At 48.5% G+C, this 57,671-nt stretch carries 48 protein-coding genes, 1 other RNA gene and 1 pseudogene (1 of these 50 running past the window's edge); 22 read left to right on the top strand and 28 right to left on the bottom strand.

The window, feature by feature from the left end; genetic code table 11:
- From AB1757_27220 to AB1757_27195, 6 genes are all read right to left on the bottom strand, one after another.
- Positions 1-627: the 5' portion of a hypothetical protein gene (locus AB1757_27220; protein ID MEW6130750.1), read on the bottom strand. The gene continues 3 nt to the left of window position 1, outside the view; the window shows 627 of its 630 coding nt (coding positions 1-627); it begins with the start codon at positions 625-627; its stop codon lies off the left edge, out of view.
- Positions 628-661: 34 nt separating this feature from the next.
- On the bottom strand, positions 662-904 hold the full coding sequence (locus AB1757_27215) for a hypothetical protein (protein MEW6130749.1): 243 nt from the start codon (positions 902-904) through the stop codon (positions 662-664).
- Between the two features lie 113 nt (positions 905-1,017).
- Positions 1,018-3,678 carry a LuxR C-terminal-related transcriptional regulator gene (locus AB1757_27210; GenBank protein ID MEW6130748.1) on the bottom strand — a complete coding sequence of 887 codons (2,661 nt, stop codon included), beginning with the start codon at positions 3,676-3,678 and terminating at the stop codon, positions 1,018-1,020.
- A gap of 202 nt (positions 3,679-3,880) precedes the next feature.
- On the bottom strand, positions 3,881-4,867 hold the full coding sequence (gene nadA, locus AB1757_27205) for a quinolinate synthase NadA (GenBank protein MEW6130747.1): 987 nt from the start codon (positions 4,865-4,867) through the stop codon (positions 3,881-3,883).
- Positions 4,864-5,058, bottom strand: coding sequence for a hypothetical protein (locus AB1757_27200; GenBank protein MEW6130746.1), 195 nt, complete (start codon positions 5,056-5,058; stop codon positions 4,864-4,866). Before AB1757_27200 ends, nadA begins: the two co-directional genes overlap by 4 nt.
- Positions 5,059-5,207: 149 nt before the next feature.
- On the bottom strand, positions 5,208-5,333 hold the full coding sequence (locus tag AB1757_27195) for a hypothetical protein (GenBank protein ID MEW6130745.1): 126 nt from the start codon (positions 5,331-5,333) through the stop codon (positions 5,208-5,210).
- 401 nt (positions 5,334-5,734) lie between these two features.
- On the opposite strand from AB1757_27195, the gene AB1757_27190 reads away from it, so the two are divergent.
- A complete protein-coding gene (locus AB1757_27190) occupies positions 5,735-6,556 on the top strand; it encodes a Hachiman antiphage defense system protein HamA (protein ID MEW6130744.1) in 822 nt (273 codons plus the stop codon).
- Positions 6,547-9,546, top strand: coding sequence for a DEAD/DEAH box helicase (locus tag AB1757_27185; GenBank protein MEW6130743.1), 3,000 nt, complete (start codon positions 6,547-6,549; stop codon positions 9,544-9,546). The genes AB1757_27190 and AB1757_27185 overlap by 10 nt, the downstream gene beginning before the upstream one ends.
- Before the next feature lie 266 nt (positions 9,547-9,812).
- On the opposite strand, the pseudogene cas1 reads toward AB1757_27185, so the two are convergent.
- A pseudogene (gene cas1 / locus AB1757_27180) lies at positions 9,813-10,088 on the bottom strand (CRISPR-associated endonuclease Cas1).
- Positions 10,089-10,357: 269 nt separating this feature from the next.
- Between cas1 and AB1757_27175 the strand changes: the two are divergent.
- From AB1757_27175 to AB1757_27140, 8 genes are all read left to right on the top strand, one after another.
- On the top strand, positions 10,358-13,039 hold the full coding sequence (locus AB1757_27175) for an IPT/TIG domain-containing protein (GenBank protein ID MEW6130742.1): 2,682 nt from the start codon (positions 10,358-10,360) through the stop codon (positions 13,037-13,039).
- A 113-nt stretch (positions 13,040-13,152) separates the two neighbouring features.
- Positions 13,153-13,589: RNase P RNA component class A (gene rnpB / locus AB1757_27170), an RNA gene on the top strand.
- A 31-nt stretch (positions 13,590-13,620) separates the two neighbouring features.
- A complete protein-coding gene (locus tag AB1757_27165; protein ID MEW6130741.1) occupies positions 13,621-14,334 on the top strand; it encodes a tetratricopeptide repeat protein in 714 nt (237 codons plus the stop codon).
- A gap of 10 nt (positions 14,335-14,344) precedes the next feature.
- Positions 14,345-14,617 carry a PP0621 family protein gene (locus AB1757_27160; protein ID MEW6130740.1) on the top strand — a complete coding sequence of 91 codons (273 nt, stop codon included), beginning with the start codon at positions 14,345-14,347 and terminating at the stop codon, positions 14,615-14,617.
- A gap of 307 nt (positions 14,618-14,924) precedes the next feature.
- Positions 14,925-15,725, top strand: a complete 801-nt coding sequence (locus AB1757_27155; GenBank protein MEW6130739.1) for a peptidoglycan-binding protein — start codon at positions 14,925-14,927, stop codon at positions 15,723-15,725.
- Between the two features lie 87 nt (positions 15,726-15,812).
- On the top strand, positions 15,813-16,889 hold the full coding sequence (locus AB1757_27150; protein MEW6130738.1) for an abhydrolase domain-containing 18: 1,077 nt from the start codon (positions 15,813-15,815) through the stop codon (positions 16,887-16,889).
- Between the two features lie 152 nt (positions 16,890-17,041).
- Complete coding sequence (locus tag AB1757_27145; protein ID MEW6130737.1) at positions 17,042-17,347, top strand: zinc ribbon domain-containing protein; 306 nt, start codon at positions 17,042-17,044, stop codon at positions 17,345-17,347.
- 312 nt (positions 17,348-17,659) lie between these two features.
- Positions 17,660-17,920, top strand: coding sequence for a hypothetical protein (locus AB1757_27140; GenBank protein ID MEW6130736.1), 261 nt, complete (start codon positions 17,660-17,662; stop codon positions 17,918-17,920).
- Positions 17,921-18,023: 103 nt separating this feature from the next.
- Here the strand turns inward: AB1757_27140 and AB1757_27135 are convergent, their stop codons facing one another.
- The 3 genes from AB1757_27135 to AB1757_27125 all read right to left on the bottom strand — a co-directional run bounded on the left by AB1757_27135 (position 18,024) and on the right by AB1757_27125 (position 22,213).
- A complete protein-coding gene (locus AB1757_27135) occupies positions 18,024-19,262 on the bottom strand; it encodes a tetratricopeptide repeat protein (protein MEW6130735.1) in 1,239 nt (412 codons plus the stop codon).
- An 85-nt stretch (positions 19,263-19,347) separates the two neighbouring features.
- Positions 19,348-20,196 carry a 3-hydroxybutyryl-CoA dehydrogenase gene (locus AB1757_27130; protein MEW6130734.1) on the bottom strand — a complete coding sequence of 283 codons (849 nt, stop codon included), beginning with the start codon at positions 20,194-20,196 and terminating at the stop codon, positions 19,348-19,350.
- A 61-nt stretch (positions 20,197-20,257) separates the two neighbouring features.
- Entirely contained in the window at positions 20,258-22,213 is a 1,956-nt protein-coding gene (locus tag AB1757_27125; protein ID MEW6130733.1) for a tetratricopeptide repeat protein, read from the bottom strand.
- A gap of 324 nt (positions 22,214-22,537) precedes the next feature.
- Here AB1757_27125 and AB1757_27120 point away from each other — a divergent pair, with 324 nt between their 5' ends.
- The 7 genes from AB1757_27120 (at position 22,538) to AB1757_27090 (ending at position 32,315) form a co-directional block, all read left to right on the top strand.
- Complete coding sequence (locus AB1757_27120) at positions 22,538-23,506, top strand: hypothetical protein (protein MEW6130732.1); 969 nt, start codon at positions 22,538-22,540, stop codon at positions 23,504-23,506.
- A gap of 438 nt (positions 23,507-23,944) precedes the next feature.
- Complete coding sequence (locus AB1757_27115; protein MEW6130731.1) at positions 23,945-26,548, top strand: hypothetical protein; 2,604 nt, start codon at positions 23,945-23,947, stop codon at positions 26,546-26,548.
- Between the two features lie 19 nt (positions 26,549-26,567).
- A complete protein-coding gene (locus tag AB1757_27110) occupies positions 26,568-27,248 on the top strand; it encodes a hypothetical protein (GenBank protein MEW6130730.1) in 681 nt (226 codons plus the stop codon).
- A gap of 414 nt (positions 27,249-27,662) precedes the next feature.
- Entirely contained in the window at positions 27,663-28,613 is a 951-nt protein-coding gene (locus AB1757_27105; GenBank protein MEW6130729.1) for an Ig-like domain-containing protein, read from the top strand.
- Positions 28,614-28,635: 22 nt separating this feature from the next.
- Positions 28,636-29,307, top strand: coding sequence for a hypothetical protein (locus AB1757_27100; GenBank protein MEW6130728.1), 672 nt, complete (start codon positions 28,636-28,638; stop codon positions 29,305-29,307).
- A gap of 627 nt (positions 29,308-29,934) precedes the next feature.
- Entirely contained in the window at positions 29,935-31,989 is a 2,055-nt protein-coding gene (locus AB1757_27095; protein MEW6130727.1) for an ATP-dependent helicase, read from the top strand.
- Positions 31,990-32,144: 155 nt separating this feature from the next.
- Positions 32,145-32,315 (top strand): hypothetical protein, encoded by a 171-nt coding sequence (locus AB1757_27090; protein MEW6130726.1) that lies wholly within the window; start codon positions 32,145-32,147, stop codon positions 32,313-32,315.
- A gap of 129 nt (positions 32,316-32,444) precedes the next feature.
- On the opposite strand, the gene AB1757_27085 is transcribed toward AB1757_27090, so the two are convergent.
- From AB1757_27085 to AB1757_27035, 11 genes are all read right to left on the bottom strand, one after another.
- Positions 32,445-35,627, bottom strand: coding sequence for a PAS domain S-box protein (locus AB1757_27085; GenBank protein MEW6130725.1), 3,183 nt, complete (start codon positions 35,625-35,627; stop codon positions 32,445-32,447).
- A 45-nt stretch (positions 35,628-35,672) separates the two neighbouring features.
- The gene (locus AB1757_27080; GenBank protein ID MEW6130724.1) at positions 35,673-36,170 is read right to left on the bottom strand and encodes a Rab family GTPase; all 498 of its coding nucleotides are present in this window, start codon (positions 36,168-36,170) and stop codon (positions 35,673-35,675) included.
- A gap of 33 nt (positions 36,171-36,203) precedes the next feature.
- Positions 36,204-37,931, bottom strand: a complete 1,728-nt coding sequence (locus tag AB1757_27075) for an OmpA family protein (protein ID MEW6130723.1) — start codon at positions 37,929-37,931, stop codon at positions 36,204-36,206.
- Positions 37,924-38,511, bottom strand: coding sequence for a hypothetical protein (locus tag AB1757_27070; GenBank protein MEW6130722.1), 588 nt, complete (start codon positions 38,509-38,511; stop codon positions 37,924-37,926). Before AB1757_27070 ends, AB1757_27075 begins: the two co-directional genes overlap by 8 nt.
- A gap of 354 nt (positions 38,512-38,865) precedes the next feature.
- A complete protein-coding gene (locus tag AB1757_27065; protein ID MEW6130721.1) occupies positions 38,866-39,300 on the bottom strand; it encodes a response regulator in 435 nt (144 codons plus the stop codon).
- Between the two features lie 77 nt (positions 39,301-39,377).
- Positions 39,378-39,797 (bottom strand): hypothetical protein, encoded by a 420-nt coding sequence (locus tag AB1757_27060; protein ID MEW6130720.1) that lies wholly within the window; start codon positions 39,795-39,797, stop codon positions 39,378-39,380.
- A 7-nt stretch (positions 39,798-39,804) separates the two neighbouring features.
- On the bottom strand, positions 39,805-40,152 hold the full coding sequence (locus AB1757_27055) for a hypothetical protein (protein ID MEW6130719.1): 348 nt from the start codon (positions 40,150-40,152) through the stop codon (positions 39,805-39,807).
- A gap of 179 nt (positions 40,153-40,331) precedes the next feature.
- A complete protein-coding gene (locus tag AB1757_27050) occupies positions 40,332-40,511 on the bottom strand; it encodes a hypothetical protein (protein MEW6130718.1) in 180 nt (59 codons plus the stop codon).
- Positions 40,512-41,019: 508 nt separating this feature from the next.
- On the bottom strand, positions 41,020-41,268 hold the full coding sequence (locus AB1757_27045; protein ID MEW6130717.1) for a GlsB/YeaQ/YmgE family stress response membrane protein: 249 nt from the start codon (positions 41,266-41,268) through the stop codon (positions 41,020-41,022).
- A gap of 94 nt (positions 41,269-41,362) precedes the next feature.
- Positions 41,363-41,770 (bottom strand): large conductance mechanosensitive channel protein MscL, encoded by a 408-nt coding sequence (gene mscL / locus AB1757_27040; protein ID MEW6130716.1) that lies wholly within the window; start codon positions 41,768-41,770, stop codon positions 41,363-41,365.
- A 208-nt stretch (positions 41,771-41,978) separates the two neighbouring features.
- Entirely contained in the window at positions 41,979-43,103 is a 1,125-nt protein-coding gene (locus AB1757_27035) for a MaoC family dehydratase (GenBank protein MEW6130715.1), read from the bottom strand.
- Between the two features lie 161 nt (positions 43,104-43,264).
- Here AB1757_27035 and cax point away from each other — a divergent pair, with 161 nt between their 5' ends.
- The gene (gene cax, locus AB1757_27030) at positions 43,265-44,380 is read left to right on the top strand and encodes a calcium/proton exchanger (protein MEW6130714.1); all 1,116 of its coding nucleotides are present in this window, start codon (positions 43,265-43,267) and stop codon (positions 44,378-44,380) included.
- Positions 44,381-44,383: 3 nt separating this feature from the next.
- Here the strand turns inward: cax and AB1757_27025 are convergent, their stop codons facing one another.
- Positions 44,384-45,136: a molybdopterin-binding protein gene (locus AB1757_27025; protein MEW6130713.1), complete on the bottom strand. Its 753-nt coding sequence runs from the start codon at positions 45,134-45,136 to the stop codon at positions 44,384-44,386.
- A gap of 389 nt (positions 45,137-45,525) precedes the next feature.
- Here AB1757_27025 and AB1757_27020 point away from each other — a divergent pair, with 389 nt between their 5' ends.
- The 4 genes from AB1757_27020 to pssA all read left to right on the top strand — a co-directional run bounded on the left by AB1757_27020 (position 45,526) and on the right by pssA (position 49,362).
- Positions 45,526-47,037 carry a PQQ-binding-like beta-propeller repeat protein gene (locus AB1757_27020; GenBank protein MEW6130712.1) on the top strand — a complete coding sequence of 504 codons (1,512 nt, stop codon included), beginning with the start codon at positions 45,526-45,528 and terminating at the stop codon, positions 47,035-47,037.
- Positions 47,038-47,225: 188 nt separating this feature from the next.
- On the top strand, positions 47,226-47,456 hold the full coding sequence (locus tag AB1757_27015) for a DUF465 domain-containing protein (GenBank protein ID MEW6130711.1): 231 nt from the start codon (positions 47,226-47,228) through the stop codon (positions 47,454-47,456).
- Positions 47,457-47,630: 174 nt separating this feature from the next.
- Positions 47,631-48,251 carry a phosphatidylserine decarboxylase gene (locus tag AB1757_27010; GenBank protein MEW6130710.1) on the top strand — a complete coding sequence of 207 codons (621 nt, stop codon included), beginning with the start codon at positions 47,631-47,633 and terminating at the stop codon, positions 48,249-48,251.
- A gap of 178 nt (positions 48,252-48,429) precedes the next feature.
- Positions 48,430-49,362 carry a CDP-diacylglycerol--serine O-phosphatidyltransferase gene (pssA, locus tag AB1757_27005; protein MEW6130709.1) on the top strand — a complete coding sequence of 311 codons (933 nt, stop codon included), beginning with the start codon at positions 48,430-48,432 and terminating at the stop codon, positions 49,360-49,362.
- Between the two features lie 112 nt (positions 49,363-49,474).
- Here the strand turns inward: pssA and AB1757_27000 are convergent, their stop codons facing one another.
- The 6 genes from AB1757_27000 to AB1757_26975 all read right to left on the bottom strand — a co-directional run bounded on the left by AB1757_27000 (position 49,475) and on the right by AB1757_26975 (position 56,799).
- The gene (locus AB1757_27000; GenBank protein MEW6130708.1) at positions 49,475-50,410 is read right to left on the bottom strand and encodes a DUF3592 domain-containing protein; all 936 of its coding nucleotides are present in this window, start codon (positions 50,408-50,410) and stop codon (positions 49,475-49,477) included.
- Between the two features lie 139 nt (positions 50,411-50,549).
- Positions 50,550-52,751 carry an HD domain-containing phosphohydrolase gene (locus AB1757_26995; GenBank protein MEW6130707.1) on the bottom strand — a complete coding sequence of 734 codons (2,202 nt, stop codon included), beginning with the start codon at positions 52,749-52,751 and terminating at the stop codon, positions 50,550-50,552.
- Between the two features lie 131 nt (positions 52,752-52,882).
- The gene (locus AB1757_26990) at positions 52,883-53,626 is read right to left on the bottom strand and encodes a hypothetical protein (protein MEW6130706.1); all 744 of its coding nucleotides are present in this window, start codon (positions 53,624-53,626) and stop codon (positions 52,883-52,885) included.
- 154 nt (positions 53,627-53,780) lie between these two features.
- Positions 53,781-55,166, bottom strand: a complete 1,386-nt coding sequence (gene hydA / locus AB1757_26985) for a dihydropyrimidinase (GenBank protein MEW6130705.1) — start codon at positions 55,164-55,166, stop codon at positions 53,781-53,783.
- A 9-nt stretch (positions 55,167-55,175) separates the two neighbouring features.
- Entirely contained in the window at positions 55,176-55,436 is a 261-nt protein-coding gene (locus AB1757_26980; protein ID MEW6130704.1) for a hypothetical protein, read from the bottom strand.
- A 52-nt stretch (positions 55,437-55,488) separates the two neighbouring features.
- On the bottom strand, positions 55,489-56,799 hold the full coding sequence (locus tag AB1757_26975) for an aspartate aminotransferase family protein (protein MEW6130703.1): 1,311 nt from the start codon (positions 56,797-56,799) through the stop codon (positions 55,489-55,491).
- Positions 56,800-57,671 lie beyond the last annotated feature (872 nt).

Genomic DNA, 57,671 nt, shown 5'->3' with positions numbered 1-57,671 from the left:
TTTGTCCCGTTGAAATTCGCCGCGCAACGGAATCGGCTTACCGTCTGGCATAACGAAAGTCCCCTCTACGGTATGATGGATCGCGTCGATCATTGTGAACACCATACCCTTCAGGTATCCTCCCCGCGTGCTTCCGGTGACATCGAGAAAACTGAACTCGATTGCCTTTCCATCCGGCGACATCTTCCCCTCCAAGCGAGACCGATTTCCGGCGTCACAATAATGGGTCGCGAGCAAACGATCCCCGTCCAGGTAGAACATCGTGATCTCATGGTTTGGGGGACCCCCTCCGTTTGTATTCCCCTCATGTAGAATTGCAGTGCCGCTGGATGCGGCGCGAATTGTGAAGTTGATTGATATGCCCATGATCGTACCTTGCCACGACCCCGTCAGGGTTTTCATTTTCTCGAACGCCTTCTGCGCGTCCGACTGCGCGGCGGCAGTTTTCTGTGACCCTTGAGCCAGAGCGACGGAAGCTAGTGCAAGAAGACAGACCAGAAGTGCCGCCAAGCCTTTCGGTCTTAGTTCTCCGAAACGCTTGACAGGTCGCGCGCCAGGACAGTGGACAGTCCCGTGAGAGATTCTGCCCTCCGAATCTTTGTGAGTAACGTCGACGGTGTATTGCATAATTTTTTCCCTTTTTGAATGATATGAACGGGTATCACTGATCTACACGAGTGACTGAGACCAGTGATATTCCTAAATCACGCACTTTCCTTAGCAACCCATGCAGCGCGGACTGATCGGCCACCGTGCCGGTTAAGAGCGTTTCGCCATTATCCTCCAGCGTGACGGTCAGTCCCCCAAACCAGTCCTCCCATTGAGAGCCCAGATGACCTTTGACCCGGATTTGATAGATTGTCGGCTGATTAGTATCAGCGGTTCGATTAAGTGCTTCTGCCATTGTCTTGCACCTTTTGCGACTGACCGCAAAGGTCTGCGCTACAATATCCTCAATGGGGTAGTGGCGCATAGATACTAAAGTATGGTTTTGGGGTATGGTTTTGGATTGCTTGGCTATAACAGACCCAACTCGCGGGCACGGGCTACGGCTTCGGTGCGATTTTTTACCTGTAACTTGCCGAAGATTCTCTGATTGTGCCCTTTCACGGTTACCAGCGCGAGGAAGAGCTGTTCGCTGATCTCTCGATTGGAGAGTCCCTGGGCGATGAGCCGCAGCACTTCTAACTCGCGCTGACTCAACCCTTCGATCAGGGACGGGACAGGTGTGACCGGAGGCAGAGAAGATGTGTCATTACGCTTCGGCGTCTCTGTTGCAAATGCAGCCAGCAGTTTAGCGACGTAGTCTGGCATCATTCCATGTGCTGCCGCCTCGGACAATAGGTGAGCCATCGGCTTACCTTCATCGACAAAGAGGCGGACGAAGCCGCCCGGCTCTGCCAGCGCCAACGCTTCACTCAGCAGTTGCAACGCTTTGTCCTTTTCGCCATGCGCATGGTGAGCGACAGACTGTAGCACCATTACCTTGAGCCGTTCATCCTGCCAACCTTTTGCCTCCGCCTGTCGGCGCAATGGCTCCAGTACCGCCAATGCTGCCGAAGCGTCTTCCCTGGCAAGGTGTACCCGGGACTGACTGAGAGGGAGTTGGCGCGTTTTGGCCAGCCGCTCGGCTGCCGCCAGATTGCCCTGGTGAAGGAAAGTAACCACTTGTGCGGCAGCGACCTCAGCCGCCCGGTGCGCGAAATGATGCCGGCGCACGGATTGGTCAGCCTTAGCTAGAACAGAAGCCGCGCCGGCTACGTCTCCCCGCGCAAGCTTCAGGCGGGCAAGAAACACCTCACAGATAATAAATCGGTCAATCACCCGATCATACTGCTTCGCCAGGTCGAGACCCTGTCGCGCGTGTTGTTCAGCGGCATCGAGATCGTTCCATTCGTAGAGTACGCGGGCCAAGCCAAGGTGCGCTTCGTGGACAATCTGAAGCGGCTGCTCACTCGCCATTTGCAGCACCCGCCGGTAGGTGGCGGCGGCCTCATCGAGCCGGTTTTCTGCTGCCTCCACATTGCCCAGACCAACTGTCGCCAGGATGGCAGTGAAGATATCTCCAGATTCCTGGCTGAGCGATATCGCTTCGGTAAAGGCTCGGCGGGCCGCCCCCCGATCTTGCGAGAAGAAGTGAGCAGCCCCCATCGTCCAATAGGCGGTAGCGCGGGTAATCATGCTGTCGGGGTGCAGATACTCCAGGGCGCGGCGCGATTGGGCAAGCATGGTTTCTACATCGTACCGGGTGAGCGCCAGCACCGCGCGGGCCGCGGCAATCAGCCCGACAAGGTTTCGGTCATGGTCTTCCGCCCAGCGGCTTTGCAAGGCATCTTCAGCGGACTGGAGTTTCTCTTCCACGCCGGTCGTCTGTCCATGAATCAGCAACAATGAGGCATGCCTCCACCATAACCAGGGTCTGGCGTCCAGGACTTTCCTGGGCAGCGACCCCAGCCAGTCCAAGATAGGGGCTACTGCGCCGCGAAGGTGCTGGGGAATCCGGTCTCCTGCGATGAGTCTCTGAGCGCGCTCGACATCACCTGCGGCGGCAGCATGGCGAAACGCTTCAACCGCCAAGCCATGATCTTCAAACCACTGGCTGGCACGGGTGTGCAACTCGTTCATCCGTGCCCGCGCATCATCTGGTGATAGGGCGATGTTCTGGTGCAGCAGCCTCTGCCGCAGCGAGTCGGCGAAGAGGTGGTGATAGCGATACCAGCGCCGCTCGTTGTCCAGAGGGACGATGAACAGGTTGGAGCGTTCAAGGTATGCCAGGGTTTGCTGCCCGGAACCGGGTCGTTCAAGCAGAATGGCATCACACAAGGTGCCGCACAGACGGTCGAGGATGGAGGTGCGCAACAGGAAGGTCTGGATGCTTTCGGGCTGCCGCTGTAGGACTTCTTCAACCAGATAATCCAGCACGAAATAGTGGCTGCCGGTGAAAGACTTGATGAAGTCGGCGGCGTCTTTACGCCCTTGCAGTGAAACCGCGGCCAGTTGCAGCCCGACGATCCAGCCTTCGGTGCGCGCTTCCAAAGCGGCAACGTCTTCTGCCGAGAGCTTGAGACTCATGGTCTGATTGAGAAACTCAGCCGCTTCGGCAGGGATAAACCGCAAGTCGGAGACGCGCAGTTCGGTCAACTGGCCGCGGGCGCGTAACCGGGCCAGCGGGAGCGGCGGGTCCTCACGGGTGGCAATGACCAGATGCGCCTGCGGTGGCAGGTGCTCCACCAGAAAGGTGAGGATGTGGTCAATCGGTTCGGTATCGATAACGTGGTAGTCGTCAAGGACGAGGATGAAACTTTCGGCGGTGGCGGTGACCTCATTGAGCAAGACCGTCAAAAGCGATTCTGTCGGCGGCAGCTGCGGCAATTGGAGCATTCCCAGGACGCCATTCCCGATACTTGATGCGACGGTCTGCAAGGCGGCGACGAGGTAAGCCAGGAAGCGTCTGCGGTCGTTATCCCCTTCGTCCAGGGAAAGCCAAGCCACCCGCCGTTCACAACCGGCAACCCATTCACTGAGCAGTGTCGTTTTGCCAAAGCCGGCGGGGGCGGAGATGAGGGTCAGCTTATGGTGTAAGCCCTCCTCCAAACGTTCGATCAGGCGCGGGCGTAAGACGACTTTAGGGCGAGGCAACGGGATGTAAAGTTTAGTAGCTAAGATCTGCGCAGACATAAGAGATACCTGTCCCAAGATTCAAAAAGCCGCAAGGTCTGAACGCTCGAAACTTCTAAGCTTGGCGCGGCCGCTTCTCTTTTCTCGCTTCCTTGCTCCCTTCCTTCGTCAATCTCATCTGCCGGAATAATCCATTGTTCAAGGTCAACGACCCTGGTCGGGACTGCTTTCGGCAAACTTTGAATTTCTCCAAAGTCTTGAATTAATTATCTCTGGGCACGGCAAGCATGCGCTCAAGCGCAAGGCGCGCGCCTTCCATAATATCCGCTTCGACTTCAATCTCGAATTTGTCCTCAATGAGCGAACGCTTCACATCTTCGAGGCTAATCATCTTCATATAAGGGCAATGCAGACGACAGCCGATGCAGCCGTCAGCCATCACAAATTCCTTGCCCGGATAGCGTTTTTTCATTTGATGAATGATGCCGTTTTCGGTGGCGACGATGAAGGTTTTCACATCCGGGTATTTGGCAATGCGCCCAAGCATCGCCGTGGTCGAGCAGACTTCATCGGCAATCGCGATGATGTCTTCGCGGCATTCGGGATGCGCAATGACCACGGCATCTGGAAATGCTGATTTGGTCTTTTCGACATTCGCGCCACGCAGCACGTCGTGCGTCGGGCAAGCGCCGTCATAGACGACTACCTCTTTTTCGGGTAATTGCTTTTTGACCCAACTGCCGAGGTTGCGATCTGGAGTGAATAAAATTTTGTCGGTGTTCAAACTGCGGGCGACCGCTACGGCGTTTGCAGAGGTGCAGCAAATATCGCTCATGGCTTTTACGTCCGCGGTTGAATTCACATAGGTGATGACTGTGTAGCCTGGGTAGCGATTCTTCCATTCCTGCAAACTTTCGGGCGTGATGGAATCGGCAAGCGAACAACCAGCCGAGAGATTGGGAAGTAGTACCTTCTTTTGCGGATTCAAAATTTTTGCCGATTCTGCCATGAAATGAACCCCGCAAAAAACAATTAAATCGGCATCGGTCTTTTGCGCTTCGAGGGCAAGTCCGAGACTGTCGCCCACGACATCGGCAATGTCCTGCACTTCGCCGACCTGATAATTGTGCGCCAGTATGATGGCATTACGACGCCTGGCAAGTTCACGAATCTCTTCCATTAAAAGTTGATGAGGGGCGTCGATTACCGGCGACTGCGTTGATTCGAGATTGACAAATTGTGTGCTCATTTTTCCTCCACTTTCGCCCCGCGGTCGGTTTTGATTTTATCCGTGCCGGCGGGAAAGATTCGCCAGAATTCTTTGCGAATCAGACTGACAATCATAACGCTTTTGTTCAACCCGTGATAGCGGGCGACGGCTTCAAGCATTGCTACATCGCGATCTGCCGCCGAATAGGTTCTCACTTTGTTCTTTTGCATAGCAAAAAACTCATTATATAAAATTTATATAAATCTTATACGTTGCGAAACCGCTCACTGTCAATTAAAAGTTTCAAAGGGGATATAGATATACTCGAAAAATGTCTACACTTTCTAAATGGCGTGAATATTCTAGGACTCTAATCCTCTTAAATGGAAACTTGAATTTGAGCCGTTGAGCGAACCGACTGCCCATTGTCAATCATCTTGAGGGACTGGAGTTTGAACTCCTCATCATATTTTCGACGAGCCAGTTTTGCTTTTTGTGTTTTCATAATCTTTCATTGTTTAAGCAATACTGGTGTCCGTCAAATTAGGACCATCTCAAACTCCGTTTTAGTAATTATGGTTCTGCATATTTAATTGTGTTTAAAGTTATTGCAAAATTATGACGGAAAGATACATTGACATCGAACCTAATAAATAGTAAAACCCTACCATCGTAATACCAATGTCTTGGTTTTATAAAATTGGCAGAAAGTTTGATTTAATATTGGCATATTAATTCTGCCTAGTTTTAGATTATTTTGTTAATCACTTTAGGGGTGAGAATAGATTAATCATCTACAAGCTCATAGCCACCTAAAACCCAGTCAGTTCTAAACTAAGTAATGCCTGAATGAAACAAAATTTGAGGGATTTTGATTACTGTTAGCTACGTGGAGTCAGAGCAATAATGTTATCCAATAGCGGATTAGGACAGTTTGTTAGAGTCTGCCGTACATCTTTTACTTGCCCCAAGACTATGGTTCGGGCGGTCTACATTTCAGAATTAATCCGAAATAATAATGGTATTAAATTAGATAAATATCTATTTGAAAAGATCCCTTTTTTCTATCGAGAGCCTTCACAAATTCAGAAAAGCTTTGAAGATGAATTATTCTTTACACCAATTATTGACACTCTTAATCGACTACCCGATGCTCTATCTTTTATAGAATCACATTTCTGCGAAATAACTGCTGGCGTATTTGCTGAAGAAGTAATTGGGTTAAAAAAACTGTATAGCAAATTATCACTTTTAACTACACAAAATGGTAATGCCAACAAGATGGATTTAGTTCTTTATAAACCACTTTCTGATCCAGTAGAGTTCGTATTTGTAGAGGTGAAATCAAGTATGAAGACTTCTGCGGACGGGCTACCTGCTAATCATGATAAATCCTGTTTTGCTGATATATTCAACTCACTCAATGAATACTCTACTGTGGACAGGGATTTTGATCTTGGTGCGGCAAAAGATAGAATCGAAGGTCTTTCAGAACCTGAGCGAACAAGAGTACGTAAAGCATTATTACCGTACTCCAATTCTAAGATTCATTATGTTGGTTTCGCAATTATTGACCTATCAACTAAACTAGATGATGAAATATCTATACTTGCAACTCGAAAAAACAAAAAGAAAATTGAAATTGATGTGCTGTGCATAGAAGAAATTCCTGATCTTGCGAAATCCGTGTATGACAAAATTGATCAAGTGAGGAAATCATGTTTGTAATAGACGAAATCAAGTCTGTTTTAAATAACCATGATTTTATTAGTGATCTGCAATGGGTTCGACAATCACTGGCGATGCATCGCTATGGTCAAAAATTTCCATCTGGTAATGGATCTGTTGCTCGTTTATCTTATTTCGTAGAAAGTGTTCTATCCAGTGCTCCTGGTTGGAAGTCTAACGACGCTCTAAATTTGTGCTCTATTGCGGGTGAAATAGCAGAATTACTTTCAAGTTATAAAGACCTTTCAGAAATAACCCAAAGAAAAATGCGGATAAGGTCTGCTTTACTTTATGAACTTGCTGAATTACCAGCCTTAAGTTCTGCTATCTTGAAAGAACAAGATTTAACCGGATTACTTGGTGATTTATTTTCTAGAAAAGGTTTCTTTTCAAATTTGGGAGTTAATGGGGAAATGAAAAAATATCGCTCTGCCCCTGTTAAAGCGAATGTAACTGAATTAGATCTAGTTCTTTCCTATGATGCTTTACGACTTGCAGAATATGAGCAAGGAGAAGAACAAGCACCAGATAAATTCGCATCCCAAATACTTGCCAATCTAGCTAAAGAACTTTCGATTGGTATGAGCACTACAGAAATTAATGCTTTCGCTGCAATTATTAATAAGCGGCGATCTTATGCAACTCGATCTAATGTTGAACACGATTTATTACCCTATCTTAGGGAAATGAAATTTCCAGCCGAACTTTGGGCTACACAGGTTCAAGCAATTCAAGCAGGACTTGTGAATTATCATTATGATAGTTGGGGATTCGCCGCACCAACAGGAACAGGGAAAACTTTTCTTGCCAGACTATTAATTGCAAAAACACTACTCGATAACCCTGAGACAAAGATTCTTTATATTGTTCCTTCTAAGGCTCTCGTTCAGGAAATCTGCTCAGAGCTAAGCGATGTTTTTGCCCCTCTCAATTTTTCAGTGGTGCAAGTTAGCCCACAAATGATTGAGCTTAATACAACGGAAGAAAAAGAAATAGCAACCTGCTCAGTTGCGGTATTAACTCCAGAGAAAGCAGATTTACTATTACGATTGGGAGTAGATTTCATGGCAAATGCTTCTTTGATCATTGTAGATGAGGCGCATCATATCGAATCTGGAAATCGAGGAGTTTTGCTTGAGTTATATTTATGGAGAATTAGAAATTTATATAAAGTACAAACGAGAATAGTATTTCTTTCCGCAGTTGCACCAAATGTAGATGAGCTTGCTGAATGGCTAGGGGATAATCCAGGCGGTCTTGTTGCTGATAGGCGATCAACACGCATGCGTGCTGGCGTCTATCACGTTAAAAAGCAAAATGCGAAAGGAGGCTGGATCGACTACTCCGATAACACCTCAATTAGGATTGTCGATTCTCTAGAAAAAACACAGGAGAAACAGTTAATCCAATTAGCTGAGAAAGTAAGTCGAGTAGGCCCTGTCTTAATTGTGGCAAAAGGGAAAGGGACTTGTGAAAGTTTGGCTAAGAAAACAGGCATTTGGTTAGAAGAAAATGGGTTTTTGAAGAAATTAACAGAAGACGAAAATAAATCAGATACAATTCAAAGATTAGATTCCAGGCTAGAACGAGAAATGTATGCATCTGTAGAGATGCGTATTCTCCTGAAGAATCGCATAGTTTATCACCATGCTGGTTTACCTCCTCGCGTAAGACAGTCTGTGGAGGAAGCTATTCGTCAGAATTATGTTGACTATGTATATGCGACAACGACATTAGCGGAAGGAGTGAACTTCCCTTTTTCATCAGTTATTGTCCAATCACTGGCTTTACGAGAACCGCCGGAAAAAGGGAAACCTGCAAGGTACAATCCGGTTACACCAAGATCGTTTTGGAACATTGCTGGTCGGGCTGGTCGTCCAGGTTTTGATAGAGAAGGGCAAGCCATACTTTTTGAGCCAAGTCTAGGTGCAGAAAAGGTAAATGCTGTAGTTGAGAATTACCTTGATCCCTCAATGAAAGGAATAGATCCTGTGCATAGTGCGCTGGCTGAAAATATTAAAGAAATATCAAGGAGCATTGATGCTAAGGAATTCACGCTAGATACTTTAGAGACTGTTGCACTTCCAGAAAATATAACAAGAAAAGTGCGAGGAACAATAAATCTACTTCGCGTTGGTATAATACATGCAAAAACGTCTAAACAGTTTATGTTCCCAGAACAAATACTAGAAGGCTCATTTGCATTAAGACATTTAGATGACGCTGAGATACAAATTGCAACTCAGCTGATTCAATCCCAAACTGAAGTAGTTGATAAGTTTTTAGCTGAACCTGGCGCACCTTCGGTTGATATGATTGCAGAACTTGGTTTATCTATAGAGACTTTATCTGACTTACGTGATTATGTACTCAACTTATCTAATTGGGAACTTAAACAAATGAGAAAGGTAATGATCGGCGGGAAAATTAACTTTAATCAAGCCAAGTATATTGTTGGCCCAGTAGCCAAAAGAATGGCTGAATTAGAAGGCCCCAAATTAGGAGGACTATATACAGAAGTGATTTTACAGTGGCTTTCGGGAGTTCCTTTGGTAAGTGTGAAATCAAAAGCAGAATATAAAGACTCTCTGGAGGAACTAATAAAAGTAATCTACTCTAGAATACAATATTTATTGCCTTGGGGATTATATGCGTTTCACCGCCTCGTGGAAGAAGAATTGAAGCGAAGGAACATATTTTCTTATAGTGATGAAATTCTTTCCTTAGCCTACTTAGTGGATGCAGGAGTTCCAAATTATGATGCATTACGGCTTGTCAGATTGGATATGGAGCGTGTAGACGCTACTAGACTTGCTAAAGAGTATCACAAGAGAAAACCGTATTTGGATACAGATATTATAGGTTGGCTTCTTAAAGAAGATCTAGACAGTGTATTAGCGTTTGTTAGAGGCAGCGATAACCGCAGAATTGATCCTGATTTAATCAGATTATTAAATGAGTTTAAAGGCAACTCTTCATTAATGCATTAGTTATCTAATAATGAAGCAATTACCATGCTGATGTACTGAGTAGATTTGCAGTCAGATTCTCTATGTCTTCAGCAATTCTCAGTTTGGAAAATGGCGCTGCCGGTCAGCCCATTGATTGGACTGCAATTGTTGAAAATAGGCTCAAGAAGCGAGGGCGCTTGCGCCAAACTCACTCTGATTCTGATGCGATCAGGTCAAACTGAGAATTGCTGCTATGTCTTTGTCCAACTTTATGGAGTGAACCATGTATGCTGCGAGTTGCTGATTTAGGTGACAGATTCCTTTTGCAGAGAGAGAAAATCACTCTGTCTAAAGGTATAAGTTTTAATGACAGATAATATTTGCATCTCCACTTTAGGTCGTAAGGGTTCCATCAAATCATAAATCAATGAATTTCTGTTCGGACGATAGGAATGCAGATAGCCAATTGTCGGATCGAGTCCGGCAGCCAAGGTCGCGATTAATACTTGGCTCTCTAAAGCCGCATAGGCATAGTTCAACATTGCATTCACAGGTTCAGTTGTATTTCGATGAGACATCCCGAAAAACGGAGCCTGTGCATCATGCCATCAAAATTCTGCACAGGCTCTACTCCTTTGATGAGCACGAAATGGTTTATTTAAAATGCTACTCAACAAGACAGAAAATGGTCTCAGGATTGCCCATCTCAGGTCAGGCAAAGGGATTTTTTAGTAAAATTTTTGCACCATATCGGCTTGCGGTGCGTTTGATAAAGTCCTAGTATGTGAGCCTAAGCTTCGTCGCCCCCACCTCACCGGGTGGAGTCAATCTTTCTGGGAGTTTTAGATCGGTGAAATTTAAGAAAACCTTCGCACAGGCGCTGCTCTATTGTTTAATCATCAGTCTGATTGCCGTTCAAGCCGGAACCGATAAAGTCAAACTCGGACAATCGCGCAAAATCGTTTTGCCATCATACTCGATTCTCGATGAAAACGCGCAACCGGTTATCTCTGCGAACGGTAAAATCGGCTTTGTCTCTTCGATCACCGATGGCTCGCTGCTTTCGTTTAATACCTCAACCGGAAAGATTTTATCTTCCATCGTGGTGGGCGAATCGGTTGGCCCAATCACCTTGATTGAAAACAGCGAACGCCGTTTGATTGCCGTGCCGGCGGCGAATTTGCCGACTGCCGGAAATCCCGCGACCGTCAGCATCATTGACGCGACGAAATCCAAACAACTGGAATTGCGCTCGATTTTTATTTTGCCAAACGACGCGCAAATCACCCCAAAAACCCAAGCCTATCTTTCACGCGACGGTAAATTCTGCGTCATCGCTGCGAGTTTCAACGAACCGACGCTCTATGCATTCAGCCTTGAACGCGGGCAACTGGTTTCGCAATTCCCGCTCATCGGGCGACCTTCGGAAATGGCGTTTTTTGATGATGGCGCGCGTCGCCAACTGGCAATTGCGAGCGCCGCTGCCAATACCCTCTCATTGATTAAATTGAATGATGACGGGCAATTGATTTCGAGCGGTCAATTCACGCCTGCGGACGCGCGGTTTGAAGAGACCAACAATCCTGCATTCAGCCTGGATGGCGCAAGCGTTTATATGGCGGCTGGCGATGGCGACAAACTTTATGCCGTCAATGTCGAAGATGGTTCGTTGATTGATACCCTTTCGGTTGACGCGCCGCAAAGAATTTCCGTAGCCAAAGACCTCAACGATCTCGAATGCATTGGCGTTACCCGCATTCGTCGCCCGATTAATGTGAAATCGGGTGGCGCGACCATTATTGCCAAACAGGATAAAAAGCTCGCCATCAAGACCCAGTTTACACCGCCCGAAGGCATTGAATTTTCGACCGCCAATAACCTTGCTTTCAATGAAGCCGGAACCACCGCATTTATCGCTTCAACAACCGGCGTGCTCTTTGCTTTCAGCACGGCAACCGGCGAACTCGAATCCTATCAGGTGGTCGGCAATGAATTGCGCCGGTTGGTCGTAAGCGACGCCGGTAAAAAAGTCGCCGCAGTGCGTTCAAATTCCGGCGGCGACGAAATTGTCATCACCTCGTTTGAAACCGTAGAAGCGGAAACCAACGCGCCGGTGGATTTGCTGCCGACCATCAAGACCATCAAACCCGAAGCCGTCGAGCAAGGTTTGAATAACAACTTGCGCATCGCCGTTGATGGTGAAAATTTTTCGGAAGGGGCGGCGCTTTTAGTGAACGGGGTAGAGGTGGCGACCGATTCGTTCAACGGTGGCAAACAACTCGCCGCCGCATTGCCGAAATCCTTATTCAAAAACTTAGGCGAAATTACTGTGCAGGTGAAACGCGCTGATGAGTCGATTTCGCCGCCCGTAAGTTTGCGGGTGATTAAACCGCAAGCGCCGCTCATTGATTCCATCAGCCCGCAGGAAGTGCCTTCGCCGGCATCGAATTTCACGATTAAAGTGAAAGGCAAAAATTTCCGCCAGAGTTCGGCAATCTTTGTTGAAGGGCAACAATTGGAAACCGCTTTAAAAGCCGATGGCGAATTGCAGGCGCGGGTCACGGCAGAAATGGCGCGTTCCATCAAGCAACTTTCTATAGAGGTCAGAGATGTTGCAACCCCTGAACTCGCATCGAATGCCAAAACTCTGAGCGTTGTCAGTCCAAGCATCAGCGAGGTAAAACCTTACAATGATGTGATTGTCGCGGGCGACAGCAGTTTCAGTTTAAAAATCAGCGGCGAGCATTTCAATGCAACGACGCGCGTGGAAATTAATGGCGAAACCATTCCCGTTTCGCTTACCAAACGCATCAGCGACAAATTAATCGTCGCAACCGTTCCCGGCAGATTCGCGCAGCAGGCGAAAACCCTTGCGGTCACAGTTCGCAATACGGGCGGCGATGTGTCGAATGCCTTGAATCTGGAAGCCCGCGCCCCGGAAATCAAATCCTCGACACCGAACGAAATCGCCGCCGGTATACGCGGTACGAAAGTTACAATCAATGGTGAAAACTTCCGTCGCGGGGCACGAGTGTTTCTGAGTGACGGCAAAGGGCAAACCATTCGCGTTGACCGTGTGCGCGTGAAATTCGTTTCCAAAACGCAAATTATCGTCAATTTCATCGGCAAGTTGAAACGCTTCCTGGCAAAACCCGGTGAAGTGCAGGTTAAGGTCGTCAACCCGAATCGCGCGACCGGCGTGGATTCCGAAATTTACGCGCTCAAGGTTTCCGAGCCGTTAATCAGGAATGTTGTCTTGAATCCGATTACCGGTGATGCAGCCAATAGTCGATTGCTGATTGACGGGTCGAATTTCCGCAGAGGCGCGGTGATTGAATTTATTAAAGCGGGCGAAGTTATCCGACAACAGGCGCCGGTCAATGTGAAAGCGGGTCAAATCTCGCTGGTGATGCCAACTCGCAAAGCTGCTGCGCTCGGCAGTTTTTCAATTCGGGTCATCAATCCCGGCGATATTCGCTCGAAAGTCGCCGACGTACAGCATAGCGAGGTGGCGTCGGGCAAAGATGAATAAGCCATAAAAACTCAAAGAAGTTGTTGGGCATTATCTCTCTTCAATCGAGGCGCGAGTTCAACGCGCCTTTTTATTTTTCTTTTTGAAGCGTGCTATACTGGCAATGGTTATTTGGAGTGGGTCGGACGGTCGCTGGCTTATTGTAAGCGAGAGGAAAGTCCGAACACCACAGGGCAGCAGACCGGCTAACGGCCGGGCGGGGCGACCCGACGACAAGTGCAACAGAGAACAGACCAGCCAGCGGCTTTCTTAGGAAAGTGCGGGTGATGGGTGAAACGGTGAGGTAAGAGCTTACCAGCGCGGGTGGCGACACTTTGCGGCTAGGCAAACTCTCTGCGGTGCAAGACCAAATAGGGAAACGCTAAGAGGGCGGCTCGTCCAATGCGTTTTTGCCCAGGCAAAAGCGCGGCGTTTTCGGGTAGGTCGCTTGAGCGTTGAAGCAATTCAACGCCTAGATGAATGACCGTCGCTCAACTTTGATAAGGCTTGCGCTCAGGCGCAAGTCAGTCAAAAACGAGTACAAAATTCGGCTTACAGACCCGCTCCAGTTACCGCGCAATTAAACATTCGAGAACCTTCATATGCAAAAAAAATATTTATTTGGTTTGATTGGATTGGCAATCGGTATTGCCGTCAGTTTCTGGGGAACGCGCGCTTTTAATAACAACAACCTAACAGCCGGAACCACAGCTCCCGGTGCTGGAACGAATGCGCCGATGAGCAGTTCGGGAGGCCAGCAGGCGATGATGGGCGATGTTTCCAAAACCATTGAAGCCGCCAAGAACAATCCTAAAGATTTCAACGCCCAGGTCGAAGCTGCCAAAGTTCATGCGCAAATCGGTCAGGATGACCAGGCTGTCGGCTACCTGGAAAAAGCTTATGCCGCCGACCCGAAACAGTTTGCCGACATCAATGCTTCGGGTTATGTCGGACAATTCTATTTTGAGCAAAAAAAATATGCCGATGCGGAAATCTGGTTTACGCGGGCGCTGGCGGAAAACCCGAAAGAGCCGGATGTCGAAGTCATGCTTGCCAAAATTTTTATGAATCGCGAACCGGCTGACCCTGACAAGGCGGTTCAACATCTACAGGCAGCCTTAAAACTGGATGCGAAAAATGGGCACGCGCTGGGACATCTGGTTGAAGCGTATGCCTTAAAGAAAGATGCGCGTGGCGCGGAAGAGGCGTTGAAAAAACTGCAGGAAACCGAACCGACCAATAATCGCATCGCATCATTGCAGACGATGGTTGCGGATTTGAAAGCCGGAAAAGCGGTGACTATCCCCAAGGAGTAGCCGAAAAGATTTGCAGGAACGAGGCGAAAAATTGATTCGATTTATCATCTACAGCGTGATTGCCTATTTCGTCATCCGCTTTGTGAAGCGATTGTTCAAAGCTTCAACAGCGAATGTTGGCTCAACGGCAAAACCGAAATCTTCGGCGCAGTCAAAAGATGATTCATTGATGATTCGATGCGCTGCCTGCGGGACTTTTATTACCCAGGGCAGCGCCATCGCCATCGGCAGCGCGCGCTTTTGTTCAAGCGCCTGTGCGCGAATTCAACCGCAAAAGGTTTAAGTTCACCGCCTGATTTTCTCTCGAATCTACAAGCCCACCACAAATAAAGCAGGGTCTTTTTTGCTTTCGGCTAAAAGACCAATGCCCAAAGGCTTCATCCCTGGCGGATTTCAAATACGGGTGACCAGAAACCTTTTGTCACCAAGACGCGAAGGGGATAAAGGTACACAAAGCCTCTAGGTGAATCTTCGTGTCCTTTGAGCCTTGGTGACAGCTCAAGATTTTTGCAGAACTTTGGCGTTGAACATCGTCTTGATAATTGATTGAAATTTTGCCGAAAGAAATTGTCTAAAGGGAGAACCAAAGAATGAAAATATTGCAGGAAGGCGACTCCGGTCCTGATGTCAGACGATTGCAAAAACGCTTGCTCGAATTGGGCTTTAATCCCGGCATTATTGACGGGCAATTCGGCGCAGGGACGGATGCGGCTTTAAAAGCTTTTCAAAAGAGTGAAGGATTGTTGCCCGATGGCATCGCCGGAAAAGCCACGCTTGAAGCGATGAATTTGAAATTTACCGGCGGGGTTTTTGATATTTCCGATGTCACGGTTCAGGTGGTTTCCAAAATGCTGCCGGCTGCGCCCGTCGGTAATATCAAAGCCAATTTAGCCATCGTTTTGAAAGCTCTCGTGGATGCGGGCATTGCCGATAAAAATATCTGTTTGATGGCGATTTCGACGATTCGCGCAGAGACCGCAGGGTTTGCGCCAATCAGCGAATTCATCTCGAAATTCAATACCTCGCCCAACGGTCAGGCGTTTGACCTCTATGACAATCGCAAAGATTTGGGCAATCAGGGAAAACCCGATGGCGAACGCTTCAAAGGACGCGGTTTCGTTCAACTCACGGGGCGCAGCAATTATTTGAAACATGGAAAAGCCATTGGTTTGGGCGACAAGCTGGTGAAAAGCCCGGAACTCGCGAATGACCCGAAAATAGCCGCGAAACTCTTAGCCAGTTTTTTGAAAAACAAACAAACGGCAATCAAAACGGCGCTTTTACATAACGATTTGAATGAAGCGCGGCGTCTGGTCAATGGCGGGGCGCACGGTTTGAGTGAATTTATCGAAGCTTTCAAAACCGGAAAAGCCTTGCTCGCTGATGCCTGAAGAAAATCATCGAACTGCGAACTTGAGTTAGTTGCGCCGGTTTCTTTAGAATAGGCATTTCGATTTTTAAGAATTCAGCCATCATCAATGATTAAAAAATTAATTTACAAGTGGGAACACAAATTAGCCCGCCGAGATAACAACCGCGTCGTGCGCCCTTTTGAATGGGGACTTGAACATCTGCACGACAACGGTTTCGGTTATACAGACCTGCACGTCAACGGCAGAAGCGAGCGCGATATTTTGTTTGAATTCAATGAACGCGCCATTGCCGAAAGCCATAAGTTTTTTTCTGCTCCGAAAACCACCGAATTTGCATTCGATGGGGAATGGCTGACATTTCGCAGCGCCGTCAAAACGCCTTATGCAGAAAACAATCAGGTTCACGCGAGATTTTTTCCTGTGCTGCCGCGTTCTGAACAGGAAAGCGATTCGCCAGCCGAGCAGTTAGCCCGCGCCAAACGCCGCGCCGTACTGGTGCTGCCCCATTGGAATGCCAAGATTGATGAACACGTCGCGCTTTGTCGTTTGCTCAACCGCATCGGCATAGCGGCTTTGCGAATCACCTTGCCGTATCACGATAGGCGTATGCTTCCGGGGTTTGAACGCGCCGATTATATTGTGAGCGCCAATGTCGGGCGCACGCTGCAATCGAATCGCCAGGCGGTTTTGGATTGTCGCGCGGCAATTGACTGGTTGCAATCGCAAGGCTACGAACGCATCGGCATACTGGGAACCAGTCTCGGCTCGTGCATCGCATTTTTGACCTTTATTCATGAAGAGCGTATTCGCGCAGGCGTGTATAACCATGTATCGAGTTTTTTCGGCGATGTGGTTTGGGAAGGGATTACCACAGCGCATGTCAGACGCGGGCTTGAACAGGCGATTAATCGCGAAGAGTTGCGCCGCGCCTGGCTGGCAATCAGTCCCAACGCCTACGTGAAGCGTTTAGCTGAAAACCGGCGGCACGGTTTATTGATTTCGGCGCAATATGATTTATCGTTTACGCCGCAACTCTCGCAATTGCTATTTGAAGAATGCGACCGGCACGGCGCGAATTTAGACCGCGCAATAGTTCCTTGCGGTCACTACACGCTCGGAAAATTGCCCTATAAATATTATGCGGGCTATCTGATTTTGAACTATTTTCGCAAACACCTGTGAAGCGATGGGAAGATGGTTCATTCGCCCTTATGGACATTTCTCTTGATAGATGGGGGAACAATCGCTAATCTGAAAATATATTTTTATGATTGATGATTGAAAAAATATTAGGGTGACAGATTGAAATTGACTATTGGAGGATTTGAAAGTACATGCCGATATATGAATATCAATGTGATAAATGCGGGAATCACATCGAATTGATGCAGAAAGTTGGAGACCCGGCTCCGAAACGTTGTGAAAAATGCCGGAAGGGAAAGATGGAAAAGCTTTTTTCGCGCACCAGCTTTCAGTTGAAAGGTTCAGGTTGGTACGCTAGCGACTACGCGAAAAAGCCTGCTGCATCCGGTAAGTCCGGGAGCAAAACGGAAAAGAAAACCGAAGCCAAAGCTGAAAGCAAAACTGAAAGCAAATCAGAAACCTCATCTTCCGATACGACTCCCGCATCTGCCGCATAAAATTCTTCAGTGAAGAAGTGCCCGGATTTACTGGGTATTTCTTCACTTTTAACACGGTTCACCAAGCCCCTTGGTTCGTTCAAGTTTGATTCATTTCACAAGTCTCCCCCGGATAGTTATTATTTAATTGCAAGTAGTTGAACTTTGTGGCGTTCTGGAAATGAACGAAGCTTGGCAGGAATAAGCCAACCGATATTTGCGATTTAAAATAATGACAACTTGGATGCGCTCGCTGACATCTTAACGTGGCGCATAAAAGAAAACTAATTAAGAAGCAGAAACGTAGAAACACGAAGAAAGGGGGTTAAACACATGGCCAGTTTCAAAGATCCTGCGCTGACATTTGAGCCGATTGAGGTCATCGAACGCTTGTTGGAAATTAAAGACTTTTATGGCTATCGCCCGATTTTGAATATCTCCTCGACTGATGACTTAGCCATGTATCTCGATGCTCTGGGATTTGACATTTATAGTTTGACCGAAAATACCAACACGGCTTTCGATACCACCTCACGTAGCGTTTCGGTGTTACCGAGTGGCAGCCGTTCACACGAAAGCGCAACCACGCATTAAAAGTTTTTCTAAACAGGTCACCCGCAAAATCTGTGACTTGAAACAAGAAGGCAGAAACGAAAGCTGAATTCGTTTCTGCCTTTGATTTTTTATGCGGATAAAATTAACTGCGTTTTTGACCTTTGCTGGCAACTTCGCCCGCATCCAGTAAATCCCGGCGCAACAGTTCCGCCAGTCTGACATCGCCGCTGGTCACCACTTTGCGATTGGCAACTTTAGCGCGTCCAAACGCCGGAAGCGGTGTAAGCCGCGCCGCTTTGCGGGCATTTAAAGCGATGCGATAACGTGGCTCTCGTGGATTGATTTCATAAGCTGCCAGGAAATGCTCCTGCGCCAGGCTCACTTCGTTGCGCTTGAGATAAATCAATCCCAGATGGTAAAGCGCCGCATCAAATTTGGGGTCGAGGTCAACACATCTCTGCAAATGCCGCAAAGCGATTTCCGCGCGCCCGTCATCCAGATAAGCGCGACCGACAAGATAATACATTTCCGGAGTCGGCTTGAGTTTGAGCGCCCGCTTGAGGTGCGAAATGGCTTCGCGCAATTTGCCTTCACAAGCCAGGATGCGCCCCAATCCGTAATGCGCCGTGAACGAATCCTGTTTGAGTTTCAACGCATCATTTAAATAATTTTTAGCCGATTCCAACTCTCCGTTATCGCCGCAAATCACCCCGAGCATGAGCATTGCCAGGTGATTATCCGGCTCTTTGTTGATGGCGCGTTCAAGATAGAGTTGCGAGAGCGCCGGTTTATTGATGCGGAAAAAATATTCGCCGATAAAAAATGATAAAACTGAATTGGTCGGGTCAATCACCAGAGCTTTTTCAAAATAGCGAATGCCGCGCCGGGCATTGCCATCCAGAAACAGGTCGGTGCCGGTATCCAGAAGCCGCGCAAACAGGTCGATGTTATCGCCGTTGAACTCATTAATCATCAACTCAACCAATTGACCATATCGCTGTTTTTCGCTGGCTTCTTCGTAATGTTCGGCGACGCGGTCGCGCCAGAGGGTTTCGAGTTTGCCGCCTTCGACAGCTCCGCGTTCGGAAAGGTGTTCGACCAGCGCATCAATCATCGCGTGATCATAGAGTCCGCTGGTTGCCTGGCGGTGAATGAGTTCCAGCAGAATGTCTACGCGATCCTGCATTTTGAGTAGCGCGGTTTCCAGTCCGCTGATGCGTTCAAGCAAATGCTCTTCAATAGTCGGTCGGATCATCAGGTCTGCGCCACCGAATGCCGCGCTCGAACGCGATTCCGTGATAATCATCAAACGCATACCGCACTTGATGCAGGTTTCACGGTCATAAGGATTATTATGAGTGCAATTTTGACAAAGTATCATGCGTTTCAGTCCATCGTCTCGGATTGGGTTGATGCCTTGAAACCGGCTACCGTAGCCGGTTTCGGGTTCAAGCGATGGTTACCTTTCAATATTCATAAAATCCTTTTCCTGTCTTGCGACCCAACCAGCCCGCATCAACATATTTCTTCAGTAGCGGGCAGGGGCGATATTTTGAGTCGTTGAATCCATCATATAACACATTCAGTATGGCGAGGCAAACATCCAGACCAATAAAGTCCGCAAGCTGTAACGGACCCATCGGATGATTCATTCCCAGTTTCATCACTTCATCAATCGCTTCGACCGAGCCGACGCCTTCATAAAGCGCGAAAACCGCTTCGTTAATCATCGGCAACAATACGCGATTGGAAACAAAACCCGGCGAATCATTGACCTCGACAGGGGCTTTGCCCAGGCGTTCGGCAAGCTCGCGCGTTACGGCAAAAGTTTCATTTGAGGTGGCGATGCCGCGCACGATTTCCACAAGCTTCATCACCGGCACCGGATTGAAGAAATGCATGCCGATGAATTTATCCGGGCGCGAGGTAATGCCTGCGAGTTTGGTAATCGAAATCGAACTGGTGTTGCTTGCCAAGATCACTTCCGGGCGAACCAATTGGTCAAGCTGTTTGAAGATTTCTGATTTGATGGCGAACTCTTCATTAACCGCTTCGATAACCAAATCCACCTCGGCAAGCGCCTCGATTTCAGTTTGCGCGTCGATGCGTGAAATGATGGTTTGCTTTTCGTCTGCGGAAAGTCGCGCCTTATCAACATCGCGTTGCAGGCTTTTATCAATCGTGGCAAGCGCCCGTTGTAAGAATTCAGCTTTCAAATCGCGCATCACAACCTTGAAACCGGCGCGCGCGGCAACTTGCGCAATGCCGTTACCCATAGTTCCCGAACCGATAATGCCAATTTTATTAATCACAATTTCCTCCGAAAAAAATTATCATAATCGCAAATCGAAAATGATAATAGATAATCTTGCTGCTCTACTTTTTAGGTTTTTGTAGATTATTGAGACGTTCTTGAACGAACTGGCGGTCAGAGGCATTCACCGTTGCGGTTTCCATATACTTAATATATTCAGCAATCGCCTGGTCATTCTGTTGCAATTTTTCATACATTGCGCCCATCGTCGCGTGTACGAAGGCATTGTGTGGCGGCACCAGTTCTCGCATTTTTAAATAATAAGACAATGCCGTTTCCAATTTATTTTGCTGGCTGTAAAACAGCCCAACTTGATAAAAACCATTGGCGCGCGTCCACAACGCCAGCGATTGCTCCAGATTTTCTTCGGCTTTTTGAAAATCTTTTTTCTGTCCGTAAAGCAAGCCGAGATTTAAATAGGTCGTGGCAATGCTGCTACGGGTGAGCGGCGTGACCGACACATTGACTTTTGCCTGTTCGAGGTAATCGATTGCCTGATTGAGATTGCCCGATTGTTTGCTGAAATAACTCAACGTCAAATATGCATTATTGCATTGTTGGTCGAGTTCCAGCGCGGTGCGGGCGGCTGCCTCGGCTTCACGCGGTTTGCCGGCTGTGTAATAAACATTGGCGATAGAAGCGTGCGCTTCGGCAGAGGTTGGTGCCACGGCGATACATCGTTGATAGACGGTTACGGTATCTTGCCAGAACAGACTTTGCCTGATTTGCAAAATGCCAAACCCTAAAACTATAACCGAGGTAAGCGCCACTAAAGCATAGCGGCGTCCGGCAAATTGGCGTTCGACAAGCCATTCAATTCCGAGTCCCAGTAAAAGACAAAAACCCATAGAAGGCAGATAAAGATAACGCTCCTGCACCAAATATTCCTGGTCGAAATTTTTGATGGCAGCAAGCGCCGGTAGCAGGAAAATCAGAAACCAGGCTCCCGCGAATTTGACCAGACGGGATTTCGCCAGAATGAAAACGGCGGCGAGCGCCATCACTAAAAGCAACGGCAAAATAAAATTCAGACTGGTCGCGGAGGTTATAAAACCGGTGTAGTGCTGATAACTGTAACCGTAAGGAAGGCTCACCAAAACCAGATATTTCGTTAAGGCAAGCGGGATGGTCAAAAGCGTTGCACTGAGCGGATAGCGCAATTCTTCAAGCGTAGAAAAAGTACCTAAGGCGTAATAGCGAACCAGTAGAAAAATAACGATTGGCAATAAAAACGCCCCAATTAATTTGGCGGCTTTTGCAAGTTTCAGATTGAAAGCTTCCGCTTCGTTGAAATAGAACAACTCACAATAGGCGACGATGACCGGCAACGCCAAAGCGGTCTCTTTATTCAGCAACGCGAGTAAATGAAAGACCAGCATCGCTACCATCCACACAGGTTTTCCGCTCTCTCGCAGTTTTAAATAAAAGTAAAATGCCGGGAGCAGAAATATCGCCATCAACGGGTCAGTAATGCCGGAAATCCAGGCGACAGATTCGGTGTGCACAGGATGAACCGCAAAGAGACTGGCGGCAATCAGCGCCAGCCGTTTGCGTCCGCTCAACTGGTTGAGAACCAGGAAAACCAGCCAGGTTGCCAGAGCATGAATCAATACATTCATCAAATGCCAGCCCCAGGCTTTGGTTCCGAAAATCGCATACACCCCCATAAACCAGACACTGAAAAGCGGTCTGTAATAGGGTTGTGAAACCGGCGCAATATCCAGATTGATAAATCCCCAGACGGTGGTTGAAAGGGCTTTGGGTAAATTGCGGATGTCGCGGATGGCGTTATTGCCAAGCACCTGCTGATAATCATCGCTGACAAATTCCAACCACAAAGTGTTGATTGAAAACACCAGCGCCAGCATCACCGGCAACAGGGCGCTGACCGGTTGCAGTTTTTTAAATAAACGCTGCTTTGCCGCTTCCGGCGTTTCCATCGTTTCGTCCGGTTCAGTGACCGGAAGCGTAGTGGCGTGAGATGCGGATTTGCTACTTGAAACAGATTGTTTTGCCATTCGATTTATTAATGCAGTATGGTGCGATGTTTTTTATCACTACCACAAATGATTCTGATTTCTTGAACAGTCATTCTAAGCAACACGTCGTAGCCCACGCAAGCAAAGTGGCCGCAAAGTAATTGCCGTATTCAAGTGTTTGGGAGTTGGGTTTGCAAGAAACATAAGGTTGCGGAAATAAAAAAATAAATTTCCGGTAAACCAAATACCGATAATCTTCGTTCTAAGATTTGCGCAATAATTGATTTCACCAATGCGCATTGCAAGCTTATAATCAGAAAGTCAGGTGGAGAGGAACTACTAATTAGTTCAGAGGAGTTTCTTATGAAGAAAATTACAATTTGGACGACGGCTTTGATGATTGCCATCAGCGTGGCTGTCGTCAGTCTTGCGGCAAAACCCGCCGCGCAGACCGGAATTGATCTGCTGAATGTCTTGCCCGATGGCAAAGGCGCAGTGGTTATCGATGTTCAAAAAGTGGTAACCAGCAGTCTGTTTACGCAGGAAAAATTGAAAAACCTGCTTGATAAAGCGCAAAACGAAATCGCCCACATTGGTTTAAATATTTCCGATTTCAATGCCGTAGCGATTTCATTTCCCGCCGCCGGTTTAAGTAACCCGACGATTGCCATCAGCGGTACGCTCAATCAAAACACCATCCTTGCGCAACTGCGCGACAAACCCAATGTCAAAGTTGAAAGCGAAAAATACAAAGGCTTCGACATTCAGAAAGTAACCGAAGTCAGCAAGCCCGACGCCAATGGTAAAGCGGCTGTCAACATCAATAATAGTACGGCGTTCGTTTTCTTCGACTCGAACACCACAGTCGTCAGTTCACTGGCAGGCGTGCGCGCAGCGATTGACGCGCGCGGCGGCGAACGACCGAGCCTGGCAAAGAATACTGAAATCACCGGCGCGCTTTCACAAAACCCGACTGCGCCCATCAGTTTCGCTTTGCAGATGGATGCGAATGCTGCCAAAGGACTCGCGAATAACAGCCTGCCGCTTCCGAATTTTGACACTCTGAAATTGGTTTTCGGAGCCGTTGAACTGACGAATGGCGTTGGCATCAATGCAACCTTGCGTAGCGACAATGCCGAACACGCCAAAGCAATGGCAGACCAGTTGACCGGACTCGTTGGCATGGTCAAAGGTTTCCTGAGCGCCTCCAATGACCCGAAACTCGCGCCGCTTGGTGACGCCTTGAAAAACCTGACCGTCACCACCATTGATGCGGATGTGAAAATCAACGGCACTTTCCCGATGGAACTCATCAGCCAGTTTTTGAAATAACTTTTTGCGAAAAACCAGACCTTTGGCGCGAGCGCGAGACCAGTCTCACGCTCGCGCCTTTTTTATTGGACAAAATTTTTGCTTTTCCGCTTGCGAATAAAACCGTACTAAAATTTTCCAGAAAATTTTCTTGCCCATTTTTTTTTTTTTTTGCATATAATTGAACCCGCTTCACCAGAACGAGTACAGGCAATAAAGCGATGTTGAATTCGTTATGATTTGAGTCCCGTGATCTCTAACCAAAATATTGCGAACTATCCTTTTATTTAAAAGGCAACGATAAATTTCCTCGCAAATTTTTCGCAAAGTAATTCGGACAAAGAGGGCTTTTGCGGTATGCGCTCAGCGTCAATCTAAAAAATTACAGGCAAGACAGTCCCAAGCTTGGACGGCGAAGTCTGTCTTGCCCTCAACACAAACCCAAGAAAGGAGTGTGTCATGCACAGATTACAAGTTCACGGGCTTTTCAGGCAATTGAAAAGCGCAAATTTGAAAGTTGGGGCAATGGTTTTGTTGCTCATCTCGTCGGCTCTGTTGTTTGCAGCCCGCCAAAGTTTTCAAACTCAGGCGGCGCAGCCGACTTTACCGGAGCACGTTGCAGCAATCGCTTATTACTCATTGAAGGGTGATTGGGATTCGATGTTGACCTTGAATAACTCAGCCAATGAAACCGTGAGCGCAAGCCCGGTGCTTTACTCGCTTGACGGCAAAGAGCAGAAGTTGCCCGCCGTTTCTATCCCGGCGCACGATAGCGCCACGCTTCGTTTGCGTGAGTTCGTTGACATCTCAAGCGACAAGGAACACTTTCGGGAAGGCAGTCTTGAAGTGCATTTCAACAACTTGGATGGTATGGCAATCGCTCCGCAATTGACGGTTGCGGATGCCAATCGCCGGATGTCTTTCGATATGGAATCGCCTATGCATTTTCAGTCTTCGAGATTGGAAAGCCTGTGGTGGTCGCTTGATGAAAAGACCGAGGGGCAAGTGATGCTTTGCAATACCACGAATCAAAGCCTGGATGCGATGTTGAATGTCGAATGGCAAGGCGCAGTGATTCCCGCAATGGTTGTTTCATTGTCTTCGCGCCAAACGCTGGTGATGGATATTGAGAAACTGTTGAAGGATTTGCGTATTGAAGCAAAAGGCATTGGACGTGGCGGACTGTCAATTTCGCATAACGGAGCGCCGGGGGCGTTAATCGCCGCAGGCGTGGTGACCAACAAAGCCAGACGCTTTGCCTCGAATTTAAATTTCATTGACCCGGCAACCGAAAAAGTTTCTACGCTTGACGCCACAGGCGTTTTCATCGGACGCCCGATTGCTACGTCGCCATTACCGAATAACGCTTTCTTTACTCCGAAACTTACCTTGAAAAACGCTTCGGATGCGGCGCAAACCGCGACCGTGAAAATCAACTATCCGGCAAACGGAAAGTCAGAATCGCGACCGTTGCCGAAGGTTAGACTTGCGCCGCATGAAGTGCGGACGATTGATTTGACGCGCATCGTTTCAGGTTTGCGTGATACGGCGGTCGAAGGCGCGGGCATTGCTATCGAATACACGGGCAATCCAGGTTCGCTCATCGCCTCGCTTTGCAGCATAGATGAAGCGCGCGGTTTGATGGTGGACGCGCCGTTGGTGAATCGCCAGGCGAATTCGGGACTTGGCGGTAATCACCCGTTCCAAATTGATGATGAGTTTCGTTCGGTGGCGTATCTGACCAACATCACCGATAAACCGACGAAAGCCTTGGTGATCATTTTTCACGATGGCGGACTGTTTACGCCGGAGTTAATCCCGGTGGCGGCGGGGCAGACGGTGACGCTTGATTTGCAGGCGTGGCGGGATACGCAAATGAAGGATGTGCAAGGGCGAAGTTTGCCGAAAGATTTGAGCAAAGGACAACTGTTCTGGCATCCGCACGAAGGCGAGGCGTTGATTGGGCGGGTGGCGCGAATTGACCGGGCGACGAACACCGCGAGTAATTTCAGTTGTATCAGTTGTTGCAGTCAAGAACCGCAACGCTTTGAGGTTACCCCCAATCCCTTTGAAGGCGGCGTCGGTGGCTTTCAACAGATGACGGTAATGGAGTGGGATCAATATTGTGGGCTGTATAATTTGGGACCTTACGATGTGACCAACTCCTGTCAGTATGTCTCCAACAACACCGCGATAGCCACGGTCAACGCGACGGGCGGCGTGAGCTTTGTCAGTGTCGGGAGCACGACGATTACCATGTCGATCACCTATTACCATTCGGAGCCGATTAGCGCCGAAGATTGCGGCATGGTCGAAGCCACCGAATCGGAAAATTGCCCGGTAGCAGTTAAACCAACAGTAACCAAAGTTTATATTACGGATAATCCAAACCTTTCTGCAAAACCGAGAGGTGCAGCATATGATGTTACAATTGAGGGTACAGGATTCGCACAAGGCGCTACCGTAGGTTTTGACACAACAGGAATCTCTAGCGGGACGGCATTTGTAGAAAGCGCCAATAAATTAACAGCTACGTTTACTATCGCTGCAAATGCAAGCGGCGGAAATCGGAAAGTCATTGTGACAGTGGGTACTCAATCAAGTACAGAGAATGTTTATTTTTTTGTTCAGATTCCCACCAAAGTGACCGAAGCTTCAATTTCCAGTATAACTACTTGTGACCCCACCCATTGCACAATTAATGGTCAACCTAATAAATGCGGAGCTTACCGCACACTTACATATCAAATCTGGGATCAACGTAATCCAGCTCAGACGGTTGAAGAAGAGGGTACTGTGACAGAGACTGTTACTCAGTGGGCTAATAACTCCCCCTTTGTAACTAAAATGGAGAACATTAATGGAAATGGCATATTTGCTGATTTAGTCGCAATGACGACTGACGATTCTTCTTGTCCGAGTAATGGGGCTACTGCTGATTTACGCCAAATGTTTTCGGTGAATATAAATGGCATTGACTATGCCTTGTCGACGGTTCGTCGGATACAGATGCAAAAATCATCGGGGGTATATACTATTACCCTAACTACTCCAACACCGTAGTTCGACTATGGAGGGTATAATGAAAAAAATAAGCTTATGGAGTTTGTTCATTTTATTGGGCGTACCTGTGTTAATAGGTGCATTCCAAGCCAATCAAGCACAAAATGCTAGTAGTGATGTACTTGAGCGGACAGTAACAGCTAGTCAGAGTGAATACTCAACAACCCTTGCTTCCTTTATGGAGTCACTGCTCAGCGCTCGCGTTCCAGGTGGGATTGTCACAATTCTACATTGTGACAACAATCTCCCAATACGGCACACCTCTCTTTCTTCCGGCACCTTGCGAGAGGCGATGAACACAATTGTGAATGCTAATCCCGAGTACCGCTGGCAGATTAATGATGGGGTCATTAATCTTTTGCCTGTTCAAGATGAGCCTTCCTTGCTGAACGTGCGGATAAGCAAGTTAAAGGTAAAGGATGCCCGATCAATCGAAACAATACGAAGTAATTTATTTGAGTTGCCGGAAGTGAAGGAAGCCATTGCCAAGCTTCAATTGACTCCAGGAGTGAAATTCATTGTAGGACCTATCCCATTGGATCCGGAACGCCGTCCGAAATACTCTCTTGAATGTGAGAACGTGACAGTGCGTGAGGCGTTAAACGCGATTGTGCGCGCTCACGGTCGAGCGGCGTGGGAATATAAGGAGCAACGCTGCGACGACAAAACAATTTACAATGTCAATTTTGTTATTGAATAGTTCGATTCTTTATCAGTAATGTGAATCAAGAGTTGAAAATTTCCATCGTTGAACACAAAGGGCTTGTCAACTCAGCTTTAAGACTTTTGCCCAGTTGTTGTTTGTAATGCACTGATTTTTTATATCTGATTTCAACTCTTGATTCGCATCAGTAGAGTGATTTTAAAATACCTGACTACAAGAGGGTATAAAAATATTGATGGTATGAAGCACAGCCATTTTCGTCCCGAAGTTCGTCAAACTACTGGCGGGCAAAAAGACTGCTGAGGAGATGCTTGTGCTTCATACCATCAAACTCCTGCACACGCCCACACCGCGAGTAATTTCAGTTGTATCAGTTGTTGCAGTCAGGAACCGCAACGCTTTGAGGTTACCCCCAATCCCTTTGAAGGCGGCGTCGGTGGCTTTCAACAGATGACGGTGATGGAATGGGATCAATATTGTGGGCTGTATAATTTGGGACCTTACGATGTGACCAACTCCTGTCAGTATGTCTCCAACAACACCGCGATAGCCACGGTCAACGCGACGGGCGGCGTAACCTTTGTCAGTGTCGGGAGCACGACGATTACCATGTCGATCACCTATTACCATTCGGAGCCGATTAGCGCCGAGGATTGCGGCATGGTCGAAGCCACCGAATCGGAAAATTGCCCGGTAGCAGTTAAACCAACAGTCTCTAGCATTGATGTAACGAAAGGTGTAGTTGGTTCCACTTACAGCTTGGAAATTACAGGGACAGGGTTTGCACAGGGTGCCACAGTAAGTTTGAGTCCAAATACAGGAGTTACAGTTAGTGGTGTGGTGGTTGCTGGCGCTACATCAATTTTTGCTGATTTCGCAATCGCTGATACTGCTTCTGGCGGCAACCGCCGTGTCATTGTAACTGTAATGACACAATCAAGCACGGATAATGTAAATTTCTTCGTTCAAATTCCTTCACGAATTACAATTGAAAGTCAAGGTGAACTTATTACTTGCGATCCAACTCTTTGCACGATTGATAATCAACCAAACAAATGTGGGGCGTATAGAATCGCAACTTACCAACTGGCTGACCAGAACGGGCAGGCGATTTCTACGGAGGGGTCAGTGACAGAATTTATCTCTGAGTGGTCTGATCAAACCGAAACTACGGTTTTTGAAAAATCTGCACAAATAGGAGCAGATGGCAGAATTTCAGATTTAGTGGGATTTGCCGGGACTGGTAGTAGCTGCCCAATTAATGGCGATGGTTTTGATAGGAGGCAAAAATTTAAAGTGACAGTTAACAACAAATCTTTTGATTTAACAACGAAGCAACGACTTCAAGGTCAGAAATCCTTAGGGCAATATTCAATTTCAATAACCACAGCAGTGCAGTAGTCGCGTTGCTTTAGGAGATAAAATGAAAAAATCAATTTTTTTTGCGTTACATATTTTTGTGAGCATATTTATGCTGATGCTCTCAGGACAAAATGGTCAGGCACAAAAAGCAACTTCTGATGTCCTTGATCACCAAGTGGTAATTAATGATGTTGATTATCATACAATTCGCTCGACCTTTTTAACTTCTTTAGCTAGTGCACGCGTTCCTGGAGGTATCATTACAATCCTAGATTGTGCTGATACTCAAAACCCGCAAGTAACTCGGCTGCCACAACCAACATTAAGAGAAACCTTAGACGCAATCGTCTTTGGAAACCCGGAATATCGGTGGCAGATTGATGAAGGAGTGATTAATCTTCTGACTACTAAGGATGAGCCTTCGTTGCTGAAAGTCCAAGTAAACAGACTGAAGGTTGAAAAGGTGAGGTCAATAGGCGCGATTTTAGATGCGCTAATTAACTTGCCGGAAGTGAAAGAGGCAATTGCCAGGCTTAATTTAAAGCCGGGTCTTAAAATTATGATAGGCCCGGTCAATCCAACCCCTCCGCAGTATACTTTGATCTACGAAAACATTTCAGTGCGTGACGCTCTTAATAAGATTGCGGGTCTTCACGGACGAGCAGTATGGGAATATAAAGAACGACGCTGCGATGGGAAGACCGAGTTTTCCATTGATTTTGTCGTTGAATAGAATGCAGGACGTTTTGATAGTTCACTAACCCAAGACACTCACTCAATGCCTCTTGTGTTGGAGCCGTGTAGAAGCAAAAACTTTTTCACGGCTCGCAAAACTCAACACAAAATGAAAGATGAAATCTATGAAATCAACAAGGTATGCAATCGTAGTGATCTTAATTGAAGGGTGCGCGTAATTCCCGCCCTTTATTTATAGGGGTTTTAGCGCCGGATAGCGATTTCGTGACGCTTAAAGTTTTGCGCATCCGCTAAAAATCTCAAAAAGCCCAGTAAATCCTGGCTTTTCGTTTTGCGAATTACGCACACTCTTCACTTAATAGAAAGATATAATACTCTGTCAACCAGGATAAATTTAATCGGGGCAAAAAAGATTAAGATTTTAATAACTCGCGGTAATAAAATGATATGCTCTTAACGACCAAATCCTGGCAAGCGAGTTAACCTGTTAGAAACTCAAAAACAAGGGTGTTGGCTTGGGTTTGTAAATTTCTTTTCAACACGACTGAGATTGAAAAGGTATGCTTGTGGAAATTCGCATAATTCGTGTTTTGATTATTTGCCATAAATCTTGCTGTGCGCGAAGCGACCAAATGCCACCCGGTGATTTATAATCCTTGGCGTTATGGAGCCGACCAAGCGATACGTGATTAAACGCGAGGTGCCGCGCCGCTATCTCGTCAATTACCAAGCTGACCTCAACGAAGAACAATATGCCGTCGTCACGGCGGGCGCGGGACCCTTGCTCGTCATCGCGGGCGCGGGTTCCGGCAAAACCCGCGCCGTCACCTATCGCGTCGCCCGTTTGATCGAATCGGGGATTGCCCCTTCGCGCATTCTGCTGGTCACCTTCACCAACAAAGCGGCGCGCGAAATGCTCCATCGCGTCGAAGGTTTGGTGCAAGCCGATGTAAGAAAAATCTGGGGCGGGACGTTTCATTCCATCGCCAATCGCATCCTGCGCCGCCACGCTGAATCCCTCGACTATCAGGCGAATTTCACCATCCTCGACAGCGAAGACGCCGTAGATATGGTTGACGCGGCGATTCAGGAAGCGGGCATCGACACCAAAGCCCGGCGTTTTCCCAAAGCCGAAGTCGTGCAGGGCATCATCAGTTTTGCCAACAACACGGATACCCCGATTCGCGATTGCATCGTGCGCCTCTATCCGCAATTTGAACCGCTCGCCGCGCAAATCGAACGGGTTGACCGGCTCTATCAGGCGCGCAAACTCGAACGCAACGCGATGGATTACGACGACCTGCTGCTGAATTGGAAAAAATTGTTAATCGAATGCCGGGAAGTAAGCGATTATTGGGCAGAACAATTCGAGTACATACTGGTTGATGAATATCAGGACACCAATAAAATACAGGCGGAAATCGTTGACTTGCTGGCTGTCAAACATCGCAATGTGACGGTGGTCGGAGATGACGCCCAATCAATTTTTGGATGGCGCGGAGCGCACTTTCAAAACATTTATGAATTCAAAGACCGCTATCCCGACGCCCAGGAATTTCATCTCGAAGCCAACTATCGTTCGCGTCCTGAAATCGTCATGCTTGCCAATGCTTCGATAAAGAACAATCGCAAACAATTTCCAAAAAATTTGCGCTCGATTCGTCATTCATCAGGCGTAGCCCCTGCGCTCATTCCAACGCACGACCTCGACCAGCAGGCGGCGTTTGTCGCCAGCCGCATTCTTGAATTGCGCGACGAAGGCGTCGGTCTTGATGAAATCGCCGTGCTTTATCGCAGCCACTACCACGCGCTCGAATTGCAACTGGAACTTACGCGGCGCGGCATTCCTTACGTGGTGCGTTCAGGCGTACGTTTTTTTGAACAGGCGCATATCAAAGATGTGATTTCATATCTCCGGTTGCTGGTCAATCCGCGTGACGAGATTGCCTGGAAACGTGTATTGAAATTGATTCCGCAGGTCGGCAACGCGACCGCCAATCGCATCTGGGAACGACTGGCGAGCGCCGAGGAACCTTTAGCTTTGGTGCGTCGCGCCGATTTCGACGCGCAACCGCGATTTCGTGAAGGCTGGACGGAGTTCGTGAAACTCGTTGAACAACTCCTAAGTCCCGAATTTTTGCATCAACCGGCGCGGCAGATAGCTTTGATTTTGTCATCGGGTTACGAAACCCATCTCGAAAACAGTTATGAAAACGCCGATTTGCGCGCAGAGGATTTGCGACAACTGGCGAACTTTGCAGCGCGCTTTGAAACCACCGAAGAATTTTTATCCGAACTTGCGCTGATTAATACTGAACGGTTTGCCGCGCCGCAAGGCACGATTGCCGAAGATGTCGTAGCGGGTGGCGATGAAGACGAACAACTGGTTCTCAGTTCGATTCATCAGGCGAAGGGGCTGGAATGGCGCGCTGTCTTTTTGATTTGGGCAGCCGATGGCAAATTTCCTTCGGCTAGAAGTTTGCGCGATGGCGAACAGGAAGAGGAAGAACGACGGCTCTTTTATGTGGCGATTACCCGCGCCAAAGATGAACTCTATGTCTGCTATCCGTTGGTGGTGACCGATTATTCGAGACAAACGGTAATTCAAAAACCTTCACGCTTTATTACGGAAGTTTCCCGCGAACTATTTGAAATCTGGTCGCTCGAAGAAGAGACCCGCGAATTCGCGCCCACCGATGAACCGAAATTAATCAATTGAATCATTGAATCGGGAGTCATTTACTCAAGCGAAATTTTCATTGGAACAAATAGTAGTTTATGACGTTTTTAGGGTATCAATCCGCCGGGTTGATGCTCTGTAAGACTAGAAAAGAATAGAAGGAGAAAGCGAGCCTTCGGGCTGGCAACGAAAAAATGGCGACAACCGATCAACCAGTTTACGAAATTCACCAGCGTATGTGGGAATGTAAAGAATGTCATTCAATGATTGATGCAAGCGAAACCATCGCCTATCACCTGATTAATGGTGTGCTGTATGGATGGTGCCCGATTTGTTTTACCACCTCGCTCAAACAAGCTGCCTAAAAATTAAATCCTGATCAAACCACGTTGAATCGTGTTTATGGTTTACACGAACGCGGTCAAAGATTGCTTGCTCAACCTCGATAGATGATTATCTGCGTTGAAGAAGCGGTTTTTGATCGCGTTTCTATTTCAATCATTCGACTTTTCCGCTTCCAACAATTTTTGCACAACGACAAATTCTCCGGCGAGTAAATCCAAAAGCGTATCCGCGCCGGTTAAGTTGCCTTTGCGGCTTTTCGCTTCGAGCATTTCGCAAAGACCTGCCATACGTTTAACGCCGAGATTGGCGCTGCTGCCTTTTAAAGCGTGCGCCACGCGCCTGAGCGATTCGGCATCGTTTTCATCAAGAGCTTTGCGCATCAATTCAAGTCGCGGCGCAGCATCTGAACAGAATAAATCAATTAAATTTGGAATCAGTTCTTTGCGCTTTGCGCCAAGCGCGGCGCGCAATTTCGCGAGCACCCTTTTATCCAGAGATTCGGAAAAATTCTCGACCGGTTTTGGTTCGGCAATTTCTGTAACGATGGCAGAATTGTTCAACCATTTTTTTATCATCGCATCCAGTTTTTCCGGGTCAATCGGTTTACTGAGATAATCGTCCATGCCTGCCGCAAGACACCTTTCGGCGTCGCCTTCCAGAGCATTTGCCGTGAGCGCAATGATGATGGAATGTTTGTCGCCTTGAGTGCGACGAATCGCTGCCGTCGCTTCATAACCGTCCATCACCGGCATCTGACAATCCATCAAAATAATCGCGTAATCATTTTTCGCTAACGCTTCAATCACTTCACGCCCGTTGGTTACGGTATCCGCCTGATAACCGAGACTCTGAAGTTGCAAGACGGCGACCTCGCGATTGACCGGATTATCTTCGGCAAGCAACAGGCGGACTTTGGTATTGAGTGAATGTTCAACCGGCAAATCGGCATTGAGCCTTGCGCGTTCAATCGGTCGATTACCCTTTGTTCCGGCTGTCTTCAGCGTATGCGGCGTTTCGGCAATCAAGGTTGCCAGACAATCGAACAGTTCCGATTGTTTGACGGGTTTGATAATGAACGCTTCAATGCCGGGATTTTTTTGCTGGTCGCCGATATTACCAAGCGAAGACATCATCACCAGGCGGGTTGCGTGAAGGCGTTCATCGCTTTTAATCGCTTCAACCAATTTCAACCCATCCATCTCAGGCATCTGCATATCGAGAATTGCCAGCCCAAACGGGTCGGCATCGGCTGCCTCGCGTAACACCTGCAACGCTTCTCTGGCGCTTCCGGCTGTCGCGTAACGCATCCGCCACGAACTGACATAGTGGCTGAGAATCGTGCGGTTGGTTTCGTTATCATCAACGATTAACAGCCGCAGTTTTTCGATGACCGATTTTTGCGGCAACGGCGCGACCCGTTCATCGGTTTGCACTTCCAGAGGAATGGTGAACCAGAACGTCGAACCTTTACCGGGTTGGCTCACCACGCCGATTTCACCTTGCATGAGGTCAACCAGTTGTTTGGAAATCGCCAGTCCAAGTCCGGTGCCGCCGTATCTGCGCGTCGTCGAAGAGTCGGCTTGCGAAAAGGCTTGAAAGAGATTTGCCTGAATGGCTTTTTCCATGCCGATGCCGGTGTCTGTGACTTCAACCCGTAAACGGATTTGCGATGGGCTGAGAGGTTGTTTGGTGACGCTGACGATGACTTCGCCGGCTTCTGTGAATTTGATGGCGTTGCTCACCAGATTGGTGATGATTTGGCGCAGTCGCAAAGGGTCGCCGCGCAAATTGTCCGGCACATCGTTATACACGAAAGACGCGAGTTCGAGGTGTTTTTTCTGCGCCGGTTCGGCAAGCAGTTCAACGACGCTTTCAACCAGAGTTCGCAATTCAAACTGCACGTTTTCGAGAATCAATTTGCCTGATTCGATTTTTGAAAAATCGAGAATGTCATTGATGATGGCAAGCAAAGCATCGGCGCTCAGTTGTACGGTGTCAGCCATCTTTCGCTGTTCGGGGGTCAAAGCGGTTTTCAATAAAAGTCCGGTCATGCCGATGATGCCATTCATCGGGGTGCGAATTTCGTGGCTCATGTTGGCTAAAAAAGCCGATTTTGCCTGACTGGCTTTCAAAGCCGCTTCGCGGGCTTCAATCAAATCTCTTTCCAGTTGTTTGCGTTCGGTGACATCGCGGAAAATCGAGCGCGTCGCGTAAGGGTTGCCGTTTTTGAAACTACAATTGACATTGCCTTCGACAATGATGACCCGTCCGGTTTTCGTCAGGAATTTGGCTTCAACGAAATTGATATTTTCGCCCTGCATCAACCTTGAAAATAAATCCCGACAATGTTCAAGGCTATCCGGGTGAATGATGTTGAATAAATTGAGGCGTTCGATTTCCGCTTTACTGTAACCGAGGGTTTGTCGCCACGCCGGATTGACATATAAAAATCTGCCATCGGGCGCAACGCTTTGAATGAGGTCACTGGCATTTTCAAACAGTTCGCGGTAACGCTCTTCGCTCTCTTTCAAGGCTTCTTCGGCGCGTTTGCGTTCGGTAATATCCTGCGCGTGACCGAGAATAAACGGGGCATTGATGCCGTTATCCTGTTTGACGTTGTGATATTGCCAGGTGCATTCTTCGCCATTTTTTTTGAGCAAAACGATGTTGCCGGTAACCGTTGGTCTGACGCGAATCAATTCCAGATAGGTTTTGAATGACGATTTGGCGATAGGCGCAAGCAAGTCATATAAATTTTTACCTGTTAAATCCGCCGGTTCATAACCGAGCGAATGAGCCGCCGCCGGATTGACCATCAATAAATTGCCTTCAAGGTCGTGTGTGCAAATCAACCCCAGGCTGTTTTCAACCAGCACCCGGTAACGGGTTTCGCTTTCCCGCAGAGCTTTTTCGGCTTCTTCCAATTTTTCAAAAGCCAGGCTTTTATCGCGGGCTTTTTGCGCCAGGATTTGAATCTCTTCGTAATCAAGGCGCAAGCGTTCGATGGTTAAAACCTGTTTGCCGCTCGCAGAAATGGCAAAGGCTTCCAGTTGAATTAAATTGCCCGCGGTGTCTTCATCCGCCCAGGGACCGGAATTGAGTCGTCCGATTTGATGTTGCTGCCAGAAGGGTTCGGCTTCCTGTAAAAAATATTCAATGAAGGGAAATTTTTCTGTGAGGTTCAACGGCTCGGGTGCATCAAGACATTCGGGGTAAATCGCTAAAAACCAGGCGGGCGGCGCGTTGAGCAATTTGAACGCCCCATTACCAAGGCGCTCAAAAGCCGCCGCATCAAGCGCCGTGAAAATATCTGTGTACAAAACTTGAGTCATCACCGCTGTTCAAAATAAGAGATTATGATTGGTTGCACGCCGGGTTTACAGCTTGAGAATTTTTTTCGTCAAAGACAAAAACGCTTGTTCTACGCCTTGCCCGGTTTTAGCACTGGTTTCCAGCACTTCAAAACCTTGTCCGGCAAGATGCTCTATGGCGCTCCTGGCAATTTTTAACTCATCCAGCAAATCCGATTTGTTGAATACCAGAATAAACGGCAACTCGCCGATTTCTTCCTCAACCCGCTGTTTTAAATCCAATGCCATCTCTAAAGTTTTCGGGCGCGTTCTATCGACTACCAGCAGATAACCCGCCGCGCCGCGCAGATACGAGGTTCTGAGTTGCAGGTATTCGTCTTCGCCTGCCAAATCCCACAACATCAGCATAACCTCCTGTCCGTCTATCTGAACAATTTTTTTATCGACTTTAACGCCGATGGTGGTGAGATATTTTTCCGAAAAAAGGCTTTTGACGAACCGCGCCAGCAGGCTGGTTTTACCGACCGCATAAGCTCCAAGCGTGCAGATTTTTTTCTGTAACATCAAACCCCGACTACTTTCCCTGTATCCGAAAATTTATTCTACGATAACCACTTTAAAGGTGACTTGGCGACCCGAATCCTGCGATTGATTCATCGGCTGATTGCTTACGGCAACCAGATTATTGGCACTCACGCCTTGCGCAATCAATGTGGCAATGACGTTGCGAGCGCGTTCCTGTTGCAGTTCCTGATTGAGCGAATCCGGCCCGGTCGGGTCTGTATGCCCGCTGATTTCGACGCGCCAGGATTTGCCTGCGGCGATGAACTGCTTTTCAAGAGCTTGCAAATCTTCGACCAGCGAAGCCATGATTTCGCGCTCCGTCGGCAAAATTTCGGCGGAACCGGCATTGAAATGGATAAGCGTTTTTTCAACCCGCGCTCTGGTCTGCTCATCGAAAAGCCGGTCAAGTTTGAATTCGTTGACTCCGACAATCAATTTTGCCAACCGCTCCGCTTCACCGACCCAGAGTAATGGCGCGTTGCCGCTCGCATGCAGCACGCCGTTTTCAAGCGTCAGCGCCACACCTTTGGGCGGTTGCAATAAACCCTTGGCGCGTTGCAAAACAAAATCGGGATGCGAAGATTGATAAGTTTCCCAACGACTCACAACCGTTTGCGGATTCACCTCGGTGGTTTGCAAAATCGCTTGCGGGTCTGATGCCAGCGGGTCGCGCAGTCCGGTGATGTGAAATTTGCCGCCGCGCCTTTCTTGAGAAACCACCACGATGCCGGGTTCACTTTGCAATCGATTGACATAGTCATCAAAACGCCACTGGCTTCTCAAGGAGAAAAATAACCAGGTCGCAACGGCGATTAATACCACACCGACTATTGCCCAGAGCAAAACCGGCTGCCGCGTTTTATCGGCTTGTTCCTGAAGTTGCATCTGCAAACAATCTTCAAGCGTCGGGCGGCTGGCTTCAAATGCCGAAGCCTCGCCTTGAAACGCACTAAGCGCATTGGCTTGTTCGAGGTGAATGGTTTCAATCGCGTCCTGCAAAACTCTTCGATATTCCTGCGGCGCATTGCCGCGAATGACCGATGCCAGCAAGGCTTTCGGACCCTGTTCAATCCATACCTGCAAATCGCCGACTTCCAGAGATTCCAGAGCGTCGCCGCTTTTCGTGCCGAATGAATCGTGTACGAAATCCTGAATCGCGGTGAGCATTCCCGAAACCATATCGGCGTCTTGCGTGACGGTGTGGGTTGCCGAAACGTGTTGTAACAACAAGCCGGTTTCAATGTGAATTAAAAAGACCTGTTCAACCCGGTAGCGCAGGGTGTGCGAGAGCACCACTTCGGCAAATGATTTCCCGGTGCGCAAGGCTTCGATGCGCCACTTCACCCCTTTAATGGAGATGCTGTATTCGAGGGCTTGATTGAGCGATTGCACGAGTTCGCGCAAGGCGTTCGAGATGGCTTTGCGGATAGCCGGACCAATAATTGGAAAGATGGCATCGGCAATGGCGCGGGGATTTCGTTTGACGGAAGCGTTGAGGGATTCTTCGACGGTCGGGGTTAAGGCTTTGGTTAAGGCTTTATCTTTTTTCGCCCGGAGCAGGATGCTGTCCGGGAGCACACTGCTTAAATCTTCGGCGCGACGTTGAGGATTTTCGATGCGCGCTTTAAGTTTGGCGAACTGCTCACGGTCTTCCGCAAGCAGCAGTTCGCGCAGTTCGCCAAACTCATCAAGGGCTTGCAAGTCCGGTTTCTGAACTGTCTCATCAGGTTGGTCATTTTCCTGAAGAGAGAGTTCAATCATTGCTTAAATCCTCCGCGCCCGGAATCGCGAATTCATTATTCAACCGCATGGCGAGTTCGGTAAACATTGCCGCAAGCGCCGCGCGGTCAGTTTTTTCGTAACGCAATTCCTGCGATTCTCGCTCCAAGGCGTCCAATGCCTCCTGCTGTTTCTGGCGAATATCACCGGAAAGTCGCTTCGACTGGTCGAGCAGTTGTTCGCGCAAATCGCGCTGATTTTTGGTGATTTGATCGTCGAGTTGGGTGCTCTTTTTCTCAAAGGCTTTAGTTAAATCCTTGAGGTCGCGGGCGAGTTGATTATTGGTCTCTTTGCGTTCGCCCTGTTCGGCTTTCAATTTATCGGAGAGGCTGTCGAGTTCTTTTTTGATATAAATTTCCAGCGCGTCAAAGCGTTTGCGCACTTCGTCCTTCAAATCATGGGATTCTTTAATCAATCGCTCTTCGAGTTTGGCAAAGCGTTTTTCATAATCGCGCGCTTGTGAACCGAAGAGGATTTCCCGGACTTTATCGAGACTGCCCGCGCCTTCTGCGGTTTGTGCAGACGGGGCTTTGCCGTCAATTTGCTTTCTTTCCTCAGCCATAGGTTTCGCTTTACTCCTTAGCGGTAGTTTGTTTTTTGCAGGTTTCACAGAAACCGCTTTCATTACTTTCGATTTCGTACCAGGCCGTTTGCTCTTTGTAGATGACACCTCGTTGCTCCTTGTTTTATAGCAAGCAATTCAGGTTAAACAACCATAGCGTTAATTGGGGATGTTCTGCGAGCAAAAGCATATAACACAGCCCTTGAAAATCAAAGTGCCGGAAATTTGTGCAGGTGATTTGGCGAAAAAGGTTGGCGGAGGAGAGAAGGGGAGTTGATGAAGACGTTTCCTACTAAGCTGACGCTGCAACTACCATCAGGCTGGAAACGCGAACCCGGCTCGTCGCTTGTCAGGTTAGGACTTAATCAGCATTTCTTTGATAGCGTCGAGAACCTGCGCCGAACATGGGCTTTGTTGTTCGAGTTCAAAAAATTTTTCCGCGACCTCCAATTTGGCTCGCAGTTTATGAAGGTCAACCGGTTTTAACAAAATATCGTCAACCCCGGAAGCGAGCGCCTTGAGCAGCGCGCTTTTTTCCGAGCAGGAAGTCTGCAAGATGAAATAAGTATGGTGAGGATTATTTGCGCTGCGAATTTTTTGACATAACTCGACGCCGTTTAAATGGGGCATCGAATAATCGGAAACCACCAAACGATAATCATTGCGTTGAAAGGCTTCCCAGGCGGCTTTGCCATCTTCACAAACCGTGACCTGATGCCCGAGTTCGGCGAGCATTTCATGCAATATCTTGCGCGATGACGAATCATCTTCAGCTAACAGGATGTTCATAAAATTCCCTTCTTTCATAAAGCTTGGTACGAACCACAGACCAATTGAAAGCAGGGAGTGAAAGTGTTGGCGCGAAGTCAAAACAGGTATTTCTGCTCTTCGCCATTTCTTACGTGTGTGAGTCTGGTAATCAGGGACGTCACCAAGTGTTTCATGCCCGATTCCGTCTCCAGGTAAAAAAATGCGCGCGCATCGGTTTTCAATCCCCAAGGGTCTGTAACGTATGCGTCTCCCTTTTTGCATATGGCTCCCATCAAAATCGCTTTGGTCTTTTTGTCGCCAAGCGAACCGCCCGACAAAAAGCCGCGACGTTGATGGACGTCGATGATCGAAAATCGGTAAGAGCTATTCTGGGTTTCAATGATCAGCTCTTCCGAGGTTCGCAAATCTTCAAACTCAATCGCTTGAAGCGGACTAACAGTTGTCATCTCACTAACCATATCCATCATTTTTTCACCTTCAACAACACACTCAATTTCTGTTTTTTTATTAACCATTCGGTTTTCAACCGGTTTTTCTAAGCATCGCTGGGGCGCTGACCACATAGGGAATAAACCCTCGGTCATTGCTCCTGCGCTGCCGCAATTGCCGCGCGCGCGCGGCGCGTTGGGCAAGTTCTGAGGCGAGAACATAACTGTTGCCGTTGCAGTTGGCGCAACGCCCCTCAGCATTTAAACAGGTGCGGCGCGGCGTATCGGCTTCACCGGCGCAATCGCCGCAGATGATTTGCACGGGAACCATCAACGAATAATCGCGAGGCGTCAGGCTTTGCGCGGGGCGTGCCGATTTTATTGCAGAGAAGATTAAAAGCATCAGTGCTAAAGCGGCGGTCAACAACGCTACGGCTAACATAAGTTTTCTCACTTTCAAAAAATCGTTTCGGGGAAAATGATTTAGGCGTGACCGTGAACCAGTCACCGTCACGCCGTGCAACTGCGTACGGTACAGCTATTCGGCTCCCCTCCCGTCTAGCTCAAAGCAGCGCGAGACTGCTTTGCCGACGCAGCGCAACCCACACACCTTACGCAGGTTTAGTTGAAAAAATTACCCGGATACCCCTGTTCGCTCCCTACCCCCGCTCGACTCATATAAGATGAGAGGTGCTGTGGATGTTCCTGAATATAAGTCATAACAATTTCAAATACCTGTTCGGCTTTTTCATAAGTCAAGCCGACCTTGTTCATCAGTAAAGTAACGATATGTTCTTTCATTCCAAGCCTCCTGAATCAAAGACACATCATTAATCATTTGCAGCCTGACCCGATTGATTCCAAGCTTGCGGGTTCAGGGCTACCGTAAAAATTTCGTCGCTCAATGTTTGAATCGAAAATTGCATACTCCGGGTGCTTAAATTTGCCATCTGAATCCTCAATAAATTTTTAAATAACCAACGTAATAATAGTTTTTAAATTATGAGGACACGTTCATCCCCCAGTGATGGGTTAGAGCTTAACCCTGATGCCCTTATGGACGCTTCTAAGACCCCATCACTGCTTACGTGCCCTCATTACATGATGGATTAAACCATAGGCTGAAGCCTTGCACATCGCTCTGCGCTTCCGTTTTCGATAGTCACAAACGCCTATTTTTAATTGATTGGAATTAGCAAATTGGCGTGGTTGATATAGCACCCTGGTGCCAGGCAAAACGAAAAAGAAAGGCGAGCTATTCGGCTCGCCTTTCTTTGAAAAGGGATGACGGTGAGTGGAGTAAAATGCCTCAAGCTTCCCGGCTTTGTACCTTGCGCCAAATCCAGAGCAGCAGAATGGTGCATAAAACCGATGAGATAAACCCGCCTTTACCGAGATGGAAATAGTAGCCGATGAATGTGCCGACCGCTGACCCGGCAATGCCTACCCCGGCAGTCGCCAAACAACCCATCTCATCTTTTCCGGGCAACAGAAATCGCGCAATCGCGCCGATAATAAGTCCCGAAATAAATTGTCCGATTAACCAGCCGATTCCCATAATGAAAGCCTCCTAGTTGAGTTTGTGATGACAAAGAAATTTACGTCTCCAGCAGGTGAGAAGTTGCGACGCCATCGAACCGCTACTTCCGCAATTAATTTTTCGCTTTGAGCAGGTCGCGGATTTCCGCAAGCAAAACCTCCTGGGCAGACGGCGCGGCGGGCGCTTCTTCCTGTTTTCTCTTCATCCGGTTTGCCGCTTTGACGACCAGAAAGATAACAAAAGCGATGATCAGAAATTGAATGATGGTGTTTAAAAATGCGCCGTAAGCAATCACGGCTCCCAATTTTTTCGCCTCTTCAACGGTCTTGGCGGTTTGTCCTGCAAGCGGAATGTAGAGGTTGGCGAAATCAGCGTTGCCGAGCAATTTACCAATCGGCGGCATAATCACATCATCAACTAACGAAGCGACGATTTTGCCGAACGCGCCGCCAATAACCACCGCAACTGCCAAATCCAAAATATTGCCTTTGGCAATAAATTCCTTGAACTCTTTTAACATAGTGTCTTCTCCTTAGCGCGCGGTTTATCGGTTTTTCCGAATGACCGACGATTTGAATTTTGTGAGAGGCGTTAAGCCCAAAGCCTTGATAAGCTGAAACGCAATTGGTTTCGTGGTATCAATTTTTGAATCACTTTGGCTAACTTGGGGATGCGGCATGCCTATACTACAAGGTTGCATTTTTGAGTTCAACAACGGTGCTGATTTTTCAACTTTTCAGATAGCGCTGTTTGGGCAACAACACTTCGCGTTCGATGGCAAAAACTTTTTCGGCAAACGTATCTTTGAACAAATCATAACCGGCGCTGATTAATTCAGCAGGCTTTTTATTTTTCATGCCGACTAAATGAAATTTTACGACGCCGGTTTGCGTGTCAAACTCGCGTTTTTCGATAACTCGTGATGCCGCAAACAAGGTATCGCCGGCAAGCACTGGCGCGGGATGCACGCCTTTATCGTAACCCAAATCCCACAAAGCATTCGCCGTCGTGTCGCGGCTCGCCAGCGAATTAATCCACGCGAAAACCAGCGGGCCGCAAACCACTCGCGTCTTCATAAAACTGTGTTCACGCGAATAGACTTCATCGAAGTGCAAGGGATGCGAATTGCGCGTCAGCATCGTCAATTGCATATGTTCGCTTTCGCCAATCGTGCGCCCGTTGCCATGCAAAATGATGTCGCCTGCCGCGAACGTTTCAAAAAGCCCACGCGGGCGACCAAACCACACAGGCGTTTTAATCTGTTCTTTGATTTCACGCGGCAAAATCAACTCGCTTTCTTCCGGCGGCGTAATAATATTTTCCGCAAACAGGGAATCGGGAAACCCTTGTTCAGCAGGTTCCGCGTGATGTCGATTTTTAAGCTTCCCTGCGGGGATTAAGGCTTTACGCTCGAAAGTCACAACCGGCACGCCGTCCTGATTGAGACAGATGGTGCGCACATGCACGACGCCTCTATCGGGCTTTGAATGCGATGGACGAACCGACAGCACTTTCGATGCGGTTGACAGCGTATCGCCCGCATAAGCCGGATTGGGAAATCGCAGATTGATATAAGCGAGATGGGCGATGGCTTGTTCAGATACATCATGAACCGAAGAACTGAGCGCCAGATTCATCAGTGTCATCGGATGCGCGACGCGGTCACGAAAGCCGAGTTCACGCGCAAAACGTCGACTGGAATAGAGTGGGTTGGGGTCAAGAAACGAAGCCGCGCATAAACTGAGCAGTCCATCATCTAAAGTAACTTCCCACGGGTGATGATAAATTTCGCCGACCGTGAAATCATCAAGCAATCTGCCGTAACCGGGTTGCAACACGCTGCCATCACTCATCGCTTTTTCCTCATTGAAACGAATTTTTAATTTGTTGCTACATTGCCTGACTTCGCCTTGATGCTTCAAGCGCAATTGGTACAATTGGACGGATTTCTTTAATAACGATTCAAGTAGTTGCGCAATTCAAAAGACAATCAGGTGAGGAAAATAAAAGAGAAATGAAAAAGCGTTCGACAACAAACGGACCCGTACAAAAATTTATCACCGAGCATGGGCTTGATGTGCTGCTCATCTTCATCCCGCTCGCAGCCATTTTTCATTACACGCATCGCCCGGCGCTGTGGACCTTCATTGCTTCGGGGTTGGCGATTGTGCCGCTCGCGGGATGGATGGGTAAAGCCACAGAGAGTTTGTCCGAACGCCTTGGCGCAGGCGTCGGCGGCTTGTTGAATGCCACATTTGGCAATGCTGCGGAAATGATTATCGCCTTTCAGGGACTTCGCGCAGGGCTGACGGAAGTCGTCAAAGCGTCGATCACCGGTTCGATACTCGGCAATATTCTGCTGGTTTTGGGACTCAGCATTCTCGCGGGCGGCTTGAAATTCAAAGACCAGAAATTCAATCGCACAGCCGCTTCGATGAGCGGAACGCTGATGACCTTGAGTGCCATCGGTCTGTTGATTCCGGCAGTCTTTCACTGGGTTACACGCGGCACCTCGCCAAGCGAAGATGATCTGAGCGTCGAGATTTGCATTGTGCTGTTTATCACCTACATCCTCAGTCTGGTTTTTGCCTTGAAGACGCATAAAGACCTCTATCTCGGAACCAGCGAATCGCATCGCGAATCGGTTTCGATGAAACTCGCAACCGCCTTGACGGTTTTAGTGGTTGCCACAGGGTTGGTCGCCTGGATGAGCGAACTCCTGGTTCATGCGGTTGAAGAAACCTCGCACGCTCTGGGTATGACGCAGGTATTTATCGGCGTCATCGTGGTCGCGGTTATCGGCAACGCCGCCGAACACAGCACCGCCGTGTTGATGGCGATGAAAAATCAGATGGATTTGGCTTATCACATCGCTGTCGGTTCAAGTATGCAAATCGCATTGTTTGTCGCGCCGGTGTTGGTTTTTCTGAGTTATGCGATAGGCAAACCGATGGATTTATTGTTTACGCCTTTTGAAGTGATAACGGTTGGCTTGGGCGTCGGTATCGTGACCCTGGTTGCTGCGGATGGCGAATCGAACTGGATGGAAGGCGTGTTGTTGCTGGCAGTCTATATTATTTTTGCGATGGCGTTTTTCTTCTTGCCCGAAGTTTTACCGGCAACATTGTAAAAGCTATGCGTAGTTGGCTTCGGTTTTGATAATCTGTTCGGGGTTGAGTTGTTCAAGCAGGGCTTTCTGGGCGCGTTCAACTGCCGATTTTTCTTTGGCTTCAATGGTAATTTTGACGCGATAATCTTCGCCGCCGAAAACCGGATAGGAACCGATTTCGACATCGCTGTGCGCGGCGGCGACTTCATCGAGTCGCGTGGCAATATCCAACTCTTCTTCGCGAGTAAAAACGGTACGCACATAAAACGGCGTGGCTTGAAAACGGTCGCGTATGGCGTCGAATTTTCTGCGGAAAAATTCCGGCACCCCCGGCAGAATGTAAACATTTTCCATCGCCACGACAGGCCAACTCGTCAGCGTCCCGCCCACCAGATTGGAACCCGCCGGAACATCCGCCAGGCGCAATCGCTTTTCATCCGTGTCGTCGCCGAAATAGCCGCGAATCAAGCGTTCAAGTTCGGGATGCCGCACCAGGTCGCAATCAAAGGCGCGGGCGATGCTGGGAATCGTCAAATCGTCATGGGTGGGTCCGATGCCGCCCGAAGTGAACACATGGTCGTAACGCGCCGAGCATTCGCGCACTGCTTTCACAATATCGTCCATGTCATCAGGGATAATGACGATGCGGCGCAGGGCAACGCCGAGTTTGTAAAGCTCTTTAATCAGGTAGGTGGCATTCTGGTCTTCGGATTTGCCGGTGAGGATTTCATTGCCGATGACGATGATTGCCGCAGTCTTTTGTTGCATAGCAAACATATTACTTTTCCGGTGAGTCAACGGCAATGTGAGAATGCGCGCAGCTTCGCTGAAAATAGAAGCGCCTTTTAAAATAGATGAGGCTTTTTTGAAGGGAAAAAGTTTATCTTTCGGATTGAGCAGATTGGGCGGATTTTTCTGAGCAATTTAATCAGTTCAATCCGTTTCATCTGCTCAATCCGAAGATAAACTTTATTCTTTGGCAAATGGGGATGGGCTTTTTGTTGAAAGCTTCGCCGGTAGGTTGCCAAGCGCCTCCTGACTTCACTGCGCGCAAATTCCAATGTTTGTTAATGGTTTGCTGTTGAAAGGTTCGGGTGTATCCAATACAATCCTTGCGCTCTCAATCACAACTGAAATATTCAGTGGACATCGAAAGGAAAAGGTCAATGCGTTGTAAAGCTCTACTTACTATCTGTGTGTTTACGCTGCAAATTTTTGTCGCCTCTGCAATCAACCATTCAGCCAGTACGCTCGCCGCCGATTCGCCGAAAGACCCGGTCGCAAACGGACAGGTTGCCGCATCAGACTGGCCGATGTACGGGCGCGACCTCGAAGGCTCGCACTACAATCCGCACGAAAAGAAGATCACCCCGAAAACCGCCGCGCAACTCAAACTCAAATGGACGTTCGAGGCGGGCGCGGATGTTTCGAGTCAACCGACAGTGGTTGGCGGAGTGATCTATTTCGGCTCGTGGGACGGCAAAGAGTATGCGCTTGATGCCAAGACCGGACAAAAGATTTGGGAATTTGAAGACAAGCCGGCGAGTTCCTCACGAAGCGGCGCGGCTTATGGCGACGGGATGCTATTTTTCGGCGACCTCGCCGGACGGCTTTACGGACTGGATGCCAAAACCGGCAAGATGATTTGGAAAGTGCGCATTGACGACCACAAAGACACGGTGGCGACGAGTTCGCCGATTTACTACAACGGCAAAGTCTACATCGGGGTTGCTTCGCACGAAGAAGGCGGCGTGATGAAATATCCCAAGTATGAATGCTGCACCTTTCGCGGCGGCGTGCTGGCGGTTGATGCCAAAACCGGCAAAACCGTCTGGCGGTATTATGTGATTCCCGAAGAACCGAAGGTTGTCGGCGTAGATAAACGCGGCATCAATATCAAAGGACCTTCGGGCGGCGCGGTCTGGTCAACCATCACTATTCATCCGAAAGATAATCGCCTCTATGTGACCACAGGCAATCAGTACACGGGACCGGCATCGCCCTATCCGAATGCGATTGTTGCGCTCGACCTTGCCACCGGGAAACTCATCTGGGCAAATCAGGCGACCCCCAAAGACATCTGGACATTCAATTGCAAAAATGACCCGGATTGCAGCGACCTCGATGTCGATTTCGGCGCGATGTCGCTGTCGTTTAAAGGCGCAAATGGCAAGATGTTGATTGGCGCAGGGCAAAAGAGCGGCTATTTCTGGGCAGTTGACCCGAAAGACGGCAAGACCGTATGGAGCACGAAAGTCGGCGATGGCGGCAAACTCGGCGGCGTCGAATTCGGCAATGCGACCGATGGTGAAAATGTTTATGTCGCGATTTCCAATGCTGCAAACCGCAACCGTCAAGGAACGGTTTCGGCGCTTGATGGGGCGACCGGAAAAATTTTGTGGCAGGTGCCAAGCCAGGACAAGGGGTCGCATTTCGGACCCCTTACGGTGACCGGAAGCGGCGCGAATAAACTGGTCTACGCCGGTTCATCGCGAGGCAACATTTATATCTATGATGCCAAAGACGGCAAAATTCTCTGGCAATATGATACTGGCGGCGCGGTTGGCGGCGGTCCCACGGTAGTTGACGGAACGTTGTATGTCGGTTCCGGCTACACTTTTTTGGGCGTTGGCAAACCGAATAACAAGTTGTATGCTTTTTCTGTAGATGGCAAATAGTCAGATGTGCAAACCTAAAATCGATTAGCTGAAGGGAGAGTGAAAATCTATTTTTACTCTCCCTTTTGCGTTGCGAAAGCGGTTAAATCAACGTTGCCATCAGAGGTTGTTTGAATTACTATCTTGCCGCTTTAAGAAAGCGGCTTTCTCGAACAGAAAAAATTCTTAACTCTAAGGAGAGAATCCCTATGGACACCGAAGCATTGAAACAATATCTGGTCAATAACGACGAGCAGTTTGCGACCCTTTTACAAGAACATCAATCATATGAAAAACGCTTGAGCGAATTGACCGAATTATCTTATCCGAGTGAAGCAGAACAAATGGAAGAAGCAACCCTGAAGAAAAAGAAACTCCACCTGAAAGACCAAATGGAAGTGATTATGCGCCGCTATAAAGAACAAGCGGCGAGTCACTGAAACAGTCCGGCAACCCATTGTGAATAAAATCTCGGCAAGATAATTTCGGCTACTCGATGTGGCATAGGGTTCAGTGTATTTTGCAAACGAGAATTTATTGAAGCGGAAACCGTCGAAATCTGAAATTCATTTTACGAACAACAATCTGCAAGTCATCTTTCCCGAAAAATCCAAATGGCAAAAGAAGGCATCCCATTCATTCTGATTTTTTTAATTCCTGCGGCACTCTTTCTTTATTTGACCTGGTGGGTCGCCGCCGGGCTTTGTCTATTCTTAGCCGCCTTTATGGCTTTTTTTTTCCGCGACCCGGCGCGCCTGTGTCTTACCGATGAACGATTGATTCTGTCGCCTGCCGATGGTCGGGTGGTGATGCTCGCGCCGGTTGATGCAAATGATGCCCATTCGCCGGTGCAGGTGGCTATCTTCCTGTCGCCGCTCAATGTGCATATCAATCGTTCACCGATTGCCGGTGAGATTATCGATTTGGTTTATAAACCGGGCGCATTTCATGTCGCTTCCAAAGATATTGCTTCGGTTGAAAATGAACAAAATGTCATCACCATCAAAGGGCGTTATGTGACGGTGGTGGCGCGACAGATTGCCGGGCTACTGGCGCGGCGCGTTGTTTTTTGGAAGAAGAAAGGCGATTATGTAAAGATGGGCGAGAAAGTTGGACTCATGAAATTCTCTTCGCGAATGGATTTGGTCTTACCCCCTGAAGTTGAAATTCTGGTAAACATCGGCGACCGTGTGGTGGGCGGCATTTCCATCATCGGTCGCGTGCGCGAAGCTTGAAATGTTGAGAAGCAATAAGCTGAAATGAAGGGAAACCGGAGTTTTCTCTGCCTGCGAAAACCTCAGCGTCCTCTGCGGTTAATCTGTCGCAGAGGTCGCCTAAGCGCAGAGGACGCAGAGAACAACCGCGATTCGCCAAAGCAATTTGCGCGAAGCCTTGAAGTTCAGGAGGTCAAAGATGCCGGGTAGAAAATTTCCAAATAGCCGACAAAATCGTTTACGTCAAAATTGGCGCAAAGGCGTTTATGTGCTGCCGAGTCTGCTCACCACTGCCAATATTTTCTGCGGCTTTTATTCGATTATGGAATCGATGAACGCCATCCGGTGGTTTTCGGTTGATGGGTTCCAACCGGCAGCCGACCATTTCAATCGCGCCGCGATTGCTATTGGCTTTGCCGCGCTCTTTGATTTGCTTGACGGGCGCATTGCGCGCATGACCAATACGACTTCGGAATTCGGTATCGAACTCGATTCCATTGCCGATGTAATTTCATTTGGCGTCGCCCCGGCAGTGCTTGCCTATATGTGGGGCTACGGGCAGATTCCCGAACTCAATAAATTCGCGTGGGCGGCATCATTCCTGTTTTTGATTTGCGGGGCGCTGAGACTGGCGCGTTATAACGTGCAGGCGCGCCAACCCAATCCCAATCTGCCGCCAAAAAATCCCAAAGAGAAAAAAGCCTTTGTCGGGATGCCGATACCGGCGGGCGCCTATTTGATTGCTGCTATCGTGCATTTTTCGCCCTATCCGCTGGCGGCAAAAGCGACCATGTATTACCCGCTGTTTGGCGGCAACGGGGCGACCGTCGAACCCAGAGGCTTGGCGATTGGCTTGCTGGTACTGGTGACCTGTCTGGCATTTTTAATGGTCTCGACGATTCGCCATTCGAGTTTGAATAAACTCGGTTCCGGTCAAAATCCGCGCGTGGTAATTTTGGGATTTGTTCTGGTGGGGTTGTGCATCTGGTTCTGGTCGCAGGTGACGCTGTTGATTCTCGCCTCGCTTTACGCTTCACACGGAGTTGCGGGAAAACTCTGGTCACTCATTAAACCGAAACACGGCGATGCCGAAATTGAACTCAGCCAACAACCTTCATCACAAAAGATGTAGTCTCTAATCGGCGAAGGCGCGGTCAAAGACCGCTTGCTTAATAAGCAAAACATTTGCCAATCGTTATGCTAAAAAATCATCACTGGAGAAAACCATTCCGGCAGAAGCGCCTTTATTTGGATTTCGCTTTTTTGACGGCGCGTTTTTCTCTGGTTGAGGATTGAGGCTTTTTTGCAGGCAACAGGCGGCGCACCTGCTCTTCGCCAAACAGAAAACCTCCGGCAAGCGGAATGAGGCTCAGCAGGGCAAGGCAGATGCTGCCGAAAATGGTACTGAACCAGCCTTCGCGATGACCGAGCGCGCGATTATTTTTCGGATGATTTTTTTCATACTCAATGGTCAGCGGCGCATTCATATTTTCGCTCACCGCAAAACCGCGCGGGTGTTCAGCCAGCAGTCCGTCAGGAATCAAATGGCTCACCGGATTATCGTATAACTCCGAAAGCCCGTTGACGGTTTGCCCGTCTTCGGTTTCAAAGATGAATTCGGTTTTATAAATGTCGTAAGACTCTGTGTTATGGTCGGCGTCGGTGGTGCTGTAGATGGCGTGCGTGACCCGCGTAATTCGCGCGGCGGTTTGTTTGCCATCCATTTTGAGTTTAATGATATTGACGATTCGCGCTCCCGAATAATAGATGAGCGCGCCGCCGAAAACCACCCACCCGGCGGCAAAGAGCAGATGAATCACCCGGCGGAAAATTCCGGCGGCAGGTTTTTTCATCAAGGCTTGAAATGGCGCAGCGTCAACAATGAAAATCGACAGCAACATCAAAACGCCAATCGTTATATCAACGATTTTCCAGGTGGTTCTGGCAAACAGAAAAGTCGAAAGAGGAAAAAACAACAGCCCGACGAGCAGGTAAAAGAAGAGCGTCGAAAATTCATCTTCACCAAGCGCCCGAAAAAAGCCCCACACCGCCACCGCGCAAATCGGAATTTGAAAATACCATCGCGAATTATACGAAGGATACACCGCTGCCCAGAACCACAACCCGGCAGTGAGGACTCTCGCAGCAGTAAACAGTAAGGCTTGCGTCTTTTCTTTCATCACACAGGTTTAATGCGATGGTTTGAACGGTTTTTTATCGATTACCACGCGCCAAAACACGTGGCAATTAATTTGGCAATTAATTTCTTTATTTTTCAAAAAGTGTTTGCAGTATTGTTAATTTGGAATCTGCAATTTCTCACGCTTTTTCGGCGATGATGATGTAGCTGCGCAAGCCGCCCGCGACTTCCGCTACGTCTTTTGAATAAGTGGCGCGAATCGGGCGATGCGCTTTGATGAGTTCGCTGATTTCGCGCGCCGATGTCAGCCCAATATCCTGACAACCCACAGCCCAGCGTTTGATGTGCGCGGCGGCGCTGAGCATCTCTTCAACTTTTAACAGGTATGCCTGTTTCGATTGCAACGACGTGATGGCGCGGGTCGCGTCGCCTGTCGTATCGCTTGTGCCGGTCACCCAGCATTCGCGCCATTCGGAACGCGCTTCGTTACCGGCGACCTCTGCACGCGCTGCCGGTAAATCGAGATAGAGCAAATCCACCTGCGATTGTTTGATGAAATCCTGCGGCGCGAGATTGAAACAACGATTCTGCGGATGACGATACGCGCCGATGTTCAAACGCCCCGCCAGTCGCCAGAACACCGTCGCCAGCGGTCGCCGGTAATCCAAAGTCTCTTCGTTAAACGACAGCGCATAATCGCCGGTCTGCATGCCTAAAAGATATGCCTGCGCCCGCAATTTTTCGTCCGCCAGTATTTGAATGTTGCGATGGAGATTTTCCAACCACCAGGCGTCGGTTTCGCGAAACCAACCGAGCAGTTGTTTATTGGTGAGCCGCGCACCGGGAATGTAGATGTCTTCGAGCAATTGATTGATGTGGTCTTCGGTTAAGGCTTCGGTTGATTCAATGGTGGCGCGCGCCGCCAGCGCCGCCCAGGCGCGGGAATCGTTTGAAAGAATGCGTTTGCGAAAGAGTTTCAAATACCAATCGAGTTTGGCTTCGCCTGAAAAGGGAATGGCGATGCTGTCGAATTGAAACTGGCGAAGCACGCTCACTTGAAAACCGAGCAGCGATTTTTTGTTATAGCTGCCGCCCGTCCAGTTGAGCCACGTTGGTGAATCATCGACTTCAATAATCGAAGTTGTGGTTTGTTCAACCGGCGCAATCGTCGGCGGCGAAAATGGCATTAAAGGCGTGGTCTCATATTTCGACAAAGCCGCTTGCAATGCAAGGTTGGGTTGCGGCGTTTCAGCGGATGTCGAGGCATCGACTTGTGATGTCGTATCTGAGTTCGGCACGACTTCGCTGCTAACGGTTTCCGGCGCGCTCGGCGAATTGCTCGGCGCTTGCGGCAATTCGCCAGGTGATAAAGATTGAGGAGTCGATTCATTGAGGCTTTGCCAGACCGTTGGCGGCGCAGGTTGTGAAGTCGGCGATTCAATTGCAGGCGGGTTCGGCGCATTTGTAGAAGATGGCGACACCGATTCCGTCGATAGCGTTGTCGGGTCGCTGAAAAAACGACTCTGCGGTTCAACCGGTGAAGCGGTGGTTTGGTTGCCTGTCGGTTGATTAGTGAAAGCTTCGTTGGTCGGTTGAAAGACGACCTGTGATTGCTCGTTGGCTGGCGGCTGAACATTCGCCGCAGCAGTTGTTTCAGGGTTTTCTACGTTGATTTGGTCTGCTGCTTCAATTTGATTTTCTAAAGACTGGGCAGTTGCTTCGATTTGATTTTCTGCTGACGGTTGAGCATCGGCTTCAAGCATCGGTTGTGGCGGTTCGCTGATTGGCTCAGGCGCTTGGAGTTCGCCCATTTCATCAAGCAAAGCCAGCAGCGCGTGAACCACATAGGGGTCGCATTCGATACCTGCCGAAGCTTTTAATATTTCGACAGCCTCTTTTTTGGTGTGCGCCGAACGATAGGGTCTTTTGCCAAGCAGCGCGTTATAGAGTTCGACGGCGCGCAAAATTCTTGCGCCAATCGGAATGTCTTCGTAGGCGAGCATATCCGGGTAGCCGTAACCATTCCACCATTCGTGATGCCAGCGCACCAGCAGTTGCGCGTGGCGCGAGGCTTCGCGTTTGGCAGTTTCCTGCTCGCCGATAATCGGATGCCGCCAGAGGTCAAGGCGCTCTTCAAAGCGCAAGGCGTTGGGCGATGCATGGTAGACCGGCATCATGGTTTGCAAGCCGATGTCGTGCAGCAAAGCGGCTTCACAAATCGCTTCAATATCGCTTTCAGCAAGCCCGAATCGTCGCGCCAGATGCGCGGCAAGTTCGGACATCGCCTGCGAATGTTGACCGGAATATTTCTCGAATTTATCTATGCGACTGGCAAGATGGTTGATGGTTTCTTCGCGTGATTTCTCTTGAGCTTTGCTCACAGTGCCTCCTGATGATGGACAGTTCTGTAAGTTACAGGCTCAAACTTTAGTCAGTCAATGGCATAAAGGTACAATCGGAAATCTGTAAAGATACATTTAAAGTTCAATGAAAATTCATCAACCCGCAATCATCATTTATCGCTCAATTTTGCGCTCATAGGATTGGCGTTGTATTCAACGATGATTTCGCCGCCGCGCGCGGTCGCTTGCTCCAATGTATAGTTTTCTTTGCGAATGGTTAATGAAATCGTCACGTTGCCGACGGCAATCGCTTTCAAAAAATCGGGTTCGATGACAATCGCTTTTTTCGCTTCATCGAAATAGACCGAACTGCGAAAGCCAACGACGCCGCGACCGCCGTGTACTTCGGAAGAGAAGTCTTTTTGCGATTGTTCACGAATCGTCAGGACAACCCGCGTATCCTCATCTTTGACGATGCGGCTCACCGGAATCGCATTTGCCGCAGTCTTTTTCAGTTGCAATGAACTCGTGGCAAACTTCACAGGCTCAAGGCTGATGGAATTGGTGTAGGTTTTGCCTTTGGTGTTGGTGAAGGTAAAGCTGTTGGTCGCTTGATAAGTTTTGTCGTCGGCGACATAGGTTGCGCCAATCATGAACCCATCACGTCTGGGCATCTCTTTATCATTAAAGCTGACATGGCTTGGCGCATTGAGCGCCAGCGTGTCGCCATTGCGGTCGTGCAGGCGAAACAGCGCTCGAATATCAAGAGAATCCGCAGTGCGGCGAATCGAATACTGCTGAAAAATATCTTCCTGATTGACCGTCGCGGATTCGAGTTTCGCAGACGACGCGCACCTGAGCGCCAGCGAACAAAAAGCCAGTAACAAGAGAAAGAAACATTTTTTCAGTGCCATAGAAATTTAGGATACAGGATACAGGATTCGGGATTCAGGTAAAGAAAGTATGAAGTAGGAACGATGAACGATGAACAACTACATAATGCTTTCTGTTCATCGTTCAGCCTTCCGCCTTCATCAGTGCTTCTGCCCTGAATCCTGAATCCTGCTTTTAATACCATCCGCCGAAGGTGCCGCGTTTGATGAACTGGCCCGCGCCGTCACGACCGACGAATTTGCCATCTTCGATGATCACTTCGCCGCGTGATAAAACGGTTTTGGTGACGCCTTTGACGGTCTGCCCTTCGTAGGCGCTGTAATCAACGTTCATGTGATGCGAGGTTGATGAAATCGTCATCTCTTCATTGGGATCGAATATGACGATGTCGGCGTCCGAGCCAACTGCAATCGTGCCTTTGCGCGGAAAGAGTCCGAAAATTTTTGCGGCAGTGGTGGATGTGAGTTCAACAAAACGATTAAGGCTGATGCGCCCCGCTGCAACGCCGCCATTGAAGACCAGGCTCATACGATGTTCAACGCCGGGTCCGCCATTGGGAATTTTGGTGAAGTCATTCAGCCCCAGTTCTTTTTGCTCTTTGAAACAAAACGGACAATGGTCTGTCGAGATGACTTGCAGGTCATTCATACGAAGCCCCGTCCACAATTTTTCCTGATTCCACTTTTCACGAAGCGGCGGCGTCATCACATACTTTGCGCCTTCAAAACCTTCCTGTTCGTAGTAGCTGTAATCGAGGAAAAGATATTGCGGGCAGGTCTCTGCATAAGCCGGCAGTCCCAAATCACGCGCGGCGCGCACTTCATTCAACGCATCTGCACAACTGAGGTGAACGATGTAGACGGGCGCTTCCGCCATTTCGGCAATGGCGATGGCGCGATGTACGCCTTCGGCTTCGGCTTTGGTTGGACGTGTGAGCGCGTGATACTTGGGCGCGGTTTTGCCTTCGGCTAAGGCGTTTTTGATAATTTCATTGATGACGATGCCGTTTTCCGCGTGCATACAAATCAACCCGCCATCGTTGCCTGCGGCTTTCATGGCGCGATAGATGGTCGCGTCGTCCGAAAGAAACACGCCGGGATATGCCATGAACAATTTGAAACTGGTGATGCCTTCGTTGATCAGTCCGCGAATTTCGGGAACGCGCTCATCCGGCAAATCTGTGACGATGAGGTGAAAAGCATGGTCGATGGCGGTTTTGCCTTCGGCTTTGGCGTGCCAGTTATCAACGGCTTGAGCCAAAGATTGACCGTGCGATTGCACGGCGAAATCAATGATGGTGGTGGTGCCGCCGTGCGCTGCGGCAATCGTCCCGGTGCGGAAATCGTCAGATGAAGAAGTGCCGCCGAAAGGCAGTTCCATGTGGGTGTGCGGGTCAATGCCGCCGGGGATGACCAATTTGCCCGTCGCATCAATAATTTTATCGGCTTCGATGTCGAGGGTTGCGCCGATGACGGAAACTTTGCCGTCTTCGATAAACACATCAGCGAAATAATTATCGGTAGCCGTGATGACATTGCCGTTTTTAATTAAGGTTTTCATGAGGTTCCTCTATTTTGCAGCGGCGGCTTCTAGCTTTCTCCACATAAACAATCCAATAAAGTAGCCGAAAAAGAAGCGCCTGAAGGGAATCCAGAAAGCATTCTTGCTTAGGTAAACACTCAAATCAGAGAAAGTAAGTCCATACTCGAAACCGTAGTCAATGAGAGTGAAAAGCACGGTGGATAACAATCCGATTTTGAGAATGCCATTAAAAATAATGAAGCGAGTTTTACCCTGCCGATGAATTGATAGCCTTTCATCGTTAAGCATATGCTTCATTACCTCAAATTCTCAAAATCTATTGCGCCAAAGCGAGATCATTTCACAAGGTCGCAAAAGCGCCGTCGAGCGCGGTGATTAATTCATCAATATCCGAGTTCGAGGCAATGAGCGGCAGTCCAAGGCGAATGACGTTACCCCATAAGCCGCCTTTGCCGATTAATACGCCGCGCTTTCTGGTCTCTTCAAAAACTTTCAATACGGCTTGCGGATGAGGTTCTTTGGTGGCGCGGTCTTTGACGCATTCAATGCCTTGCATCAATCCCATGCCGCGCACATCGCCGATCACTGCGTACTTGTTTTTTAGCTCGTCGAGTTTGGCGCGCAAATAATCGCCAACCACGCGAGCGTTTGTTGGCAAATCGTTTTCTTCGATGACACGAATCGTCGCTAGTGCCGCCGCCGAAGTCACGGGGTTGCCGCCAAAAGTTGAAAAGGTTAAGCCCGGATATTTGTCCGCGACTTCCGGCGTAGCGGTTGTGCAACCAATCGGCGAACCGTTCGCCATGCCTTTCGCAAACGTCATAATTTCCGGTTCGACTTCCCAGTGCTCGATGCCACACCATTTATCGCCCGTGCGTCCCCAGCCGGTTTGCACTTCATCGCAAATAAAGATGCCGCCGTAACGCCGCACGATTTCGGTCACCACTTTGAAATAGTCTTTCGGCGGCGTTAAGAATCCGCCGACGCCCATAATGGGTTCGGCAATAATTGCCGCGACGCTTCCGGTGGTTGCGGTTTGAATCAACTCTTCAACATCCTTCGCGCATTCGAGGGCGCAGGATTCCGGTTTTAAATTGAATGGGCAGCGATAACAGTAAGGCGCGTGAGCATGAACGATGCCGGGCGCAAGAACCTTTCCATGTTTCCAGGTCGAATGCCCCGTGGCAGTCATATTCATTACCGAGCGCCCGTGATAGCCGTGACGCAGGGCGATGATTTCAGTGTTTCCCGTATAGATGCGCGCCAACACCATTGCCGTTTCATCAGCCTCGGTGCCGCTATTGGTAAAAAAACTCTTCTGCAAATTGCCGGGGGTAATTTGCGCCACCTTTTCTGAAAGATTCACTGTCTGCTCATTGACGTAAAGCGTCGAGGTATGCGCGACTTTAGCCATCTGTTCGCTGACGGCTTTGACGACTTCCGGGCGCGCATGACCGACGGAGGTGGTCAACACCCCACCGAAACAATCGAGATAACGGTTGCCATCCAGGTCCCAGATGTTCATCCCTTCGCCGTGTGAGAGGGCAATCGGTTCTTCATAATAAGTTCCTGCGCAAGCCCAGGCATATTTTTTATGCTTAGTTACCAGTTCATGATTTGAAAGGTGTTGTGAAGGAATTTGAGCAGTCATTCAAGAAGCCTCCGGATTTAAATTTTGGGGCTGTGAAAGGCGCAACTATTAAACATCATAGTGAAATTGCCCGTCAATCTCTTTGAAATATTTTATCCCTAAATCAATGAGTCATCGCGAATTAGAGGGTTCAAGTAATACTTGAATGGAAAAAATGTACTGTATAGTGATTACCGGTTGGATACAGTGTGGACATTGAAATGTAAACTTTGTTCTCACCGTCAGGTCATGATAGGCGAGGGGGCGGTAAAAGCGTTGGATAGATTTTGCGAATTAACCAATTTATTTTTCAAGGATTAACTGTTTTGGAAGTAGAAATTGTTGATGATGGCAAAGCATATGGCATATCAGGTGCAGTGGAGGGGGTCGGCTTTGCCTAGACCTTTGTCTATTTAATTGAAATTGAAATTAATAAGAGATGCTCAGGTTTGTGAGATTTAGGTTGCTTTTATAACGCTTCTTAAATAAGATACGCACTCTTTATTTTTAGTAGCATCAATTCAGCATTCAGTGACATATGCCTCTAAGTTTTAGCAGGGTGACAAGCCTCAAGAGTCAAAGCGGTTGGGTTTCAATCAATAAAATAACTGCTTTTGCCGTTTGCGAAGGATTCAATTTGCGTAATTGAGGTGGTCATTAGGTTGGTTTTAGAGTCTTCAGAATATCTATGCTGGCTTTTCTTAGTGAAGCCGGTTACAAGAATTTTTAATTCCCAATAACTTTTGGAGAGGGATAAAGATGAAAATGAAAAGAGCGGTAATAATAATGGTGGTGGCAATCGCAGCCGTAGCGTTGGCGTTGCCGATTGCGAGTATGCGAACTCGCGCGGCAGCCCCGTCGACGACGCCGATTGCTAAGACCGCTGTGACTGC

Source organism: Acidobacteriota bacterium (assembly GCA_040754075.1).
GTDB lineage: Bacteria > Acidobacteriota > Blastocatellia > UBA7656 > UBA7656 > JBFMDH01.
This window is presented reverse-complemented; position numbering and strand designations above follow the sequence as displayed.

Excerpts from the sequence above, each read along its gene's own strand:
- AB1757_27215 (MEW6130749.1), bottom strand. The coding sequence starts at position 904 with ATGGCAGAAGCACTTAATCGAACCGCTGATACTAATCAGCCGACAATC.
- AB1757_27210 (MEW6130748.1), bottom strand. The coding sequence starts at position 3,678 with ATGTCTGCGCAGATCTTAGCTACTAAACTTTACATCCCGTTGCCTCGC.
- nadA (MEW6130747.1), bottom strand. The coding sequence starts at position 4,867 with ATGAGCACACAATTTGTCAATCTCGAATCAACGCAGTCGCCGGTAATC.
- AB1757_27200 (MEW6130746.1), bottom strand. The coding sequence starts at position 5,058 with ATGCAAAAGAACAAAGTGAGAACCTATTCGGCGGCAGATCGCGATGTA.
- AB1757_27195 (MEW6130745.1), bottom strand. The coding sequence starts at position 5,333 with ATGAAAACACAAAAAGCAAAACTGGCTCGTCGAAAATATGATGAGGAG.
- AB1757_27190 (MEW6130744.1), top strand. The coding sequence starts at position 5,735 with ATGTTATCCAATAGCGGATTAGGACAGTTTGTTAGAGTCTGCCGTACA.
- AB1757_27185 (MEW6130743.1), top strand. The coding sequence starts at position 6,547 with ATGTTTGTAATAGACGAAATCAAGTCTGTTTTAAATAACCATGATTTT.
- AB1757_27165 (MEW6130741.1), top strand. The coding sequence starts at position 13,621 with ATGCAAAAAAAATATTTATTTGGTTTGATTGGATTGGCAATCGGTATT.
- AB1757_27155 (MEW6130739.1), top strand. The coding sequence starts at position 14,925 with ATGAAAATATTGCAGGAAGGCGACTCCGGTCCTGATGTCAGACGATTG.
- AB1757_27150 (MEW6130738.1), top strand. The coding sequence starts at position 15,813 with ATGATTAAAAAATTAATTTACAAGTGGGAACACAAATTAGCCCGCCGA.
- AB1757_27145 (MEW6130737.1), top strand. The coding sequence starts at position 17,042 with ATGCCGATATATGAATATCAATGTGATAAATGCGGGAATCACATCGAA.
- AB1757_27140 (MEW6130736.1), top strand. The coding sequence starts at position 17,660 with ATGGCCAGTTTCAAAGATCCTGCGCTGACATTTGAGCCGATTGAGGTC.
- AB1757_27135 (MEW6130735.1), bottom strand. The coding sequence starts at position 19,262 with ATGATACTTTGTCAAAATTGCACTCATAATAATCCTTATGACCGTGAA.
- AB1757_27125 (MEW6130733.1), bottom strand. The coding sequence starts at position 22,213 with ATGGCAAAACAATCTGTTTCAAGTAGCAAATCCGCATCTCACGCCACT.
- AB1757_27120 (MEW6130732.1), top strand. The coding sequence starts at position 22,538 with ATGAAGAAAATTACAATTTGGACGACGGCTTTGATGATTGCCATCAGC.
- AB1757_27115 (MEW6130731.1), top strand. The coding sequence starts at position 23,945 with ATGCACAGATTACAAGTTCACGGGCTTTTCAGGCAATTGAAAAGCGCA.
- AB1757_27110 (MEW6130730.1), top strand. The coding sequence starts at position 26,568 with ATGAAAAAAATAAGCTTATGGAGTTTGTTCATTTTATTGGGCGTACCT.
- AB1757_27105 (MEW6130729.1), top strand. The coding sequence starts at position 27,663 with ATGACGGTGATGGAATGGGATCAATATTGTGGGCTGTATAATTTGGGA.
- AB1757_27100 (MEW6130728.1), top strand. The coding sequence starts at position 28,636 with ATGAAAAAATCAATTTTTTTTGCGTTACATATTTTTGTGAGCATATTT.
- AB1757_27095 (MEW6130727.1), top strand. The coding sequence starts at position 29,935 with ATGGAGCCGACCAAGCGATACGTGATTAAACGCGAGGTGCCGCGCCGC.
- AB1757_27090 (MEW6130726.1), top strand. The coding sequence starts at position 32,145 with ATGGCGACAACCGATCAACCAGTTTACGAAATTCACCAGCGTATGTGG.
- AB1757_27085 (MEW6130725.1), bottom strand. The coding sequence starts at position 35,627 with ATGACTCAAGTTTTGTACACAGATATTTTCACGGCGCTTGATGCGGCG.
- AB1757_27080 (MEW6130724.1), bottom strand. The coding sequence starts at position 36,170 with ATGTTACAGAAAAAAATCTGCACGCTTGGAGCTTATGCGGTCGGTAAA.
- AB1757_27075 (MEW6130723.1), bottom strand. The coding sequence starts at position 37,931 with ATGATTGAACTCTCTCTTCAGGAAAATGACCAACCTGATGAGACAGTT.
- AB1757_27070 (MEW6130722.1), bottom strand. The coding sequence starts at position 38,511 with ATGGCTGAGGAAAGAAAGCAAATTGACGGCAAAGCCCCGTCTGCACAA.
- AB1757_27065 (MEW6130721.1), bottom strand. The coding sequence starts at position 39,300 with ATGAACATCCTGTTAGCTGAAGATGATTCGTCATCGCGCAAGATATTG.
- AB1757_27060 (MEW6130720.1), bottom strand. The coding sequence starts at position 39,797 with ATGGTTAATAAAAAAACAGAAATTGAGTGTGTTGTTGAAGGTGAAAAA.
- AB1757_27055 (MEW6130719.1), bottom strand. The coding sequence starts at position 40,152 with ATGTTAGCCGTAGCGTTGTTGACCGCCGCTTTAGCACTGATGCTTTTA.
- AB1757_27050 (MEW6130718.1), bottom strand. The coding sequence starts at position 40,511 with ATGAAAGAACATATCGTTACTTTACTGATGAACAAGGTCGGCTTGACT.
- AB1757_27045 (MEW6130717.1), bottom strand. The coding sequence starts at position 41,268 with ATGGGAATCGGCTGGTTAATCGGACAATTTATTTCGGGACTTATTATC.
- mscL (MEW6130716.1), bottom strand. The coding sequence starts at position 41,770 with ATGTTAAAAGAGTTCAAGGAATTTATTGCCAAAGGCAATATTTTGGAT.
- AB1757_27035 (MEW6130715.1), bottom strand. The coding sequence starts at position 43,103 with ATGAGTGATGGCAGCGTGTTGCAACCCGGTTACGGCAGATTGCTTGAT.
- cax (MEW6130714.1), top strand. The coding sequence starts at position 43,265 with ATGAAAAAGCGTTCGACAACAAACGGACCCGTACAAAAATTTATCACC.
- AB1757_27025 (MEW6130713.1), bottom strand. The coding sequence starts at position 45,136 with ATGTTTGCTATGCAACAAAAGACTGCGGCAATCATCGTCATCGGCAAT.
- AB1757_27020 (MEW6130712.1), top strand. The coding sequence starts at position 45,526 with ATGCGTTGTAAAGCTCTACTTACTATCTGTGTGTTTACGCTGCAAATT.
- AB1757_27015 (MEW6130711.1), top strand. The coding sequence starts at position 47,226 with ATGGACACCGAAGCATTGAAACAATATCTGGTCAATAACGACGAGCAG.
- AB1757_27010 (MEW6130710.1), top strand. The coding sequence starts at position 47,631 with ATGGCAAAAGAAGGCATCCCATTCATTCTGATTTTTTTAATTCCTGCG.
- pssA (MEW6130709.1), top strand. The coding sequence starts at position 48,430 with ATGCCGGGTAGAAAATTTCCAAATAGCCGACAAAATCGTTTACGTCAA.
- AB1757_27000 (MEW6130708.1), bottom strand. The coding sequence starts at position 50,410 with ATGAAAGAAAAGACGCAAGCCTTACTGTTTACTGCTGCGAGAGTCCTC.
- AB1757_26990 (MEW6130706.1), bottom strand. The coding sequence starts at position 53,626 with ATGGCACTGAAAAAATGTTTCTTTCTCTTGTTACTGGCTTTTTGTTCG.
- hydA (MEW6130705.1), bottom strand. The coding sequence starts at position 55,166 with ATGAAAACCTTAATTAAAAACGGCAATGTCATCACGGCTACCGATAAT.
- AB1757_26980 (MEW6130704.1), bottom strand. The coding sequence starts at position 55,436 with ATGCTTAACGATGAAAGGCTATCAATTCATCGGCAGGGTAAAACTCGC.
- AB1757_26975 (MEW6130703.1), bottom strand. The coding sequence starts at position 56,799 with ATGACTGCTCAAATTCCTTCACAACACCTTTCAAATCATGAACTGGTA.